The organism is Vibrio rotiferianus CAIM 577 = LMG 21460 (assembly GCF_002741985.1).
In the GTDB taxonomy this organism is placed as follows: domain Bacteria; phylum Pseudomonadota; class Gammaproteobacteria; order Enterobacterales; family Vibrionaceae; genus Vibrio; species Vibrio rotiferianus.
The window spans coordinates 1-57,671 of sequence record NZ_APHW01000015.1; the positions used below are offsets into that span (position 1 = coordinate 1).

44 protein-coding genes and 2 pseudogenes are annotated in these 57,671 nt (G+C 43.6%); 20 read left to right on the forward strand and 26 right to left on the reverse strand.

Translation table 11 applies throughout. The features are described 5' to 3' along the window. Positions 1-242: pseudogene (locus B853_RS26170) on the forward strand (IS4 family transposase); the annotation flags it as partial. A 331-nt stretch (positions 243-573) separates the two neighbouring features. On the opposite strand, the gene B853_RS07680 reads toward B853_RS26170, so the two are convergent. Next, on the reverse strand, positions 574-768 hold the full coding sequence (locus B853_RS07680; RefSeq protein WP_005433953.1) for a hypothetical protein: 195 nt from the start codon (positions 766-768) through the stop codon (positions 574-576). Positions 769-847: 79 nt separating this feature from the next. On the opposite strand from B853_RS07680, the gene B853_RS07685 reads away from it, so the two are divergent. Then, positions 848-1,534 carry a DNA-3-methyladenine glycosylase I gene (locus B853_RS07685; protein ID WP_038884371.1) on the forward strand — a complete coding sequence of 229 codons (687 nt, stop codon included), beginning with the start codon at positions 848-850 and terminating at the stop codon, positions 1,532-1,534. A 90-nt stretch (positions 1,535-1,624) separates the two neighbouring features. Here B853_RS07685 and B853_RS07690 read toward each other — a convergent pair whose 3' ends face one another. Then, positions 1,625-2,602 carry a Gfo/Idh/MocA family protein gene (locus B853_RS07690; protein WP_038884369.1) on the reverse strand — a complete coding sequence of 326 codons (978 nt, stop codon included), beginning with the start codon at positions 2,600-2,602 and terminating at the stop codon, positions 1,625-1,627. Between the two features lie 11 nt (positions 2,603-2,613). Further along, the gene (locus B853_RS07695) at positions 2,614-2,901 is read right to left on the reverse strand and encodes a putative quinol monooxygenase (protein ID WP_038884367.1); all 288 of its coding nucleotides are present in this window, start codon (positions 2,899-2,901) and stop codon (positions 2,614-2,616) included. A 103-nt stretch (positions 2,902-3,004) separates the two neighbouring features. On the opposite strand from B853_RS07695, the gene B853_RS07700 reads away from it, so the two are divergent. Together B853_RS07700 and B853_RS07705 are read left to right on the forward strand one after the other, a co-directional pair. After that, positions 3,005-3,883, forward strand: a complete 879-nt coding sequence (locus tag B853_RS07700) for a LysR family transcriptional regulator (protein ID WP_038884365.1) — start codon at positions 3,005-3,007, stop codon at positions 3,881-3,883. 427 nt (positions 3,884-4,310) lie between these two features. Next, positions 4,311-5,654 (forward strand): sodium/glutamate symporter, encoded by a 1,344-nt coding sequence (locus B853_RS07705; protein ID WP_038884364.1) that lies wholly within the window; start codon positions 4,311-4,313, stop codon positions 5,652-5,654. A gap of 369 nt (positions 5,655-6,023) precedes the next feature. Here B853_RS07705 and B853_RS07710 read toward each other — a convergent pair whose 3' ends face one another. Then, entirely contained in the window at positions 6,024-7,397 is a 1,374-nt protein-coding gene (locus B853_RS07710; protein ID WP_038884362.1) for a hypothetical protein, read from the reverse strand. 165 nt (positions 7,398-7,562) lie between these two features. Here B853_RS07710 and B853_RS07715 point away from each other — a divergent pair, with 165 nt between their 5' ends. From B853_RS07715 to B853_RS07725, 3 genes are all read left to right on the forward strand, one after another. After that, complete coding sequence (locus B853_RS07715; protein WP_128826844.1) at positions 7,563-7,832, forward strand: hypothetical protein; 270 nt, start codon at positions 7,563-7,565, stop codon at positions 7,830-7,832. Between the two features lie 384 nt (positions 7,833-8,216). Then, positions 8,217-8,615, forward strand: coding sequence for a hypothetical protein (locus B853_RS07720; RefSeq protein ID WP_038884359.1), 399 nt, complete (start codon positions 8,217-8,219; stop codon positions 8,613-8,615). Beyond that, the gene (locus B853_RS07725) at positions 8,605-8,844 is read left to right on the forward strand and encodes a hypothetical protein (RefSeq protein WP_038884358.1); all 240 of its coding nucleotides are present in this window, start codon (positions 8,605-8,607) and stop codon (positions 8,842-8,844) included. Before B853_RS07720 ends, B853_RS07725 begins: the two co-directional genes overlap by 11 nt. 646 nt (positions 8,845-9,490) lie before the next feature. Here B853_RS07725 and B853_RS07730 read toward each other — a convergent pair. Together B853_RS07730 and B853_RS07735 are read right to left on the reverse strand one after the other, a co-directional pair. Then, complete coding sequence (locus B853_RS07730) at positions 9,491-11,365, reverse strand: hypothetical protein (protein ID WP_038884357.1); 1,875 nt, start codon at positions 11,363-11,365, stop codon at positions 9,491-9,493. Further along, a complete protein-coding gene (locus B853_RS07735; RefSeq protein WP_038884356.1) occupies positions 11,358-15,455 on the reverse strand; it encodes an HTH domain-containing protein in 4,098 nt (1,365 codons plus the stop codon). Before B853_RS07735 ends, B853_RS07730 begins: the two co-directional genes overlap by 8 nt. 535 nt (positions 15,456-15,990) lie before the next feature. Here B853_RS07735 and B853_RS07740 point away from each other — a divergent pair. The 4 genes from B853_RS07740 (at position 15,991) to B853_RS07755 (ending at position 21,131) form a co-directional block, all read left to right on the forward strand. Then, the gene (locus tag B853_RS07740) at positions 15,991-16,482 is read left to right on the forward strand and encodes a type II secretion system protein (protein WP_038884355.1); all 492 of its coding nucleotides are present in this window, start codon (positions 15,991-15,993) and stop codon (positions 16,480-16,482) included. Between the two features lie 322 nt (positions 16,483-16,804). After that, entirely contained in the window at positions 16,805-18,544 is a 1,740-nt protein-coding gene (locus B853_RS07745; protein WP_128826845.1) for an ABC transporter transmembrane domain-containing protein, read from the forward strand. A 2-nt stretch (positions 18,545-18,546) separates the two neighbouring features. After that, entirely contained in the window at positions 18,547-20,319 is a 1,773-nt protein-coding gene (locus B853_RS07750) for an ABC transporter transmembrane domain-containing protein (protein WP_050568974.1), read from the forward strand. Between the two features lie 263 nt (positions 20,320-20,582). Beyond that, the gene (locus tag B853_RS07755) at positions 20,583-21,131 is read left to right on the forward strand and encodes an MSHA operon transcriptional regulator (protein ID WP_010447727.1); all 549 of its coding nucleotides are present in this window, start codon (positions 20,583-20,585) and stop codon (positions 21,129-21,131) included. Between the two features lie 44 nt (positions 21,132-21,175). Here B853_RS07755 and B853_RS07760 read toward each other — a convergent pair whose 3' ends face one another. The 8 genes from B853_RS07760 to B853_RS07795 form a co-directional block, all read right to left on the reverse strand. Further along, positions 21,176-23,398: a TonB-dependent siderophore receptor gene (locus B853_RS07760; protein WP_038885422.1), complete on the reverse strand. Its 2,223-nt coding sequence runs from the start codon at positions 23,396-23,398 to the stop codon at positions 21,176-21,178. A 216-nt stretch (positions 23,399-23,614) separates the two neighbouring features. Further along, entirely contained in the window at positions 23,615-25,591 is a 1,977-nt protein-coding gene (gene fhuB, locus B853_RS07765) for a Fe(3+)-hydroxamate ABC transporter permease FhuB (protein ID WP_038885423.1), read from the reverse strand. Continuing rightward, entirely contained in the window at positions 25,591-26,475 is an 885-nt protein-coding gene (locus B853_RS07770; protein ID WP_038885424.1) for an ABC transporter substrate-binding protein, read from the reverse strand. Before B853_RS07770 ends, fhuB begins: the two co-directional genes overlap by 1 nt. 12 nt (positions 26,476-26,487) lie before the next feature. Beyond that, the gene (locus B853_RS07775) at positions 26,488-27,252 is read right to left on the reverse strand and encodes an ABC transporter ATP-binding protein (protein WP_038885425.1); all 765 of its coding nucleotides are present in this window, start codon (positions 27,250-27,252) and stop codon (positions 26,488-26,490) included. Between the two features lie 375 nt (positions 27,253-27,627). Continuing rightward, complete coding sequence (locus B853_RS07780) at positions 27,628-27,843, reverse strand: hypothetical protein (RefSeq protein WP_005433984.1); 216 nt, start codon at positions 27,841-27,843, stop codon at positions 27,628-27,630. A gap of 99 nt (positions 27,844-27,942) precedes the next feature. After that, positions 27,943-29,067, reverse strand: a complete 1,125-nt coding sequence (locus B853_RS07785) for an HD-GYP domain-containing protein (protein WP_038885426.1) — start codon at positions 29,065-29,067, stop codon at positions 27,943-27,945. A 258-nt stretch (positions 29,068-29,325) separates the two neighbouring features. Next, positions 29,326-30,531 (reverse strand): aromatic amino acid transport family protein, encoded by a 1,206-nt coding sequence (locus B853_RS07790; RefSeq protein ID WP_038885428.1) that lies wholly within the window; start codon positions 30,529-30,531, stop codon positions 29,326-29,328. Positions 30,532-30,704: 173 nt separating this feature from the next. Then, positions 30,705-31,898 (reverse strand): iron-containing alcohol dehydrogenase, encoded by a 1,194-nt coding sequence (locus tag B853_RS07795; protein ID WP_038885430.1) that lies wholly within the window; start codon positions 31,896-31,898, stop codon positions 30,705-30,707. A gap of 182 nt (positions 31,899-32,080) precedes the next feature. Between B853_RS07795 and B853_RS07800 the strand changes: the two genes are divergently transcribed. Together B853_RS07800 and B853_RS07805 are read left to right on the forward strand one after the other, a co-directional pair. Further along, the gene (locus B853_RS07800) at positions 32,081-32,578 is read left to right on the forward strand and encodes a hypothetical protein (protein ID WP_050568975.1); all 498 of its coding nucleotides are present in this window, start codon (positions 32,081-32,083) and stop codon (positions 32,576-32,578) included. A 65-nt stretch (positions 32,579-32,643) separates the two neighbouring features. Then, entirely contained in the window at positions 32,644-34,035 is a 1,392-nt protein-coding gene (locus B853_RS07805) for a GGDEF domain-containing protein (RefSeq protein ID WP_038885432.1), read from the forward strand. Positions 34,036-34,045: 10 nt separating this feature from the next. On the opposite strand, the gene B853_RS07810 is transcribed toward B853_RS07805, so the two are convergent. Further along, positions 34,046-34,675, reverse strand: coding sequence for an SDR family NAD(P)-dependent oxidoreductase (locus B853_RS07810; RefSeq protein ID WP_038885433.1), 630 nt, complete (start codon positions 34,673-34,675; stop codon positions 34,046-34,048). A gap of 214 nt (positions 34,676-34,889) precedes the next feature. Here B853_RS07810 and B853_RS07815 point away from each other — a divergent pair, with 214 nt between their 5' ends. After that, the gene (locus B853_RS07815; RefSeq protein ID WP_010447699.1) at positions 34,890-36,158 is read left to right on the forward strand and encodes an HD-GYP domain-containing protein; all 1,269 of its coding nucleotides are present in this window, start codon (positions 34,890-34,892) and stop codon (positions 36,156-36,158) included. 45 nt (positions 36,159-36,203) lie between these two features. On the opposite strand, the gene B853_RS07820 is transcribed toward B853_RS07815, so the two are convergent. Both B853_RS07820 and B853_RS07825 read right to left on the reverse strand, forming a co-directional pair. After that, the gene (locus tag B853_RS07820) at positions 36,204-36,806 is read right to left on the reverse strand and encodes a 2OG-Fe(II) oxygenase (RefSeq protein ID WP_010447697.1); all 603 of its coding nucleotides are present in this window, start codon (positions 36,804-36,806) and stop codon (positions 36,204-36,206) included. A gap of 168 nt (positions 36,807-36,974) precedes the next feature. Further along, complete coding sequence (locus tag B853_RS07825) at positions 36,975-37,742, reverse strand: TerC family protein (protein ID WP_038887377.1); 768 nt, start codon at positions 37,740-37,742, stop codon at positions 36,975-36,977. Positions 37,743-38,080: 338 nt separating this feature from the next. On the opposite strand from B853_RS07825, the gene B853_RS07830 reads away from it, so the two are divergent. Continuing rightward, complete coding sequence (locus tag B853_RS07830) at positions 38,081-39,037, forward strand: LysR family transcriptional regulator (protein WP_038887376.1); 957 nt, start codon at positions 38,081-38,083, stop codon at positions 39,035-39,037. A 19-nt stretch (positions 39,038-39,056) separates the two neighbouring features. On the opposite strand, the gene B853_RS07835 is transcribed toward B853_RS07830, so the two are convergent. The 4 genes from B853_RS07835 to B853_RS07850 all read right to left on the reverse strand — a co-directional run bounded on the left by B853_RS07835 (position 39,057) and on the right by B853_RS07850 (position 43,877). Beyond that, the gene (locus B853_RS07835) at positions 39,057-39,938 is read right to left on the reverse strand and encodes a YjjW family glycine radical enzyme activase (RefSeq protein ID WP_038887374.1); all 882 of its coding nucleotides are present in this window, start codon (positions 39,936-39,938) and stop codon (positions 39,057-39,059) included. A gap of 21 nt (positions 39,939-39,959) precedes the next feature. Further along, positions 39,960-41,504: a YjjI family glycine radical enzyme gene (locus B853_RS07840; protein ID WP_038887372.1), complete on the reverse strand. Its 1,545-nt coding sequence runs from the start codon at positions 41,502-41,504 to the stop codon at positions 39,960-39,962. 207 nt (positions 41,505-41,711) lie between these two features. Beyond that, entirely contained in the window at positions 41,712-42,338 is a 627-nt protein-coding gene (locus B853_RS07845) for a LysE family translocator (RefSeq protein WP_038887370.1), read from the reverse strand. A 336-nt stretch (positions 42,339-42,674) separates the two neighbouring features. After that, positions 42,675-43,877 (reverse strand): cyclic di-GMP phosphodiesterase, encoded by a 1,203-nt coding sequence (locus B853_RS07850; protein ID WP_038887368.1) that lies wholly within the window; start codon positions 43,875-43,877, stop codon positions 42,675-42,677. 460 nt (positions 43,878-44,337) lie between these two features. Between B853_RS07850 and B853_RS07855 the strand changes: the two genes are divergently transcribed. Both B853_RS07855 and B853_RS07860 read left to right on the forward strand, forming a co-directional pair. Next, on the forward strand, positions 44,338-46,047 hold the full coding sequence (locus B853_RS07855; protein WP_038887367.1) for a sensor domain-containing protein: 1,710 nt from the start codon (positions 44,338-44,340) through the stop codon (positions 46,045-46,047). Between the two features lie 111 nt (positions 46,048-46,158). Continuing rightward, the gene (locus B853_RS07860) at positions 46,159-47,478 is read left to right on the forward strand and encodes a sensor domain-containing diguanylate cyclase (protein WP_038887365.1); all 1,320 of its coding nucleotides are present in this window, start codon (positions 46,159-46,161) and stop codon (positions 47,476-47,478) included. A 41-nt stretch (positions 47,479-47,519) separates the two neighbouring features. Here B853_RS07860 and B853_RS07865 read toward each other — a convergent pair whose 3' ends face one another. From B853_RS07865 to B853_RS07880, 4 genes and pseudogenes are all read right to left on the reverse strand, one after another. Beyond that, complete coding sequence (locus B853_RS07865; protein ID WP_038887363.1) at positions 47,520-47,993, reverse strand: response regulator; 474 nt, start codon at positions 47,991-47,993, stop codon at positions 47,520-47,522. Further along, positions 47,980-49,318 (reverse strand): annotated as a pseudogene (locus tag B853_RS07870) (sensor histidine kinase). The gene B853_RS07865 and the pseudogene B853_RS07870 overlap by 14 nt, the downstream one beginning before the upstream one ends. A gap of 3 nt (positions 49,319-49,321) precedes the next feature. Then, positions 49,322-50,740, reverse strand: a complete 1,419-nt coding sequence (locus B853_RS07875; protein ID WP_010447677.1) for an SLC13 family permease — start codon at positions 50,738-50,740, stop codon at positions 49,322-49,324. A gap of 310 nt (positions 50,741-51,050) precedes the next feature. Beyond that, positions 51,051-51,998, reverse strand: coding sequence for an LpxL/LpxP family Kdo(2)-lipid IV(A) lauroyl/palmitoleoyl acyltransferase (locus B853_RS07880; RefSeq protein ID WP_038887378.1), 948 nt, complete (start codon positions 51,996-51,998; stop codon positions 51,051-51,053). Between the two features lie 654 nt (positions 51,999-52,652). Here B853_RS07880 and B853_RS07885 point away from each other — a divergent pair. Together B853_RS07885 and B853_RS07890 are read left to right on the forward strand one after the other, a co-directional pair. Further along, the gene (locus B853_RS07885) at positions 52,653-53,282 is read left to right on the forward strand and encodes a LysE family translocator (RefSeq protein ID WP_038887359.1); all 630 of its coding nucleotides are present in this window, start codon (positions 52,653-52,655) and stop codon (positions 53,280-53,282) included. A gap of 515 nt (positions 53,283-53,797) precedes the next feature. Further along, positions 53,798-55,225, forward strand: a complete 1,428-nt coding sequence (locus B853_RS07890; RefSeq protein ID WP_010447669.1) for an APC family permease — start codon at positions 53,798-53,800, stop codon at positions 55,223-55,225. Between the two features lie 63 nt (positions 55,226-55,288). On the opposite strand, the gene queD is transcribed toward B853_RS07890, so the two are convergent. Continuing rightward, positions 55,289-55,651 carry a 6-carboxytetrahydropterin synthase QueD gene (gene queD, locus B853_RS07895; protein WP_010447667.1) on the reverse strand — a complete coding sequence of 121 codons (363 nt, stop codon included), beginning with the start codon at positions 55,649-55,651 and terminating at the stop codon, positions 55,289-55,291. Positions 55,652-55,950: 299 nt separating this feature from the next. On the opposite strand from queD, the gene B853_RS07900 reads away from it, so the two are divergent. Next, entirely contained in the window at positions 55,951-57,576 is a 1,626-nt protein-coding gene (locus tag B853_RS07900) for a methyl-accepting chemotaxis protein (RefSeq protein WP_010447665.1), read from the forward strand. Positions 57,577-57,671 lie beyond the last annotated feature (95 nt).

A 57,671-nucleotide genomic window follows, 5' to 3' on the forward strand; every position in this document is an offset into this window, starting at 1 on the left:
GTATTGCTAAAGAAGCGAAGGTATCGCCTCTGCGGATAAGTTTTATGATGGCACTTCGAGATATTCAAGATGAACTTATGTGGTGTGCGATAGCATCGCCAGGCTCGATCCCTAAAAAATTGAGGGCGATGCGAGAGCGGGTGAAGCGTTACATTCTGCCAGAGCGAAAAAAACGGCCCAAATCAAGGACCGTTCGTATGAGTAAGACTCGCTATCCAGTTCGTTCCAAACACGTTAAGTGATAGGAGTTACTTCTCGTGAAGGGCTTTGTTTTATCTGATTCTACTTGCTGGCGAAAGGCGAGTCATTAGGGTCTGTTGATCTTTTGCGGTTAAATTTTGTTCGAGATAAAAGCGTTTTAATCGCGGCGAGAGGTTTGTAGCCTAGTTATTCTAAGCAAAATCCTCTCAACAAAGAGTAAAACGCTTTTAGCCGAACCCGTCGGGCAGCGTTTGTGGCTCCTTTCTACTGCGTTATCGGCTTATCAGGTAGGGCAACTACATTTCAAAGCCTCTGCCTTGTATAAAGAACCCACAAACTGCTGCAAAAATCAGCTCAAAAGGTCAACAGACCCTAATTCATTTCAGTATTGATCACCACATCACGCGTTTCATTATCCATATCAGTGATGCCGACAACTGAGAATTCACGGTCAGATAGATTCTCAATCATGCTGTCTTCTAACCCACCATCGGTCATCCAGGCATAAAATTTTTCTGCGATACGATCCGAACCTTCCCCGACAAACGTTAACGTGACCTTCTTCATTTGTGACACTCCATCAATTTACGATTCAGCTACTTAAGCGTAGTATGTTTGGCAAACATCGTATGGACTGAATTCGTTTATGAGTATCGAAAAATTTGACGCCATTTATCAACGCGCAGCCGAACGCAAAGGCGGTGAAGACCAACTTGAGGCGCTTTTGTCTCACCCACTAAGCAAAGAAGAGCTGGCCGCAATTCCTGATGACCGTTGGCTAGCGGCGTTTTCGATGAAGGTGTTCCAAAGTGGCATTTCTTGGAGTGTGGTTCGCAATAAATGGCCGAACTTCGAAGAGGTATTTTTCGGTTTTAAAATTGAGCCGCTATTGATGCTGTCTGATGAACAATGGGAAACCAAAGCAACCGACAAACGTATTATTCGCCATCTCACCAAAGTCATGTCGATTCCTGCCAACGCTCGTATGATCCACGAAGCAAAAATAGAACACGGTTCGTTTGGCCAAATGGTCGCAGATTGGCCGCAAGAGAAAATCACCGACCTATGGGCATATTTGAAGAAACGCGGTAATCGCTTAGGCGGAAATACTGGACCTTACACACTGCGTCAAATGGGCGTCGACACTTTTATCCTGTCTAGCGACGTTGAAGCTTACCTGCGTAATTGCAAGATCGTTGAAGGTGGCAAAGACACAAAGAAATCGCTCGACGCCACCAACAAAGCCTTTGTTCAATGGCAGCAAGAAAGCGGAAGAAGTCTGACTGAAATCAGTCAAGTCATTGCATTCAGCACCGGCGATAACCGTATTTAATCCAAACTGAACACAAAATAAGAACGGCGCACTGATCATTGTTAGTGCGCCGTTTTTATTTTCATTGGGCTATTTCACCTAAACACAGGCTTACTTTGAAGCCAGTGATTCCCACTCCGTCAGTAGCTGCATGATACGGTGAGAATCTTCCCATGTTGCACAAGGGTTCTCTAACGATGTAAGCCCCACTTCAACCGCTTGGCGAACATTACGCACTTGATAGAAGAAAGCGTCCCCTGCTGCCGGAACAGACACTTCACGCTTCGACGTCTCGTAAACTTCCACACTAAACTGGTTATCTAGGGTTGGTAGCCATGGGTTCGAGTCTAACGTAATACAGCCTTTGCTACCCAGGATGGTGAACTGGTGTTTTAATCCATGATCTTCTGCGGTATGTACGCTCGCCGTCTGTTGCTCACCGAATTGCATCATCAAGCTCGATTCACAGATATTACCGTCATGGCCTCTTCGGCCAATCGCTGTCATAGCGCGGTTTTCAAAAGCTTGCTCACCTAACATGGTTTTCACCACCAAGTGCACCAATGACATTGGGTAGCAGCCTAAGTTATACAAAGCACCTTTACTGTCTGGATTAACAAACTCCGCAATCGACGCGATATAAGAAGTATGGATGGAGCGAAGTTCACCAATCTCTCCCGATTTAAGCACCGAAACCAACTCGCTGATCAACGGATGATGTAAATACATTAAGCCTTCAGCAAAGAACACCTTGTGCGATTCGACTGCTTTTAGGGCCAGCTCGGTTTTTTCCAGATCGACAGAAAGCGACTTTTCACACAGGATCGCTTTGCCCTGCTCAGCCGCTTTGACAATAAAGTCATGGTGAAGGTGATTTGGCAGTGCGATGTAAATAATGTCGACTTGCTCATCGGCAATCAATGCATCGTAATCGTTGAACGTGTTCTCGATACCATATTGCTCAGCGAATGCCTTCAAGTTCTGCTCCGAACGCCCAGCCACCGCGTACAACTCGCTCTTGTCATCGCCTTGGATTGCCTCTGCCATGACACCTGAGATAAAGCTTGTGCCTAAAATGCCCCATTTCATGTTCACGTCTCCTATTGAGCTTGGGTTTCGAATGCTTGAACTAACTCCGCCATTTCAGCCGCAATAAACGCTTGTGTATGCGGCATAGCAAAATGCGCTTCAATCGCGGCGCGGTTTTCATATCGCTCCCAAAGAATCACACGTTGTGGTTCTTTCGAATCGTAGGTCGCATTCGCTTGTAAACACCCTGATTCGCTCTGCATATCAAGGCAAAATTGTTCAATAGCTTCAACCACTTGTTGTCTTGGTTTATTGGCATTCATTTTCAGTTCGGCGGTAACAAAAATCGTCTCGCTCATGATGGATCTCTTTCTCCATTCTTAATCATTCCGCCACTGTAATTAACCTCATATGATTGATAAACTCTGCTTTAGTTATTTCTTTATCAACTCTGGGTGTGCAATGGACAAATTAACAAGCATGAAAGTTTTTGCTTACGTGGTCGAACATGGCAGCTTTCGTAACGCCGCACACCACTTTGATATTTCACCAACCATGGTTGGCAAGCACGTGAGCTTTCTTGAGCAAAGCTTAGGTACACAGCTGATTCATCGCACCACGCGCAAACAGTCCCTGACCGAAGCTGGCAGGCTTTACTATCAAGAGTGCCACCGCATTATTGAAGACATCACCAACGCAGAGAACCTGATCCAGACGCTGATCAACCGTCCAACCGGAACGGTAAAAGTTAACTGCCCTGTCACTTATGGCAAAAAGGTCATTGCACCCATCGTGGCTAACTTCTTAGCAGAATTTCCCGATTTGAACGTAGAGCTGATGTTGGATAACAATTTGATTGACCCATATCGAAGCGAAGCAGACGTGATTATTCGAATCGGAGAGTTAGTCGATTCGTCGTTAGTCGCAAGAAAACTGGGTGAATACCACATGACTTATTGCGCCTCACCCTCTTACCTTGAGCAACATGCCCCTATCCAATCGCTTGATGACCTTGAACATCATCATTGTTTGGGGTTTCAGTATCACCAAGGAGAAAGCCAACAAGTGGTGAACATGCCATCTAATACCTTTGGAAACAGCAACACCCGATTAACGTCTAATAATGGCGATGTACTTAAGTTTGCCGCGTTAAAAGGCTCTGGCGTTCTGCTGCAACCAAAGATCTTAGTTGAACAAGAAATCCAATCTGGCGCATTGGTGGAAATTCTCCATCAACATACTCCCAAGCCAAAGCCGATCCACCTGCTTTACCGTTCAAAACAGCTTTCCCTTAAAAATCGTACCTTGGTCGATTTCGTTCTTTCTCATGTGAATCCTTAACGCCCTCTGACAAAGTGGCGATAACTTAACCACTCAATCAACTTTTATTGTCGCTATGACAAATATTATTTCTCGTTAATTGTCTTTATTTTTCATACTTTTAGGAATAAACGTACATTTAATAGACATAATTTGTTGAATCCCATCAATTGCATTGCTCTAACAAAGTGACTAGGATTGCCGCCTTTCCTGAGTGAACTATCAAAATAACATTGAGAAATTTAATCTAATTTCTCTTCACGTTCGTGCGCAATCACGACATTTACACTCATTTCAAACTGCATAAGCACATTCCTTTGCTTATGAGAACGACATTGATTTCTCAACTCTTTTGGTCACGTATGTGACTTTTTTCGTTGGGAGTTACTTTTCAATCAAGGTTGGTCACAAGGACGCTACCCCTTGAGTGCATTTTCTGGAGAATAAGATGCCTAAAGGTCTAATGCTGACTGACTTAGCCATCGCTGGCTTACTATTGATTTTGGCAAAAGTCATTCGCGTTCACACGCCATTACTGCAACGTATGTACATTCCATCGGCGGTTCTCGCAGGATTGTTCGGTCTAATTTTCGGACCAGCCCTGCTAAACGTACTGCCTTGGACCGACACCTTTACCGCTAACGCAAGCCTGTTAACTGCTGCACTTTTTTCTGCGTTAGGTTTGGCAACGGATGTTCCATCACCTAAAACCGTCGCACAGCGCGCTGGCTCATTGTGGGCGTTCAACCAAATCGCTTCTGTTTCTCAGTGGTTGTTTGCAGCAATGTTTGGTCTCGCGATCACTACCTTCTTCTGGCCAGAGATTAATCCCGGCTTTGGTGTGACAATGTCTGCGGGCTTTATGGGCGGTCACGGCTCTGCCTCTGTGGTTGGTGAAATCTTCACGGGGCTTGGCTGGGAAGATGGCTTCACACTTGGCTTAACCTTCGCAACCGTGGGTATTTTCATTTCGATTTCTGTCGGCATGCTCATGCTGCAATTCGCATTGAAGATGGGTTGGATTCGTAGCTTTACGACATTCGACAGCATGGACGAACACGAACGCAAAGGCCTTGTTAAGCCGGATGATCAAGAACCGGTAATGAAAGACACCATGTCTTCCCTGTCGGTTGATTCTTTCGCGATTCACGCTGCGCTAGTGGTTGTCGTAACCGCTTTCTCTTATGTCGCCGCCAACTACTTGTCTTCTTTCCACGATAAGGTGCAGATTCCTACGTTTGTAACTGGCTTCCTTGGCGGCATGCTTGTGCGAATCATCGCGAAACAAACCAAAGCTTCACGCTACCTGTGTGACGGAGCATTCAAACACGCAGCAGGCATCAGTACCGATTATTTGATAATCTTTGGTATCTCAGCAATCAAGATTACCGTCTTAGCCCAGTACTTAATGCCTATGGTGGTACTAGCAATTGGCGGCGTCTGCTTCACGCTTTGGTTAATCTTTTGGGTGGCTCCACGCATCATGGGTGATGATTGGTTTGAGAAAGGCATTTTCTCTTGGGGTTGGTTAACAGGTACGGTTGCCATGGGTATTGCCCTACTTCGCATTGTTGACCCAAAAATGCGCAGCAAGGTACTTGATGATTACGCCATCGCTTATGTTCCGGGCTCAATCACTGACATCTTCATCATCTCTTTGATGCCAATCGCGATGTATAACGGCATGCACTGGCAAGCACTTGGGGTGGGATTAGCTTACATTGCCGTGGTTTTGTTCATTTGGCGCTTTGTATTCAAACAAGGCTCACACGCCGTAACAGATAATATATAGACTCCCAAGCCCAAGCAATACCGTTGCTTGGGCTTGGCTATTTCAGGAATTAGGCTCTCTCTACCTACCAACGAAGTTTCACCGTTTTTGAGCCCTAAAAAGCTCTCAAGTCCCTTACCATTACTCTAGTCTCAGAGCAGCTCGCACATCAATGTGATACTCAACGGCAGAGGTAGACTTGAATGCAGTTGAAGAAGGTTGCAGCCGCAAAGAAAGCAATTAATCGCAGCTGCTTATCTTTAAAATTGCATTGAGTGTACTAACTCAAAGTTGGACAGAAACGTGTTAGCGACTCAGCCCGTGCTTGAGCTCTTTTACCCAAAAATGATCAATCTTTATTATATTTGAACAAATTATTGGTTTTCGACATCAGGTATCGGTTGTTTTTTTCGAGCAGTTGGAGCATTGGCATACATAAAACTGTGGTAAGTATAATTTGTTTAAGCATGCCCGACGGGCAGCTTTAGAGGTAAAAGAAACAGTAGCTCTAACAAACTCAAGATCCTTTTGAAGATTTCCGTTTTCTTCAGGCGGTGATGCAGAGAAGTCGACTCGGTTGTGCTTTGTACCTATAAAGTTCGCATTTTCAGAGCGGTCAATAATAAATTGAGTGCCTTCGGATTGTCCGAGGTCATAGAGTAATATGCCATAAAGGAACTTTGGGTAGGATTTTACTAATTTATTGAGCAGGAATATCTGCTCATTCTGATTACTCTTAATTTCTCTCAGTGATTTCATCTCAACATCTGCAAACTTAGAGCTCCAAAAATCTCCTTTTGTGGCATTAGCACGAAAGAAGCCTTTATCTGCCAGTTTGCTTTTCAGCGTAGCAGTAAACTGAGATATTATGTTGTCGATATTTTCTGGTAGCTCGGCAAAATTTACTGACAGGTGAATACAATTTTTACTTTTTTTGCCGTCGAACTGCACTAGAGTAGTATCGTCATCTCGTATACGCACGTTTTTACTTAATATACGACGCTGTTTTAAAAACAACTTGTTTAAAGCATATAGGTCGCAAAGCAGCGAGCAATATTTGCACTCTTCGCTGAGCCTGTGCCAGGCTTCAGGGTGTGCAAATATCCAGTTTAGATAATTATTTTCCGTAATGTAATTATCGTTCTGGTCAACCTCATGGTACACGTTCTGCGTATACCTCTTAACAATTTCATCTTCACACATGAAATCGAGCAATAGCTGAAAATCAATTTTGACCGTCAAGGCGTACGGTGTATATATCGTCAGCAAGCTTGGCGCAGAGATATTGTCATCCCCCTTCTTGATCGTCACAGGATGATCGGATCGCATAGAACTATCTACAGCATCAAGATACCTTTTGAGCTCTGTAAATATATCTGACTTCGTTTTTTCACTAAGAGATGTACTGACCAAGGGAGGGTTAGGTTGCAAGAGAGCAACCTTGTGCACTCCATTCACTTCATCCAGCATTGAATAGAAGCTCTCCATGCAATCATCTCTCAAAGAGTTAGCAAGATAAAGGTTCACTAAAGAATTCATTAATCTGGCTGTAAGGTGTGTGACAAAATGCATCTGATTAATCAGCAACTGCCGATCATGTGTACCATTCCAAATCAAGGTTTCAATTTTTTCTCTTAATTCTCGTAGCATGGAAAATGTTGCGTGATCTTCAGTTTCAAAGCGTCTAACGACCAATTGATGGCAGAAAAAACGGTCTAATTGGTGTTGAGCATGGATCTTCAAATATTCATTTTTATCACACATTTAAGTAACGCCTTGCGCCTATTGTTCTCTCAAAAAGTATCCCCTTGAGTGTACGAAAAATCGTTTTACGTTTACACCCCGCAATGCTGTGCATGGTGTCGTCGTGTTCGTCTTGTGAGCAAAACGCTATATTTAACTCCATCACTAACAGCTATGGAGAACGTGATGAGTACTGTTGTAGATACACTTAAAAACCCTTTTGGTATGGCTCGCCTTTTAGAGGGGTATTCAACCATAAAAAGAGCGCGGGATGCGAACTTAACCGATGAGCAAATCCGACAGGTTTTTCCTGATACCCAGAAATTCGACTCGAAGGAATTAGATGGGTTCATGGCAGTTGGCGGTGCTCTAGTGAGGGGGGGGATGCTCGTTTTAAGGGAAGTGCCTTCAGTGGAAAGCCAGAACCATCTCAATGAAATGAGCATAATGAATTAGAGGGGCAGCCGCTCCTCTGTGCTTCTCGGATAAGTAATTAATCTCCCTGCGGAAGGGTAGAATGCTGAGAGTCGTGTAAATTTGTAGGTATAGAGATTAATGTCGGTAGACAATTAAGTTTAATCATTTTGAAGTCCATTTCGACTTGTGCAGTCAGGATAAAGACGATAAAGATCGCACTTAAAAAATCAGTGCTCTGTCGTAGCAGGTAGACTTTATGCAGTGCTTTTTAGAAAGTATGCAATACCTCATCAGCCTTCGAAACGCTTTTGCCCCAAACCTTGCTAGTAAGGTTTGTTACTGATTTAGTTAATTATTTGCTAGTGTTAGAGATTGAACATATATATAAACAATTTACGTTCGAAATCATTGGAGGCTAAGACCATGAACAACGTTATTAGTTTTTCAAATAGAAAAAAACAAAAGCAGGAGTTGGAGCAGCAATCGAGCAGCATTTTTGAAGCGATGGATGCAATGTTTCGCGGTGATCGATTGAGCACCAAAGAGCAATTTGAGCTAAGGAAGCGTTTAAAAGATCGCCTGTCCTCACTTGACTATAAGTGCTTTCTCACATCAAAAAAAGTAGATAAGGAATGGCTCAAATGCTACAGGCCTATTTTACTGATAGAGCAAAAGATAGGTTTTAGTTTTGAAATATCAAAAGTAACCAAGTTAAAAGGAGGCTGGATTTTCTACCCATTAAAAGCTAAGTCAACAAAGGACTACTCTGAGTTACTGAGTGGAATCATCCAATCATTAGAGGACAATAAAAATGGCAAATAACATGATCATTGAACAATTAAAAGCCGAGATTTTCACGATGGAGCAGAAACTAAGCTCTGCTAAGGCCGTAAATGATTCATACAAACCATCGGTTTCTGAGGCATTGCGGCAGGGTGTGGCTGAACCTATGGTTAACTATCGCAACCAGCTTGTGACGATCATTGAATTTGAAGCTTTGCTTGCAACTAGAAAGGCTGAATTGAAAGAAGCACTGGAAAAAGCGAGCTAATGTCACAATCAACAAAGAATACATATAAAAAAAGGCTGATCTCATTTTGCGAGCGATTAGCTTTTTGTACTTCCTACACCTAAAAAACGCCACTTCTGGACAAAGCTCTGAAACATGGCTTTTAGCCGACGATTTTTCTCAATAGCCGTCAACTTTCTGATATTTGAAGCTTTCATTTCACACAGTGTCCAGCTGTGGGATATGCCTGCCTGCAAACTTGCATAATAAATTACTGGTTGAAAGAACCTTCGATGAAAACTTCTGGGAGATTACTGTCACGCTCTCTGTGCTGTGAACCATGAGAAAAATACGGTGATTTCAGTAGCATTTTTTACTATTGAGTAATTACGTTAACACCGAATGGGGCAGAACCGAGCTAGCCACAGGACGAGCTAGCTCAGCATTGGACAGAAGTTTGCTAGTAACTTTACTAATTTAACAAATTACGGACAACTACAGGTATGGAAAGTCGCTTAGCTTTATTTCCGGTCATTGTGGTGCAGATAATAAACCTTTTGACCCCCTCGTTTTAACTACACCCCAAAACTCTTTGTGAAACTCACAATAAACACGCGAATTGAGGCTCGCAAAAAATTTTAGCTGGCGAACATCACTTTGGTCTCAGGATTTCCGCTAGCAATAATAATTACTTTCTACTCAGCATCTTAAATACGTCTAGGGCTTTGGAACAGGTATGATATAAATAAGGCTCTAGGATACAAAGCTTTTTTAGCATTACCTCTATTCTAAATATAGCGTCGTCACTAATTGACAGATACGCCAATTCTGTACACCATTGCCCTATAAATTCAGCCCAGTCATTTTTATCCTCAAAGGCAGCAGCTGCAACTAAACCTAGCGAAAGATAGTTTTCTGGCTCAGAATCTACATCAATATAATCACGATATAGTCGGCTTAAGATCATAACTGATGAAGCAATCTTTTCACTTCGAGTCATACAAGCAACTTGTGCCAAACCATTAAGTACCTGGTAAACTGAGTCCTTGTCGTTTGCTTCGGCTAATTTATGCTGTGCACTTTCTAATAGTGATACTGTAGATTCTAAATGTTTTTCATCAATTTTCCAGAAAAGTGCAGAGTTCATTAAAACTCTGAACGATGCTAATGAAACCTCACAATTCACTTGCTCAGCCAGCAAATTAGATATTTCACTAGGAACCTCATCTGGAACAAAGTTACCTTCCAATGGTCCAGGTAAAAAACAATTCATATTGAATTTTGAACCACTCATAATCTCTTCTTGTAAAAACTTAATCGCGTCACTTTTAGCAGCATTTTGACATGCTATATTTATCCGACCATATAGCTCATTAATGAATTGTTCTGCTGTTAAATATGTTGGTAACCATCTTGGTTCTTCCATTAGATCAATAAAACTTTGACAGCAAAAATAAAGCCCCCTCTGTTGAGCAGCCCATTGTTCTACTTTGTCAAAGGCAACACTTTCTTCCAATGCAGCTTCAACAATTAAGGCTGACTGGGCAAGAGAAGCGAGGCGCCTGTAGAATGGTGGCTTATTTTTGAATATCTGTAGTCGCGCCAGTTCTCCATCAACAAAAACAGTCATAGAGCAAAAAAGGCGTAGATTTTCCAGTGTTTTTACAGATGAAATACTCTCGAAAAGAGCCTTAATAGTAGTATCCAATGAATTGGCAAATTTCAAAGCACCGATTTCAAGGCAAGAAACCAAAAGTATTGGATGACAGGTTTCAATTGCCCTCTTTGCGAGAGATTGATACAAAGCTTCGTCAACGATCCCTGTTGAAACAACTCTTGATATTGATTTATGCATACAAATCAATAGCTCATTATCAATCAGTCCATTTTCTATTCTACTGTCGAAATATTTCTTAAACTCATTATTACAAAACTCCTCAATATTTTTACTGCCACGATACTTCCCGACAAGTCGTTCATAATAACGAATATCATTCGGAACCAGTGTCGATGCGCTATTTGACGGTCTTTGAAACTCACTCTTTAGTAACTTCTTAATGCGGATTGGAGATAAATCCAAATCAAGTAACAAGTCAGATACATCATCATCACTAACAGCTTCCGCCGAAAGCTTAGTTCTCCAATATTCAATGTCCTCTTTCGAGAGCCTACGATTTTTCGCAACTGTTTCAAATATGCTTAACCGTCTGTCGATATCTCCCAAAAGTGGCCAAAAACTATCATTAACAATCTGCACATCCCCTTTGGTTAGAGAAAAGCCTGAACGTTCATCGGGAAGATTACGTAACAACCACATATTATGATTAGTATCTTCCAATGAAAATTCCTCCTCGATATTATCAAAAACACTGCGAATAGCCTTAAAAAGAGCGCTTCTAGCAAAGGCATACTCTTTATCACCAAAACTAATAGTCGCATCTGTTTGTAACCCTAGCTCTTCGCACAATTTGGTATCCGATAGTAGCTCCAACCTAACCGAACTTGGGAATAAATTGAGGGTGTGAGAAACAATATAAGCACGCATAGAGTCCGAGCTATTCATCCTGAGCTATCTCCATTGGATTATTAGCGATACTTTCAATTTGCTGCTTCATCAAATCAATTACATACTTAAAACTCCACGGGTCATTGTCCTTCAAGGGCTCCAAAACAAACTCATCCAACCATGCTTTATAGCTATTCTTTTGCTTGTCTGACAAATGCTCCGGCGGCATCAGAACAGAATGAACCGTCAAAGCCTCGCCTATATAGGCCATTCCTTCATTTCCCCTTATTTTATGAGATTGGGCCCATTCCCTATATCCCATAAGATCATACAACCAGCATGATCTAGCACGACTTACTTCGGGAAGAATATCATCGGACCACTGAGTTCTTATTGCTTTTGCAATCGTCTTCATCGTTTCATGGAGCCACTGGGCATCTCTTGGGAGTTGAACCAAACCACTAATCCTGATCAAAAACAGATTTTCTCTTATCATTCTTAGCTGTTTAGTTGGCTTAAACTCACCATCTGACACTACTGAGTGATTTAGGTGATATTCAAGCTCTTCGTTGGAAATGCCAACAAACGCCAATCCAAACTCCCGGAGTAATGTCCTTGCTTCAAACTTCTGTTCTTGAGATATAAGTCCCTTATAGTGTAGTGTCTCAATAAAATCTAACGATGTATAAATAGGTGCGGTTCTTCCATCAAATGCTATATCTCGATGCTTATTCATAAACCGGTCATCTATCAAAGCTGAGTCGCATATTTTAAGGGCCTCAAAGAGCTCTTCGGTTGGCTTCGCATAATCGTTATTAGAAGCTGCTACTTGGTCTTTATTTAAAGGCATTTCCGCAAGCATGACTTTCCCAGAGGTAAGCCCATTCAAAAATAATTTCCTTATATTTTCTATTTTCGAATCTTCCTGTTCGATAATTGAACTGTGGCTTATCAACGATCTATACCTATCACGCTCTCCCTTAAATACATACACTTCAAACCCGGCATCGCTAAGTCTATCAAGCATATCAACAGTAATCAGATAGGTAATTGACAGTGAATCTAAAAATAACCGTGCGCCACTGGCCACTTCAATTTCGACAGGCCACTCTTTTTCATGTTGGTTAAGATAACTTAAGGCTTTGGTACACTGAGATTCAGTGATTACGGCTAGTTCTTTGAGTTTTTTGACTAATAGAGAGCATGAAGTCAGACAATAATGAAATGAAGAAAGGTCAGCTTCTACCTCCCTAAAAGTGCCTCCGACCTTATACACAGGGTAGGAACACACTACTACTGATTGCACCTCATTCGCAGGATTCTCACGCACCTCCTCAAGCATAAACGCAAGCTCTTCACCTACATCTAGTGCCAGCTCAGGATTATTAATTTTCTTCGGGTGAAAAACAGAAATTTTGCCATCAGAAACCAGCCGTTCAAAATACTTTGCCTTTTCAATTTGACTAGGCTGATGAAAAGCAACCTTCTGCTTCTCTTCAAAAAGCCATCGCATAAAAGAATGCGGGATAATGATTTTCTGAAAACAATCAAACAGCTGGTTTAGTATCCCCAAATTCTCCATCACCAAAGTACTGGAAGCATCGACAGCAACTATCTCACCAACAATAACCTGATCCGACCTCGCACCATGAAATACCGGGACTACACTTTTCCGCCTTATATCTTTCGTATTTTTATTCTCTAAGGGCTGGAGCAGATAGAAATCAGACATAGTTCTGTTCAATAGTTCCGCTACTGTAAAAATGGGGGCATCACCATCAAAATAGGCTTTATAGACCCTTTCATTCTTATCCCTAGACTCGGATATCATATCTTTTAGGTCTTCGAAAGAGGCCTTGTGTAATGGGCCATTTTCATTAGAGAGAACTATTGCCTTATTCAGCCATACCGATGTTTCTTGATTGTCCTCTGAGCCCATTGTCGTAGCAATGAAATATGATGATGCAAACACTTGAGGATCATCCCGATATTTTCCTGTACAGAACTCAAGTATTTGCTTTGCTCGCCCTGGAGAAGTTGCTTTTGCTAAATGGGCAGCCTGTAAGAGGTCATTCGCGTTTAGCTCCTCCCTGCTATTCCAACTATCCTCCACAAAAATGCTGAGCGATTCCCAATCACCGCTGAAAATAGACAAGTTAATTTCTAGCGATTTAAGATCAGGTAGTTGTGATTTTGACTGCTTTAACCGAGCAATCTGTTCATGAGTACCACTTAAGTCCCCCTTTCTAAATAGACACCAAGCCCAGTGAGCTTGTAGCACCTCGCTTCTCTTGACGAGATCCGTCCTATCTGACAGAAATTGATGAAGCTCAGAAAACTTCCCAAGCGAAGAAGCGGTATTACAGACTCTGATAGCATCAGATTCCTGACCAGTGCGGTCAAAAAGCTCCTGGCAATATAAGTAGTATCTGTCCCCTCGATTGTTCCTTTCTAACAAATTAACCAAATGAGCAAGATCACTTGTAGTTTTACTTTGTTGATATTGGCTTATTGCTAATGCGACAAGGTCTGCGCCCTTGGCTGACTCTACGATGTTTTTCAAATGCCTAATTTCGACATCAGGTGCGCCTGAATCCTCAACCTTCTGTAAAAGTTGTTGTGCATCATCGACCAGCCCAGACTTAGCTAATGCCTCTATTTCTAGCATACTAATTGCGATGGAGTTAACGCTCCTTTCCATTTGATTTCTATGGCACCTGATATAATCCACTGCTGCCGATATTGGCTTTTGTGTCTGCGCCAATACAAACCGGGCTAAACCAAGAGTTGCGTTATTCTCGGCACTTAAAGCGGTCAGTCTATTTACCTCATTTTCAATAGACTCAAAATCGATATCAACTCCAAAAGAAAATGCCAATGGCAAATACTCAAGCGTTTTTTGATTGTAATTAACGAAGTAGCTCTTAAGCTCAGTAATTGCCTGTTCGTGAGTTTCACGGTTTCTAAGTTGTAACCACAGCACATACTTATCTGAGATATTCGTTACATCTTCAGCTCCCAGATGTCGTGCATGAACCGAGCAAACTTTGAATAGCTCGACAGCTCGATTTCTAAGTAGTATAGATTCAGAATCATCTGCCAACGGAAAGCGATCTGCTGCTAAGGGGATATAAGTCAAGACACTCTCACGGAGCTCAACTGCCTTAATTGCATTTACCAAGAACGTAAACGCAGAAAGCTGCGCCAGTGCTGGTGAAATAGATAAAGATTCGCCATCTATCTTTTGAACTACATCTAAAGCCTTTTCCCATTGATGCTCTGTCAACAAAACCGAGAGCAAAACGACTTTTCCATCATTATCTATATCGTGAAGGCTTAATCCTGCACTTTCAAACCAGCTCAAAGCAGCTTCATTTCCTTCCACTGTTTTTTTAATCATAAAAAAAGCAGCATAATTTGAAGGACTGTTGACCATAAGCAAACCAGATGCCGCATCTATTTTGTTAGACCCTGTAGCATCAACAAAGGCCTGTGCTATGGCCGCCTCCTCTGTTTGACACAATTTTTTAGAGTGTGATAACCATTTTTTTGCTAGATCGGCTTTTTCTCCTATGCACAAGTATCTTGCAACTATCGCTAACGCCCTTGCTTTTACTTGGGGAGTGCCACCGGACAACTCTCCATCAATAATGCTTTCTGCTAAAGCAGTCGCTTTTTCTTCCTTAGGAAAAGAACCGAAAAATCGCAGAAAGGTAATTTCGCTTGAAAGCTCTTCTATCCTTTCATCTTGAAGATGCTGGGCTCCAAAACCGGAACCCCTCATTTTATCAACTATCAAATCTGCTGTTTGTTTGGGATGATCTTTAACAGTATCCAGTAGCTTCTTTTCACTGTCCTGGCGCATTGATTTAATTTGAAGCCACACCTCAATCAAATAAATCAATAGGCTTAACCCAATTAAAACCCACCCGGTTATAAATATTGGAGTTGATATTGGCCCACTATATTCTGGAAGAACTTTCTGGTGGCTCAAAAACCAATTTAAAATATCTAGCCATAAAGGAGGATTCAGGATACCAATACCAGCCAACAACAACGGTAGACTCAGCGCTTTCGCTAATGAAGGTCTGAACAGCACAACTAAAAACTTTATGTTTTTCCGCACAACACCCCAATCAATATTCATGGTGTTCTAAACTCTCTCTGAAGATGGAATTTCTTTGTCAAACGACCGGAGGATTCTCAGACAGACAGTGTCTGCCAGAACTTATCCGTCTCATTTCACTTTGCTTAATTTTTCAATCAGTTAAACCGATAACCTAACGTTAGACAAACAACTTTGATAATAAAACCCACAAAATACAGGCACTTTCTACCTAACACACCATAGTAAACTAGAGACATACTTAACCATTACTAAAAGTAGGTCAACCAATGACAACAGTAACGAGTCTAGATTTTTGCACTAAGCAGGTTTGGGGCAAAAATAAGTTAGAAAAACCCTGTTCTTTGTGGGTCACATCAATTTGACTCATCTAACTGCAGATCAGATAAACCTCAGCGGCTTTCTCTCGGCGATGCCCTAACTCAAAATAACTGCCTTACATCGGGATTTCTAAATACCGAAGTCCGTCATGTTTTCTAATGCTTTTTTCATACCACCACTTCTCTGCATTGAAATGAAAATAGTTGCACAAAAATCCACTTAAATGGTGCAGTATATGGTTGCAGCTAGAGGTTTCTCTCTTATCGGTTTAGTCGTGACAATCACCATCTTGGCGATTGTGGGAACGCTTGCCGTTCCTCGCTTTCTTAGTATCCAAAAAGATGCTCGTATTGCGGTTCTTGTCGGTGCGCGTGATGCGTTGCGAACCGCCAATGACCAAGTCTATGCTAAAGCCGTTTTACAATCCCAAGAACATGTTGATGGTGGTGCAACGGAAAATATTGATCTTGATAACGACGGTCGCAACGATGTGGTTGGATATTTCGGATTAATCAAGTTTGTACTTGCAGCAAAAGACCTAGCAGGCTTTGACCCGCAACTCACCATCAATCGATGGTACGGGAAAGATTCGCCAGACGAGCCCTACTTTTTGATCGGCTTCGCCAACAAGCCCGTAAGCCGGCACAACCTTTGTTATGTCGAAGTGTACTACCCCACACAAGCGGGCGGGGCTCTTTCATACGATATAAAAACCGAAGACTGTTAATCTCAATCGCAGTAAATAGCTGGGTTTATCATCTAAAGGCAATCGGAAGCCTCTCCCCCACACTTCCATACCCAAGCAACCACGAGATGCTTGGGTAAACTGTTTCTTTTTATTTCACGCATTAAACAAATATTTCACATTTATCCAAAACCCCCTCCATATTTAGCTATTGATCACATTTTTCTCCGTAACGTTTATGGCGATCCGATAGATTGTATTGTTTTATGATTTAGCGAAAGAATGTGCTTGTATTCATATTATTATCTCGAATAATGAATGATTAGATTTATAAAAAATTCAATAATTTAAAGCAGGAGGCGCGATGAAGATTTTTTGGCAGCTGCGTTGGTATTTCCAACTCAAATGGAAGCACTATGTAGGTTCAATCTTACTGTTTGCCGTCATTTCCGCTCTCCAGCTAATTCCACCCAAAGCGGTCGGTCTTATTGTCGATGGTGTTGTTCAACAGACGATGACAACGCAAACCCTTCTATTGTGGTTAGGTGGATTAATTGCGCTTTTCTTTGCGATTTATGCTTGTCGCATTTTATGGCGCATTTGGTTATTTGGTGCCAGTTGGGAGCTCGGTACCATTTTGCGTAATCGCTTATACCGACACCTTTCGACTCAACCTCCTCGATTCTTTGAGCGCTTCAAAACGGGCGACCTTATGGCACGCGGAACTAACGACGTTCGTAACATCGTTATGACCGCTGGAGAAGGTGTGTTAACCGCAGCCGATTCGTTAATTACCGGGGTTGCAGTACTGATCATCATGGTGACGCAAATCAGCTGGAAACTCACCGTTATGGCTTTGCTACCTATGCCATTTCTTGCGGTGATGATCTTCTTTATTGTTCGCATCCTGCATAAGCGTTTTCGCATCGCTCAGGAAGCCTTTTCAACCATGTCTGACATGACTCAAGAGTCTCTTAATGGCGTAAGGATGTTGCGAGCTTTTGGCTTGGAAGACCAAGAGCAGAAACGTTTTGAAGATGTTGTTGATGATACGGGAAGTAAAAACATTGCCGTCGCACGCGCGGACGCTCGGTTCGACCCTGCTATCCAAATCACCATCGGCATGTCCTTTTTTCTTAGTGTGGCAGTTGGTGCATATTTGGTGGATAAAGGAGACATCACATTAGGTGATTTAACCGCGTTTACCATGTATCTCGGCCTTATGATTTGGCCAATGCTGGCATTTGCTTTCTTATTCAATATCTTGGAGCGTGGCTCTGCGGCTTGGAATCGTCTAGAAGAAATATTCAACGAAAAACCAGAGATCACCAGTGGCGATAAGCTGCTTGGCGATAAACCTCTGCCGCTTAACATTGATATTGAATCTTTCCACTGGTCTGCAGAATTGCCACCAGCACTCACCAATGTGCACTGTGCTATTGAGCCAGGAACGATGCTGGGTATTGCGGGAGCCGTTGGTAGTGGCAAGTCAACGCTACTCACTTTGCTACTCAGACAACATGAGCTGAACGACGGAGCAATTAAGTTTGGCGACGTTTCAATCAAAGATGCTGTTCTTTCGGAATGGCGTAGCCGATTTGCTATCGTCAACCAAAGCCCGTTTCTCTTTTCGCAAACCATTTATGACAACATCGCATTAGGCAACCCAAAGGCTTCGAAAGAAGAAGTTTATCAAGCGGCAAAATACGCATGTATCCATGACGATATCGAGAAGTTTCCTGATGGCTACCAAACTGAAGTCGGTGAAAAAGGCATCACCTTGTCTGGTGGTCAAAAGCAACGTATTGCGATAGCTAGAGCAATGCTACTTAACGCGGATATTCTTGTTCTCGATGACGCTCTATCTGCGGTAGACGGTCGCACAGAGCACGAGATCCTGAAGAACCTTGAGCAGCATTATCGAGATCAATCACTGATCGTAATTGCACATCGCTTAACAGCGTTGGAAGCCGCAAATGAAATTTTGGTGCTGAACCATGGGCACATCGCGGAAAGAGGTCAACATCAGGCTCTACTGGAACAACAAGGGTGGTATGCGGAAATGTACCAATACCAAAAACTAGAACAGGCAATGGAGGAGTAACCATGAAACAGAGTACATTCAAACGATTGTTGTCTTACCCTCTTCAGCAACCGAACCCTATGATTAAAGGCTTGTTGCTGCTGTTTATCGCTGCGTTAGCAAACGCAGGTGGCCCTTGGCTGATTCAATACTTTATCGATGAGCATATTACTAAAGGGGATTACACCAAAGATATTTTGATCACCTTAGCGGCTGGATATATTGGTCTTCAGGTTATTGCTGCAACCTTTGCTTACTTTCAGTCTTTGCAGTTTAGTATTGTTGCAACCAATATCATCAAAACCATCCGTAAACAGACATTTTCTGGCGTAATCAAGCAGCCTTTATCTGCGTTTGACTACACACCTGCGGGAAAGTTGGTCTCTCGTATTACCAACGATACTGAATCTCTGCAGCAGTTTTACGAGTTACTGATCGCAACGGTAGTCAAAAACGTTGTGATGATTTTAGTCATGCTTGGTGTGATGTTTTACATGAGTTGGAAGCTGACGTTAGTCGTCCTGATTCTTCTTCCAATCGTGGTTGGCTTTATGTACCTGTTTAAAAAGCTGAGTACAGAGAATTACCGCAATATGCGTGATTTGCTAACCGACATTAACGCGAACTTAAGCGAGTCTATACAGGGCATGAGTGTCATCCAACTTATGCAGCAGGAAGAACGGTTCAATAAGCAGTTCAACGAGTTGACGGCTAACCATCTCGTCGCATCAAAGAAAGTTATTCGACTCAATGGTTTCTTGCTGCGCCCTCTCATGGATCTTCTGGCTGGTCTCGCATTGCTGTCGCTGGTAGCCATTTTTGGCTTTAACGGTATCGAGATGATTGGTGTCGGTGTTCTTTACGCCTTCATAAGCTACTTAGGTAGAGTAACAGAACCTCTCATTGAAATGACTCAGCAACTTGCACTGCTTCAACAAGCATTAGTTTCGAGTGAGCGTGTTTTTGAGTTGATGGACGCACAAGAACAGAGCTACGGTGACGACCATAAACCACTAAAAACGGGCGCGATTGAGTTAAGTAATCTCACTTTCAGCTACGATGGCAAGCAAGACGTCTTAAAGGACATCTCTCTACAAGCTGCGCATCAGGACTTTATTGCGCTGGTAGGTCATACGGGGAGCGGAAAAAGTACACTCGCTTCGCTACTAATGGGCTTCTATCCAACAAACAGTGGGGAACTGCTGATTGATGGTCGCCCATTGAAATCCCTAGGAAAAGATGTACTTCGCAAAGACGTTGCTATGGTTCAGCAAGACCCACACATTCTGCCAGCGAGCGTACGAGAGAACATCTCATTGGGTAGAGCGGTAGAAGATGAATTGATTTGGGATGCGTTAGAAAAAGTTGGACTTTCTGAGCAAATTCGTCGTTACCCCAATGGTTTAGATACAACTCTTGGACAAGGTGAAACAAACCTATCTGCTGGTCAAAAGCAGCTTCTTGCGTTAGCGCGTGTGTTAGTTGCGAAGCCTAAGGTACTCATCTTAGATGAAGCCACGGCGAACATTGACTCCGGTACTGAAGCACTGATTCAAAAGAGCCTAGAAGTGTTGCGTAAAGATATGACGCTGGTCGTTATTGCTCACCGTTTATCAACCATCTTAGATGCTGATCAAATCGTGGTATTGCATCATGGTGATTTAGTTGAGAAAGGAACTCACTCCGAGCTGCTAAAACTTAAGGGGCGTTACGCTCAAATGTACCAACTACAACAAGCAAATCGCCATATCCAGCAACTCGAAGGCGAGGAACAGTGGTTGGAAGAAGCGGTTTAAGCTCGTTCTTTTTAATTATCCTGAGCCTTGTGAACCTAACGTAAATTAGGCAAGCGAGGCTCAGTCATTTTCTTCATATTTTCAACAATTTTGATATTTCTTACCTATTATTGACATAACCCCTCGCTATTTTGAGCCCGCTCGTTGTAAAATCGCGCTAAATAACAAGTCAACCATTCATATACGGCCCGGAACTTCCACCCTAGCCGACGCTTTGGTTTGGCGATCTTAAATATTACTAAATAGAGTCATGACTACAGTCCATGGACCAAGATAAGTTTACTAATATCTATCGTTTGCCCGGATCATTACAAATTCGTATTGCGAAGTGGCAAAAAACGTTTCGTGGCACCTCTGATCTTGTATTGCATCAGGTGTTGATGGAACGAAATAAGCAGTTTAAAAAACCAGACTTTTTACCCAAAGGCTGGTGTATAACGCCTATCGATGAAAATGACATCACCATCACCCATCACGGTAAATATATTCAGACTGTGATGCGTACGATGCTAGATAGAAAAGTTTCTTATAAAAGACTCTTTTTATCGCGAATGGATGTAGAGAAAGGCGAGAAAGTTCTGCGCGAATATAAAGCGGAATGGGTAAGAAAACACAATCAGATCGCGAAGCGATACAACCAGATAAAGAAAAAGCAATATATGAACTTTGCTCGGGAAGAAGAAGAAACACTCTACCCTTCCATCCCTAAAGGCGAATTTGACAAAACTCTCTGGAACAAGCTGGTTGTGAGTAACTTTGGCCCAGAAAAGAAATACAAAAACCCTCATTACGTACGCAAAGCTAATTTCTAAAAAATCCCCCGACTGTTCGGGGGATTTTTATTTTGTGCTAGCGCTTACCAATCGTAAGTTAAGCTTGCGATAACATTGCGGCGGTCACCGTACCAGCAGAAACCATCACACGTTGCGACGTATTCTTTGTCTGCTAGGTTCTTGGCTGCAACTTGCAGTTTGTAATCACCAATACGGTAGCTCACAGTGGCATCCATCAGGAAGTAACCCGGCACTTTAAGTGTTTCCGTGTTATCACCGTATGATTCACCCGTGTAACGCGCACCTAGTCCCATAGCTAAGCCATCAAGCGTCCCTTCTAGGAAGCGGTAATGTGCCCAAGCAGAAGATACCGTATTCGCAACTTGAGATGGTGAGTTCCCTACCCACGCTGCATTCACGTCTTCTTTGATTTCCGAGTCGACATACGCGATGTTGCCAAGTAGAGTTAGTGACGGCGTCACATTAGCAACCGCTTCAAGTTCGATACCTTTATTCTCCACTTTACCAATTTGAGTTAATTGATTTAGGTGGATTCGAGCTAGGTTCTCTTTTGTTGCTTGATAAGCGGCAACATTGAAGTAGCCATCAAAGGTACGTGGTTGGTATTTCACACCCACTTCAAATTGGTCTCCACTTTCAGGCTTCGCAGGCTTACCTGAACTGTCTTGCTGAATAATAGGATCAAAGTACTGCGAGTAGCTAAAGTATGGTGTGAAGCCAGTATCCGTGATGTAGGCAGTGCCTACGCTAAACGTCCACTCTTCGTTATCCACTTTGGTTCGAGAGCCTGTCGTTACATTGTGAACTTCATTACTCGTATCATCATAACGCGCACCAAGAAGAACGGCCCACTTGTCATTGACCAAGATGTGGTCTTGTAGGTAGATGCCAAGCTGCTCGTTATCAACCTTTGTTCGCTGCTTGTCGGCGTCAGTCAATGGTTGAAGCGTTGTTGGATCTAGCAACCAAACATTGTTCGAGTAATTTGGGTTGAACACATCAAAACGTGGATCTGGTAACATGCCAATTGGTGTATTCAAGATGGAATTACCATCCGCCACTAGTGGGTCGCTTGCAAAGTCTTTACCATCAATACTGACCATCTGGTAGTCAATACCAACCATGAGGTTGTGTTCAACACTGCCCCATTGCATGTTGTGCATCAGGCGGTTATCAATATTGAATGCATCAGAAGAGCCCTCTTCTGTACTGGCAGCACGTAGGATACTTTTACGTTCATTCAACGGGTCTAGCAATGGACCTAACCCCGGAACGTCAGCCGCATAAACGTACGAATACATTTGTTGTAGCTTGACATCCATTTGGCTGTAACGAGTCGACTGCACAAAAGAAGTCGAGTCATTGAACATGTGCGAAAACTCGTAACCAACCGATACCTGCTCACGCTCAAACGTTTCCCAATCCGTGTTCCCGACCGCGAGACTATCGCTTATCTTACCGTTTTTGTTTGGCTTCAATGTTCCTTCAACAGGTAGGAACTGCAGATATGGATCAGAATCATCTTTTTGGTAACTGGTTAGCAAAGTAATTTCTGACGCGTCGGTGAACTTGTACGTCAGTGACGGCGCAACGAGGAAACGCTCAGCTTCGACGCCATCAACACGTGTGCCATTCTTTCGTGCCAAACCTTGCACACGAACAGCAAGCTTCTCGTTTACTTCTGAGTTCACATCCAGAGAAATCTGTTTACGATCTTCAGAACCATACTCCAAAGACACCTGACCAGATCCAGCATCAAACTGAGGACGTTTACTCACCAAGTTAATAACACCACCTGGTGGGTTTTGACCGTAGAGCACAGAGGCAGCACCACGTAGCACTTCCACTCGCTCTAGTGCAAACGGGTCAATCTGCCAGCTGTAAAATCCAGATGAATACAGACGGGTTCCATCTTGATATAAGCCGCTATTTGCCTGTTTAAAGCCACGGATAATAAACCAGTCTTGTTTGTTGTCTTCACCAAAGTAATTGGTTTGAATGCTTGGCGTATATTGCAGTGCATCTGAAACACTGATTGATGCACGATCATCCATCTGTTCACGAGTCACAACAGAAACAGCGCGTGGCGTTTCGTTGATCGCTAAATCCATTTTTGTCGCAGTGCGACTCTTTGCGCCAAGATAGCTAAAGTCAGGGCCAACGGCACTGTCTTCTTGTTGGCCAATTACGACGATGTTTTCATCTTCTTGAGCAAGCACTTGAGGGGTTGCTAGCACCATCGCAATAGCCACTGCTGCGGGTGTTAGCATAAACTGCCGATTCATCATTTTTCTCCTTTTTTGTCGGCAACCTTTCCAACCTTTATGCATTGAGCCAATAGACAAACTCAACAGATTGGTTCCGGCATAACCACTGATTTTCCTTAAATGCAAAAACACCGAACGTGTTTTGCGAGCATCACAAACTGGGTGATGAGAGCGACCACCCAGCCATAGATTTTTTATTGTTTTGGTATGTTATTTAGGAAACACACACCGTCGTTACAGTCGACGTAGTCCCCACATCAGATATAAACCGCCGATTAGAGACGCCATCAACCCTGCTGGGATCTCTTGCGGATAAAGCACCTGTCTGCCCAGCCAATCAGCCAATAACATTACGCCAGCCCCAAGCAAGGCGGCACACAACATGTGTTGCGATGCTTTATTAAAGCCAAACAAACGTGCCAAATGGGGCGCAAGTAAACCGACGAAACTAATAGGACCGACAACCAGCGTCGCGCTGACAGTAAGACAAGCCACAAGCAATAATAAAATGGCACGAGAACGGTCAACTTTGATGCCGAGCGCTTTGGAAGAAGAAGCTCCAATCGGCAAAATATCTAACCAGCGAACACAGACAAAACTCAAACCAATAAACACAATGGCAGACAGTGCCAGCGGGAGCAGCGTGTCCCTTGACACGTAATACGTCGAGCCAGATAACCAAGCCAATGCTTGATAACTGCGTGGATCACCCGTTGCCAAAATAAAACTCTGAATGGCATTCATAAGTGCAGTAATGGCAATACCTGTCAGCAAGATTCGCTCTGGTTGGAAGCCAGATTTTCTATTCAGTAAGACAATGATTAGTACCGTCAGTAAGGCACCAATCAAGCCACCAATAGACAAAGTCACAACCGATGCGCCGACGCCAGTAAACATAGCAATGATCAACCCCATTGCAGTTCCTGAGCTGATACCAATCACCTCAGGACTCGCCATCGGGTTGCCACTTAATCGCTGAATCATGGTTCCCGCAATCGCCAACATCGCCCCGGCTATCGCCGCAGCTAAAAGCCTAGGTGTGCGCCATTCCAAAAATAGCCATTCATGGGTAGAGAAAAGCGATGTCCAACCGTCGTTCTGAACTGAAACGGTGCTGAAGAGCACGACTGCCGCCAAGATGATCAACAAGGTAAATGCGATAGCGTGTTTGTTGAGTTTGTTGACGCGCTCCGAGTGACGAGTGAGCACGGTTTGCGTATGCCCTTGCGTCTTTTGTGATAATCGAGGTAGTAACCAAAGTAAAAGTGGTGCGCCTAACGCGGCAGTGGCAGCTCCTGTTGGAATAAAGCTCGCCATCAAACCCGGTAATTGTTGAATCACTAAATCGGTGAGGGTCAAAAGCATTGCACCAATCAACATTGAAACCCAAAGCTTGTGTTGAATCTTATGCACACCAATCAAGCGTGTGATTGCTGGCGCAGCAAGACCGATAAAACCGATGATGCCCACCGTCGCCACAACCCAAGAAGTCATAAGCACCGCTAAGCCAAGGCAAACAAAACGTAGCTTCGCGAGCGATACACCTAAGCTTTTTGCACTTTGCTCTGATAGCTCCAAAAGGCTCAAAGGTTTAGCAAACAAAAATGCCACTAGCGCAACAATGGCAACTCTTGGGGCAAGATAACTGAAATCATCCCAGCCACTCTGAACTAAGGAGCCAGCGCCCCAGATCATCAGCCCATTGAGCTTCTCCGTATTCATCATCAAAATGACCGTACTCAGAGAGGCAAAATATAAGTTGATCACCAAGCCAGAAACGACAACAACGGTCGGAGAGAGTGCACGTCGCCAAGACAGCAGCATCACTAACCCCATCGAGGTAACACCCCCGACCAAAGCAACTAAGTTGGCAGAAAAGTCCAGCATCCAAGGCGTGAACAGCGTGGCAAGCATGAGTGTAAAGTTCGCACCACTCGCGACACCTAAAGTCGTAGGTGATGCCAACGGATTACGTAGAACCTGTTGCATCAATACGCCAGCCACTGCCAAGCCTGCTCCGGAGATCACCGTCGTAAACACGCGTGGCCACCAGCTAAAGTGAAGAAGCACAGAATTTATCGACTGGAAGTCAGGTTGCCAAAGGCTTGCGAAACCAATAGAAAAGGCGGTGGTTTGACTCAGATGTAGTGCACCAACCGACATCGTAAACAGGGAAAGTAAGATCACTAAGGATAAAGGAAAAGCTCTCATTAGAAGTGCCCCTTCTCTTTTGCCGCAGCGATTAAATGAGCAAAGCGAACCGCAGAGGGCATTGCACCAAAGCTCCAGACAGGATCAACACGCATAACCGGATGACCTGATTGTTCTACGATATATTGCCAAAATTGGTCCTGAGCCAACTGTTGTTCTCCACCATGAGGAAGCGGATCCACAATGACGATCTGCGCTTTTATTCCCGCGAGTTTGTCGATACCGACCATACTAAAGCCCCAGCTATTGGTTTCTTCCGTCCACGCATTAGTAAGGCCGAGCTTGTTTATCGCTTGGGAATACAAGCTGTTCTCGCCAAAGACACGCACGTGTTTAGTGTCCATAAATTGGACCATTAATAATGGGGCTGAATCTTGATCGACTTTTTGCTTGAGCGAGGCAAGCTGTGCTTCTGACTGTTCAATAAACGTTTCAGCTTCAATCTCTCGTCCCAGCTCTTTGCCGAAAGTGCGTGTGAATTGAGTCAATACCGACCAATCAGTGATCCCCTGCCCGTAAAGGTCTATCGTTGTAACAGGTGCAATTTCTGCTAATCGGTTTTCCATGGCAGAAAAGTAAGGGGCGATAAAAATACGATCAGGGTTGAGCTCGTAGATACGTTCGATGTTTGGTTGCGTTCTTAGACCGACATCTTTCGTTTGTTTTGGCAATATTGGCGCTTTCACCCACGCATCATAATCTTGCCCCTGTGCAACCCCGACCGGAACAACGCCGAGAGCAAGCATGGTTTCGGTCTGTGTCCAATCTACCGACATCACTCGTTGTGATGACGGTTGTTCCATCGCATGAGCAAATAAAGGGAAAGCAAGGCTCGTCACCAAAACGGCTCGCTTCAGCCAAGTAATTAGTGGTTTACAATCCATTGTTGACCCCACTTAGCTTGGCATCGCTACTGGATACCCAGCAGGATGGTCAGAAATACGCATTTCAATGCCATAGATTTGTTGTAACTTAGGCTCGGTAAATACGTGTTGAACGTCACCTTGTGCTATCAAATCACCTTGATGCAGTGCGATAATCTCATCACAAAAGCGCGCAGCTAAGTTGATGTCATGCAGGACGATAATGACCCCCAAGCCAAGCTCTTTGCTGAGTTTAGAGATCAAAGAAAGCATATCGACCTGATGACTAATATCGAGCGCAGACAACGGCTCATCGAGCAACAGATATTCGGTTTTCTGTGCGAGTAGCATCGCTAGCCACACGCGTTGACGCTCACCACCAGAAAGCGTGTCAACAAGGCGATCGGCATATTTGGTTGTTCCTGTCATTTCCATCGCCTCTTCCACGATGGTTTTATCTTTCGCACTCAACCTACCGAGCAAGCCATGCCAAGGGTAACGACCAAAGCTCACTAAATCTCGGCCTAAGATGCTGTCGGTCATCGGTAAATGTTGAGGGAGATAAGCGATGTGCTGGGCAAATTTCTTTGCCGATAAACGGTTGATGTTGTCACCATGCAGCAAGATATCACCATCACTGTATGGTTGCTGCTGAGCGAGCAGCTTAAGAAGTGTGGATTTGCCAGAACCATTGTGTCCGACAAGCGCGTACGTTTTTCCAGTTTCAAACGTCAAATCAAATGCTTTCAACAAAGACTTACCGTCAATGTCGAATTGGAGTGCCTTGGCTTCTAACATCCCTACTTCACCTAATCCTATTTACGTCTCGGGGCTGGTGAAACTTCGCTTTGCCGTCTACCTTCCCGTTACGTTTTATAATTTTATTCAACAAAACGATTAATAAGCTTGGCTTTATATAACAGTGAAGATGCAAATGCAAACCATTGTCATTATCATTGATAAATAATTTTATAAATCTTGGCAAAGACACATTCTCGTTAAAGCAAGCACGTCAGAAGCAAGGGGATAAAGTGATTTAAAACGAAACGAGATAGGGATTGGAAACGAGGACTATTGTTGGTGAGCATCGCCATTCGCAATGCTCGCTCAAGGAATAAATTAAGCTGCGACGATAGGAAGAGTTGGATGAGAGCCGCAGCGTTGTTGAACCAGTTAATGACGAGCGTCAGCGCCAAACTCTACTTCTTTATAGATATCGGCCAGCGACTTCTTACCTTGTTTGTCTTTGGCTGAACGCTTTCTTGGTTGATAGTGATACTCTTGGTCATGCAAGGCTTCTTCATGCTCCTTTGCCGACTCTACGAATTCAGCATTCGCAAGTGCTTGTTGGCGTAAGCGGTTTACTCTTTCTAGGGTTTCCCACAACATACTTCACCTCCAAACGAGTTACTGTATACATATACAGTATTATTTATTCTGACCTCCTAGTCAATATTTTGATTCCCTTCACCGTTCGCTCCTCTACTCTCACATTAACCCCATACCAGCATAATGTTCTGGGTACTTATGAATGATTTGTTTTAGATAACCTTGATGATCGCGCAAGGCATTCACGCACTCTCGGGATAACAAACCTTGATAAACGCGTTTTTCAAGCTCTAACAAGGCATACGGAATTGACCACGCTTGACGATATGGATGATGGGTGGTCATGACATCAAACACATTGGCGACTGCCGCAATTTGAGCGGCGATAGGAATACCTGAACGATCCAGACCATACGGGTAACCGGATCCATCAAGGTTTTCATATTGATAAGACGTAATTTGCTGGAATAAAGTGACACTCGGATGAACCGGATTACCAATTCTCGCCACAATGTTATCTGCTGATTCAACGCATTGTTCAATGTGCTCAGTTAACAACGCTTCTTGCTCTGCATTCACACATCGACGGTTGCATACAACATCAGCAGGGAGCTTAATGTCACTCAGAGCATGATAACGAGTAAACATTCCGATTTGCTCGACAACTTCATCGCTAAACTGATATGAGTCGGCAAGCTCTGTCGCAATCAATTGGGCGTACATACCAATACGCTTGGTGTGCGAGTAAACCTCAGGCGAGTAGCCCGGCATCAAGCACTGCATTCTTTCTGCCAATATTTCAATCGCATTGACGACATGATCTTCAGACTCAACCGCGAATTGCACCATTTCAAAGTAAGGCTTTAACCCATTCAACGCTTCTACACTGAACGCATTAGGCTGAATAGAATTAAGAAACACGAACCCAGTAAAGGTTTGCTGGTCGTAACAAGGGATCGCAACAGACGAGTGGTAACCTTCTTTTAATAAGGTTTGAATACGTGGACAGTGGTTGATGTCGTAGAGATCGTTAACAAGACGAGGGATGGCATTGTCAGCGGCAATGCTCAGATTGTGCAGTTTTCGAAGTGGCGCTTCGTGATGAGCCAAACACCAAGTGTCGAACTCACTTTCGGCAAAAGATTTAAGCATGCCTTGTTTAGGGTGGTATTTCGCAAAAGACACCCTATCGACACACGGTAAATGTGCCTGCATCCTATTCTTCAAAGTTTGCATTTGCTCATTGAGCGGCTTTGCAAACGGGTAAAAACTCCGGTGCGCCATACTTCACCTCCACACCAAGTAGAGAAACCAGAAGAAAAGGCTCATGAAAGTCAGCGTATTTGATGTGATTAGAGCGGCTTTTCTCCACCTAAATTATCGACATACCACAACTTAAGTGTACGAAATAAAAACAGTTTTTCGCCAATATTTTCACCGAATATTCTACGGTAATTTAATCCAGATCAAAAAAACCAGCGCACTTTCGCACACTGGTTTTTCAATACATGATGAGTTGTTCGTTATCTATCAGCTTGGTGATTAACCCAATGCAGGAAGTACACCCAAAGTAATAAGTAGCTGCGCCATCACGATGCCCGTGCCGGCAATGCCCGTTACTAATAGTGCCCCTTGTCCACCCGCAACGCGGTATTCACCAGTAAACTCATCAGAGCGACGCACCTTCAACACCATCACTAGCGGTAGGAAGATAGCAAGAATAGCCAAAGCAATCGCTGCGTAACCTAGTGCCATGATGAAACCTTGTGGGTAGAACAATGCAAAACCTAGTGGCGGTGTAAAAGTCACCACTGCGGCGATTAAACGATTTGGCTTTTCACTGTCACCTTTGATTGTGTCGCCCAAGAACTCAAACAGACCCAAACTCACACCTAGGAAAGACGTCAGAAGCGCAAGGTCAGCAAATACGCCTACCACACTACCAAGATTTGACTGGTGAACAGTTTGAGACAATTGACCAATCAGCGCGCTCAAACCGCCGTTTTCAATCAAGGTGTCTTGGCTTACAACACCCAGGGTTACGATTTGCCAGAAAATGTAGATCACGAGTGGAATCGTCGAACCAACGATAATCGCTTTACGTAGAGACGAAGTGTCGCCATCTAGGTAGTTAACAATCGCAGGGATGCTGCCGTGGAAACCAAAAGAGGTAAAGATGACTGGAATCGCTGCAACGACAAGACCTTGCTCAATTGGCATGCTCAGTAAGTAAGATTCGGTCACGTTTGGCGCTAGGAATGACAATACTGCAATCATGGTCACCATCTTTAGACCAAACAGCACTCGGTTTACCTTGTCTACCGTACCCGTACCAACCGTCACAACCATTGTTACGATAAGCGTGAAGATGATGGTAGACGTGGAGCCAGAAATATCCAGACCAAACCATTCTGTTAGACGGTCACCGAACTGAGCACCGCCACCAGCGATGTAAGCAGCACACAATGAGTAGAACAAGAACAGCATTGCAAAGCTCGCGACCCACTTGCCTTTCTGACCAAGAATTTGTTTCGCAAGAGTATGAAGGGTTGCACTGCTGTCCGCATATTGGTGAAGCTCCAGCATCAACAGCGCAGTAAACGCCATTAATGCCCACAACCCCAGCATGATAATTAAAGAGGTAGAAAAACCAATGCCTGCAGAGGCAAGAGGAAGTGCCAGCATACCAGCACCAATCGTAGTCCCTGCGATAATCAGGGTGCTACCAAACACTTTAGATCGACTCATTGTATATTTATCTTTACAGCTTAATAAGATTAGTCAGCATCAGATCGGGCAACGGCACGCCAAAACTAACACCATATTTGGAATGATGACGATTTTGTAGGATCTTTCTAATAAGATCAAGCAAAGTGTAAGGATAAAAATCCACACATGTAAATTATTCTATACACTCATATCTAAACTCTGATTTCCGCAAGCAATTGGCCGCACTCTTCTTCATTCATAAATTTAGGCACTGGGTAGTTCCAATGCGCCTCTTTGAGAATCAAAGTCACTAACTCGTCGGTGTCAGACGCTTGCAACAGTGACGACGTTTGCTCAATGCCAATTTCGTTGTACAGCCCCTCCAGTCGATCTAAGAAGTCTTGTGCACTAGGCGCATGCCCGACTTGCGTCCCTATCAAGGCTTCACTTAGGGCGGTCAGCTGCGGCTCAATCTCAGAGAAAGAAAATCGAAGGACAGGCAATAAAGCAAGACCATTTGCCATGCCATGAGGCAAGCCATACTTAGCCCCCAAGTTATGCGCGAATGCATGTACGTAGCCAAGACTCGCCTTGGTAAAGGCTAAACCCGCATAGTAAGATGCCATTGCCATTTTGTGTCGAGCTTGACGGTCACTGCCCTCTTCGACAGCACGAGGTAAGTATTTGAATATCAGTTTGATGGCAGCAACAGAATACGCTTTGGTTTCCATCGTCGCGTTACGAGAAATGTAAGCTTCTACCGCGTGTGTTAACGCATCAATACCTGTATCAGCCGTTATCTTCGCAGGCAAACCAACCAGCAAATTCGAATCCAATGCCGCCATTAAAGGCACCAATTTCGGATCCATTAATGGGGTTTTGTGGTGGGTATCTGGTTCAGAGACGACCGCAGCAATTGTGACTTCTGACCCAGTACCCGATGTCGTCGGAATCACGAATAAAGGTGCAGGCGTTCTCCACACACGAAACAAACCAGCAAGCTTCTTAATGGATTTCCTGTTTGTCACCCGGGCTGCGATGACTTTGGCACAATCCATGGCAGAACCACCGCCAAGCGCTAAAATCGCGTCACATCCTGAGTCGAAATAAATCGTTAATCCAGTCTCTACTTGATCGTATGTGGGATCTGGTTTTACTTCAGAAAACAGCACAACGTCTAAACCTCTGGCTTTCGCGCTTTCTATTACCTGCTCCGCCATACCAATTTTTACTAAGCCGTCATCAGTCACAAGAAGCAACTTTTTAAAACCAAGATCAGCAATCGCCTCCGTCAACTCATGGAGACTGCCAGCACCAGAGAATAATGTCGGTTTTGGGAGTGGGAGTACATAGGCGGCGGCTTTCAAACCATTGGTGTAACCGCGATAAAGAAGGTGTTTCAGCATATCAATTCCATTTCCTTATTCAGGGCAATCCAAGCCCAACGTCGTAAACTTGAGTAATTATTCTAGTTTGCTCTAGAACTATAGCTCACAATTAAAAACTTGTGCTCATGCCACCTTTCACCGCAAACCCTCGAACAATCAACTACCATTTATATATCAAGATGTACTGGGGGGGGCTCATCATGAGACACGTCTTGTATTCAATCTTACTCGTTTCTTCATCTGTTTACGCTTCTTCAATGGCGAGTTTTCCTAATAACTGGGAAGACTATGTTCTGGTGAAGCGAAGTATTATTCCTGCAAGTGACGTGGTTTTACCTCCGGAAACCCCAACTTTTATTCAGCAAACAGTAAAAACGTACAATTGGACCAATGGCGGGAAAGGAACCAACCTTTCTATCTATGTCCCTCAAAAAAAACTAGAAGCATATAAAGCTCATGGGCCCTATACCGATGGTATTACAGCTGTCGCTGTGTATGAGGAGTCCAATATTATCTTTGTAACGGAACATTTGGCTGGCGAAACCTTGTATGGCTCTTTTGATAGGGAAGGGAATGACATATCAGCACAGCATCCCTCCTTGAATATCGAAGCCTGTTATCGATGCCATAATGGCTACAAAGACATATGCATCAATGGTACCTGTGCAGTACCGATTATTGATGTATTTAATGAGTGAAAGGTGTAGTGAGAAATTCAATAAGAAGTACTATATTCATCTCACATTTTCTTTTGGTTTTAGTCATGATTGGTGGTTTAAGTATCTATAACTATCAAAGCTCTATGGATACCATCATAAAAACGACTATTACATCCAGGGAACATAGTGTAGCCGCGCTGGTTAGCCATGTAAGTGATGCTGTACATGGCAACAACTACGCGAATTTATTGCTTCCTGCATTAAAAGCTCAACTCAATATGCAAGGTGAGCTTAACTATCTGTACGTGTCTGGGAATTCTTCCATAAGCCAGCATCGTATGGAGATCGTCTACAGCAGAGAAATAGGCGAAGTCTGGCGTAGCCACTACCCTCCTAATTATGAATCAACACTCCAACAGCGACTCAGCCGCCTTAATTCCGTTAGAGACTCAAACCTTAGTACTCCAGACAAAGTTGATTACCTGATTAATCGGTTAGTAGATGCTAAATCAAAGTATCGCCAGAGTTTGGAGTTCAACCAAAAATACATCAAAGACCTTACGCCTTGTCGTGCAGAGGACAAGAGCCATATTGATTTTGAGAAAGGACTTATGTACGTCAAAGTACCTCTGGTAAATGGCGTATCCGGCTCTATCGAAATCTTATATGACATTGAACAAATTAATGAAATCAAACAGGCATTCATCCTAGATTTATTCAAAGAAATCGTTATCAGCTTAGCGATCTCGTATCCACTACTACTGACTTTGTCCTATCGCCTGTCGTCACCGATTAAGCGCCTATCAAACTTCATGAAACAGAACTTTGAATCCATTTCAGTGTTGCAAGTGCCAGAAAGCCATAGAACAGATGAAATTGGCGAATTAGCAAAATCTTTCAGTCAACTGGTCGATAAGGTCACTGATAAAAACAAGCGATTAAACGAACTCACAAAACATGATCCTCTAACTGGATTGTTAAATCGCCGCTCTCTCGATTCTTCTTTCCGACTACTGAGCTATCAATCTCAAGAAGGTTACATTACATGCTTCTATATCGACATTGACCTTTTCAAAGCTTACAACGATCACTATGGTCACCTTTGTGGCGACGAAGCCTTAATGCATGTGAGCAAAGTCGTCAGTAAATTAGCCGATATCCACCACGGTTATGCTTTTAGAATGGGCGGAGAAGAGTTTGTACTGATGGTTAATCTTACCAGCTTAGAAGAGGGTGAGATTCTGGGCGAAACCCTCAGGAAAGAAGTTAAAGATCTGAACATCGAACACGCATCGCAGGCAAAAGATCGAGTGTTATCAATTTCTATTGGTGTTGCATTCTGTTCGAGCCAAGAGGGCGAATATATTGATACCTGCGTACTGCTCGATAAAGCAGATGCCGCGTTATATCAAGCCAAAGAACTTGGCAGGGATCGGGTTGTTCTCCATTCAGAAACCCAAAGGGGAACACACAATATGCCCCCTCAATCGCTATAAATCAGCTCGACTAACCAAGTTGTGAGTCAACACAATGATAAATCTGGTGACTGCCTTCCCCTCTTTCTAGCATTTCATAAGCCAATCTCGCCACCTCTTGGCGATAAATCAACCCATGAACCTCTTTGGGTTCGCCCAATACGCCAGTACCAGTAGCTTCACCATCTTTTAATCCTCCTGGGCGGATTATCGTGTAATCCAAATCGCTGGTTTGTAACCAAGCTTCCGCCAGTGATTTCTCACGAACGACACCACCAAAACCCGCTTTAGAACGGTCAGAAAGGTATTTCCAGCTATCACCGCAACCAAGTGACGTGACCAGAACAAAACGCTTGAGCGATGCTTTACAGGCAGCATCGATAAGGTAACGATGGCCAAGGTAATCTACCGGAATGTCTGCACGGAAACTGCCCATCGTGCTGATGATGATGTCTTCTTGATTAAGCTTTTCAACAACGCGATCAACCTCTTCAGCAACCGTAGCATCACATGCAAACGTAGACTGACAAATCGCCTTCAATTCTGGGCTTTTTTCTGGATTTCTCGCGACTCCAACCACTTCAGCACCTTTCTCTGCAAAATACTTTGCAATTGCCAATCCAAGGCCACTGCTTGCGCCCCAAACTACAACTCTATTCATCGCCAACCCTTTAATGGTAATAGTAATCAATTACATGTTAAAAGGAGATTACCTCACTTTGATATTTCATGTTCCCATTTTTATCAACCAAACTATTACCCAGTTCAAATTAATGACTTAATTCTTTAAATGAGGATAATATTTTTTATTAACACCAAGTATCATTACTGAGATAACACACATATAAATAATAATTAAAACGTCGGACAAAGTAATGAAGCAATCCCCTGCTAACTATTCACCAACAGGCTTTGAAGTAGATCTTAAACATGCGTTAATTTGGGTAGCGAGAGCACTCGATTACGTCGGTGTGGATGACACACACCACAGTCACAGAGTGGCGTATATCGCTTATAAATGTGCAGTCGCGATGAAGTGGGATATTAAAAAAGCGGAGTTTTGTTACTTCGCTGGAATGATTCATGATTGTGGTGTTTCTGAGACTAAAGAGCATATGATGCTACTCGAGGAGTTGGTTCCTCAGGATGCTCAAGCGCATTGCATTAGAGGGTATCAGTCGCTAAAACAATGTAGCTTGCTCGCTCAATTTGCGACGCCTATCCTTCATCACCACACTCGTTGGCAAGACCTAGAACAATCGGATATTTCACCATTTGAGAAAGATATCGCTGCCCTTCTCTACTTGTCTGACCGATTGGATTTTTTAAGAGCTCATTACGCTACAGACTGTCACTCTGATTTGGTGACACTGCATGAAAATATTATCGCCGAAGCCGTACTCGCGAACTCAGGAACACTATTTAACCCCGACATGTGCGAAGCGATGGTGAAACTCATCATGACAGACGGTTTCTGGTTTGCAATGGAGTCAGAAAACATCGAAACCATCGGCTTAAGTTTCGAAAATATAGATTGGTTACAAAAACAACTCACGATTGAAGACCTCAATAGCCTTGGGTTGTTTCTAGCGAAGATCGTTGATGCTAAAAGTCCTTTCACTTATCAGCATTCCCAAAAGGTTGCAGAGCTTTCAAGATACCTAGCAAAAGAAATGGGTCTCGATGAACACCATCAAGAGATGATATTTATCGCTGGTCTAGTGCACGATATCGGAAAACTAAAAACACCCGATGAGATCCTGCATAAAGAAGGCGCGCTAGATGAAGAGGAATACACTCGAATCAAACGCCATACGATAGACACAGAGCTAGCACTTCATAAAGTGTTTCCAAACGCCAAGATAGCAGAATGGGCGTCGAATCATCATGAAAGACTGGATGGCTCTGGATATCCTTACCACAAAACGGCAGAAGAACTCGATATGCCATCAAGAATTATCGCGGTTGCTGATGTCTTCCAAGCTCTGTCCCAAGATCGCCCTTATCGAGGAAGAATGACACAAGATCAAATCGCCCAACTCATGGATGAAATGATTGATAGTCAACAACTCTGCCACGATGTTTATGGCGTCCTGACTCAACACCTAGAATACTGCTACCAAATTTCCACAGACGTGGAATAACCTCTAGCAAGAAGCAGAAGGACACGTCTAACGTGTCCTTTTCGTTTAGTGTGCAATATCCAGTTGGTTGTCTTTTACTCCGTTAATACGGAACCAACCCGCGATACTGAATCGCTCAGCGTTTGTCGGTAATACTTCGTGTGGGAATTGCTCAGATAAGAACACGAACAGACGACCCGAACGCGGTGGAATCGTTGCAATCTCGTTGTCGTTCAAATCGTATACTACCAATTCACCAGCATCTTCTTCGCTCCACGATTCATTCATGTAGAACACGGTCGTTAAACGGCGGTTTTCATTGCCTTTGAAGCAATCGAGGTGTTTTTGGTAGAAGTCACCTTTCTCGTATTTCGCGAAGTGCGCTTCATACTCAAACAAACCAAGGAAGAAATGACGGTTTGCTTCCAAACGGATCTCTTCCATCTTGTCTAAGAAAGACGCCACTGGCGCGCCCATATCGCGCTTCAACCATTGGATCTTGTCACTACGAATGGTTTCAATACGAGTCACGTCGTCGTTACGACCAATACGTGCTTTCTTCCAATCATCAGGAATACAGTCACGCAGCTCAGCCACTTCCTCTTGAGAAATAAAATCATCCCAGATGTAGTATCCGTGCGTCGATAACGCGTCGATCAATTTGTTCATTCTATTTTGTACACTCGTGTAGGTTTGGGCGGTCTATATAAGAAATCCGTGCTACAACAACAAATTCCATTTTCTATCGACACGACAAATCCACACAAATAACAAAGTACAGACGTAAAAAAGCCGCTCTCAAGAGCGGCTCAATTTGGTTCAGTTGCTGCGTTTCAATTATCGAGTTTGAAGCACAATAGAACGAGGTCGGATTGGACGAATTCGTTGAATCACTGGGCGTTGTTTTTTCTTAAGCTGGATATGACACATTTCCAGCACTAGACCAAACGCCATCGCGAAGTACACGTAACCTTTGTTGATGTGAATTGCAAAACCTTCTGCCATCAACAGACCACCTAGCAATACTAGGAACAGCAGTGCAAGGGTCTTAAAGCCCGGGTAACGCGTTACTAGGTTGTTGATTTTCTCCGCCGTCAACACCATCACAATCGCTGACGAAATGATCGCCGCCACCATGATTGGTACTTCGCTCGTTAGACCAACCGCAGTGATCACCGAGTCCATCGAGAACACGGCATCAACTGCAACGATTTGCAACAGAACCACAGCAAGGCCAGTACGAACATGGGTCGAGTGACCGTGTTCAGTGTGTGTTAACCAACTCCACAGCTCTTTCAAGCTTTTCGCCAGTAGGAACGCACCACCCGCTATCATAATCAAATCACGACCGGTAAACGCGTAGTCGCTGAAGCTGATTAATGGCTGGGTAAGCTGCATGATCCAAGAGATCGAGAACACCAAAACAATACGCGCCATAACTGCTAGGCCAATACCTAGATTTCGAGCAAGTTTACGCTGGTGTTGTGGTAATCGTTCACACAGAACGGAGATAAATACGACGTTATCAACGCCTAAGACAACTTCAAGAGCAAACAAGGTAGCGAAGATAGCCCACGCTTCTGGTTGCATGAAAAGTTCTAACATGAGTACGCCTCCGGTGATTGGAAGCCATACAGTGAATTGTTCAGTCGACTAAAGGGGTCGTCCATTAAGTTTATTTAAACCTCTGTTACTTAGGAAAGTTGAGTTAATCACCTCTCCTATTCGTTCGCAATCCCCTATTTTGTCAGGGTTGTGTCAGCCATCTTTCGTACTCTAAAGGTTATTACCTTCGTTCACCCCATCAAGTGCCTAGCTGAGCCAAACTATTGCATCGAGCACGAATTGAAACGCCTTATTTTTCGTGCTTCAACAATCGTAAAAAAATGTTTCACAATAATATTTTGATATACTGAGAAAAATCACACGAGTTAGCCTTACGAATGGATTACATAACACTCTCACGCATTAGCCTTAAACACCTTACCGTATTGCACATGCTGCTCACGACCCACAGCGTGACTCAAGCAGCGGAACAACTTTGCGTGACCCCTTCTAGCGTGAGTAAAACGCTCAGCCAATTGCGCGACATTCTAAAAGACGACCTTTTTTACCGCGATGGCACTCGTTTAGTCCCAACGCCATTTGCTTTGAACATCGGCCCTTCCGTACACGGTATTCTTTCCAGCATGAACGGTTTGCTCTACCAAGGTTCGTTTAATCCTGCGTATTACGAAGGTCGCTTCTCTTTGGCGATGCGCGAAAGCACCTTTGAGATCTTCGCACCAATGTTGCAAAACCTATCTCAACAGATGGGCAGCCGAGCGCAATTGAACGTCTACGCAAAAGAGCAGATGAGTTTTGATTCTCTGATCCGTGGGCAAGTGGATTTTATGATTCTGCCACACGACATTAGCCAACCACCAACGCACAATAAGGACTTGGTATGGCAGACGATTCTAGAAGACGAAATGATCTGTTTAATGGGCAGTAATAACCCGTTAGCGACGGAAGAACTCTCAGTGGAGAATTACCTGTGTGCGAGACACATTGGTATTCACGATAAAGACTTATCCCAACCTTACTTTGAACAGAACTTAACTCAGCGTTATGCCAAGCGCAGCATCGCGATGCACGTAGCAGACTTTGGATCCGCAGCGGTAATGTGCCACCACTCTGATTATCTGTTTACCTGCTCTAAGCTCTGGGCGCGAGTGGCATTACAAGCGAAGGGGTTAGTGGAGAGATCTCTTCCATTCGAATATGGACAAGTAGCGTACAGTTTGGTGTGGAATAAAGCGAGTCTGAACGATCCCGCTTTAAGATGGCTACAACAACAAGTGCTTAAGGCATGTGAAACCTTGGGGGCATGCAGCAAGCCCAGAGTGAATAAGCTCTAAGCTCACTTACTTTGCTTTACTACACGTAGACCGATGGCATGGTCATTGGTCTGCTAACAAATTGACTTAACTGAGCGTGGAAGCGTTCCATTTCATCCTGAGAACATTTCTCCCACTCCAGAGCTTCACCCGTTACACCATGATGTTGAAAGGCATTCAAACGGATGTTGACCGATTCTGGCAACGATTGCAGATAATGCCCCACCGTTGCAACTTCCGTATCTAAGTCGCTTTTACCCGGAATATGAAGCAAACGCACTTCATACAACTTGCCTGCTTGCGCTAAATACTGAATGGTTTGGAATACACGGTGGTTATCTCGCCCGACCAACCAGTGGTGCGTTTCGCTTTGCCACGATTTAAGGTCAATCATCGCGCCATCCATGAACGGTAAGACTCTTCCCCAACCTGCAGTGGATAAAGAACCATTGCTATCGATGAAACAAGTGAGATGCTGCAATTCAGGATCGTGTTTGATGCCTTTAAACAGCGCAATAATAAAAGGAAGCTGTAAGGTAGATTCCCCACCGGATACCGTCACACCGCTAATGAAATAACGCTGTTTTCGTATCAAATCGAGCATTGCTTCAACAGAGTAGTCAGTAATTTTTGGATTAGATTGGTACTGACATACCTCTATACAACGGTCGCAGTGGGTGCACTCCTCTTTAAGCCAAACAACGTTGTTGTTTTCGTCGAACTTCAATGCGCCTGCCGGACACTCACTCACACAATCACCACAATGATTGCAGTGATTGATGGTGTGCGGGTTGTGGCAGTTGATGCACTGATAGTTACAACCCTGTAGAAAGATGACTAGACGGTTTCCCGGTCCATCAACACAAGAGAACGGAAGGATACGAGTTACCTTAGCCAAGAGGTGTTCCGATCGCCTAGCCATCTTATTCTTATCCGTCACCAATTACTTAGCGTAAGTCGGTGACATTTCGTGGCTCACCACACGTGGTGAACGCTCTAAAATACCGGTGTTCTTCGCCGCTTCTGCACCTAGGAATGTGGTATTGGTGCGTGAACCTTCTGCATCGTATTTTGCGATATCAGACAGTTTCACCATGTAGCCCGTTACGCGAACCAAGTCGTTTGACGCAACGTTTGCCGTGAACTCACGGTAACCTGCATTCAATGCGCCTTTACATAGGTTGAACATCGCTTCTGGGTTTGATTTCACCGTTTCGTCGATGGTTAAAATATCGCTGATACCAGAACGGTAGTACTGGTGATGCCCTGCCGTTGCCTGCACGTAAGATACTGGATCTGGTTCGTTGCCGTAAGGAATACGAACGCCCGGTGTTACATCCAAATCAAGACTGATGCCACCTTGCGCGTGCAGTAACGCTTTGCCTTCTAGACCAAACTTCACTGGTGTGCTTTCTACCAAGTTAGACAACTTTGCAGAGATCGCATGACCTAGCTCGTTTGCGGTTGCATCTTGGCCATAACGGCTTGCATTGCCCTCTTTCTCTAGCAATACGTTTACCGCTTCCGCCATGCCGTAGATGCCATACATTGGTGCAAAGCGAGACTCTTCGATTAAGCCTTCCTGTGTTAGGAAGCCTTTGAAGAACTCTGATTTTTCATGCAAGTGTGAAGCGCGTGCGTCCATCAACTCAACCATCAAACCATGGTATTCCGGCAATACGTTGTTGAAGAAGTCTTCACGATTATCTGCACGGTTTGCTGCTTCTTTCAGGTTCATGCGCACTAGCGTGTTTGAACCACCAGCCAATGGCAGAGAGTTGTAGCAGCTCACGATTCCAAAGCGGCCACCTTCATACGCGTTCGCGTGCATCGGATAGTTCGCGATGTGTGGCTTGCTGCACTCACAGATGTTTTGTGTCGCTTGTTTTAATAGGTCATCTGGCGTTACCGCCTCGTCGTACATGAAGGTTAAGTTTGGCGCGATCTGTTTTAGCTCAGCGTCTACTTTCAAAATCGTACGACAAATGATGTTATCCGTCGGGCCAATGTTCACGTGCATGAACGCATCTGGCAATGTGCGGTCAAGCATGATCCAAAAGTGCTTTAACTTTTTGTAGATTTGCTCGTCAGTGAGGTCACCAACGTAAGGCATTAACACGTCATCAAGTTGACCAAGGTAAACCGGAATGTTGGTTACCGAAGGCACGTGATGGTAAATGATGGTCAACATGTTGAGCGCATCATCAAAATCTTCTGCTGGAGCTAACTCCAAGTATTCAGAACCTTGAGAAAGAAATTTTGCGTAGTCTGGCAAAACATAGCGCGGCTTAAACGGCGCGTGACCTTCAAACATGTCACATATGACGCCTTGCTGCATTGCTTGGCTTACCTCGTCAGAGACGGTCATATATGGAATAGTGGCTTCGGCTTCCAAAGCAAGAAAGTTCGATTTCTGTTTTGGAGACAAGTTACTATCTGTCGCGATAGCAAGGAAACGCTGCTGAAGATCGGAAAGGCTTTGAGTCATCTAAGATGTTCCTGGAGAAAATACAACGAATACGCCCTTTCAAATGATTTACTCATTTCAGAGTATTGTTTGAAAGGACATGTTGAATTCTACGCCTCAGAGATCTTTTCCACTAATGAAAAAAACCAAAATGCTAATTTCCATTTTGGAAATAATGTTTTGCTAATTTAGTCGAAGTTTTAATAAGTTAGCGAAATAATTATCAATTCAGCTACGATGCGCAGTCGACAGCATCACGCCCGCGCTGATGAAGACGCCCCCAGTCAGACGATTGAACAACTTCGCTCGTCCTTTCGCAAACAGCCAACCCGATGTTCTCACACCTAGCAAGCCATAGAAGGTCAGCCAACTCAGTTCGAACACCACAAAGGTACTGGCAAAGACAATATATTGAGTGAATAACGATGCAGATGGGTCAATAAATTGAGGAAACAGCGCGGTAAAGAAAACAATGGCTTTTGGGTTGCTCGAACCAACAATAAAACCGCTAGTAAATGCGCTTAAGTAATTTGAAGAAGATTGCTCTGGTTGCGCTTGTGAAAAATCGGTTTGCTTTGAGCGCAATGCTTGGATACCAAGCCAAACAAGATACGCAGCACCACACCATTTAATGATGTTAAATACCAGCTCTGAAGAGGCGATGACAACGCCAAGTCCGGTAAAAGATAGGGTAAGAATAATGGTAATTGCCGTCAGGCTGCCAAGGGCGGTCGCAAAGGCATGGCGAAATCCATTACTGACGCCTTTACTCAAACAAAGCAGCGAACTAGGGCCAGGAGAGGCAGTCAGGACAAGTATTGCGAGGGTGTAGTAGATCCAAGTATCGAGTTGCATTGGCGCTCCTTTCCAATGTGTAGATGGGTGTACAAATCGCGTAGCCTATTTGCCTTTCTCAACGTTTCTATCCATGAAACGCAATGATAAAAAGACACCACACTATTGTGATCATAACTGAACAAACTCGAAGTCAATCGAGCTCCTAAATAAAAGTTCTGAGTAAGAGGTCTAAGCAAGAAGCCAGCGTAAAAGCGCCTCTGTTTATCTCACCCCTAACCCACTTTAAGCTGTTTAGTTATGCAACCAACATACTGGTAATATGCAACCATGTAAAGTGATTACTTATTCGACAACATCATTCACAGATCGCATCAAATAAGCAGTCACTGTACGTTAGTCATAGAAAGGTTTTGGATCCACTTCTAACGATGATGGTGCAACAGCCTTCTCAACCGAATGTGGACTGTTCTTTAAATCCACCATTGCAACGTCTATATAACGTTTGTATTTGCGCGAGTAGAAACACTTCACGATTGGTTTAAGCGGCTGAGATTCGTTGGATGTCCACACAATACCAACTCGACCATCACTCAATTGCACGATCGAACCCACAGGGTATACGCCAATGCAATTGATAAACTTATACACCAGATCAGGATCAAGGTGGGATGGCGTCAAACTCAATAGGATTTTGAACGCTTCTGCCGAGCTCATACCCTTTTTGTAGACGCGATCTGCCGTCAATGCATCGTAAATATCCACAATACAGCTCATGCGACCATGCATCGGGATTTGGTCGCCAAATAAACCACGCGGGTAACCATTACCATCAAGCTTCTCGTGGTGCATTAAACACACATCACGACTGACGTCACTCAACCCTTTCACACCAAGAATAATTTCTCCCGCAAAGACCTGGTGCAACTTCATGTGCTCAAACTCTTCTGGGGTTAGGCGGGCTGGTTTATGTAAAACCGCATCATCAACTTTGATTTTGCCAACATCATGAATGATGCCACCAATCGCTAGTTGTTTGAGCGTCTCTTTGTTCAAACCTAAATGCTTACCGAATGTCACTAGTAAACAAGCAACATTGACAGAGTGTTCGAGTAAGTAAGTGTCTTTCTGGCGGAGGGCTGATACACATTGAAGCGCATCAGAGTCGATAAAGACACTCTCGATCATATCATCGGCCCACGATTCAATCTCGTCGACTTCAATGACCTTACCCTCAAATGTTTGGTTTAGGAGTTTCTGAGCTAAACCTTTAGCTTCTGCGATAAGCTTTTTCGCGCGTTTGTGCTGCGCTTCTCTAGTGCGAAAAGCACGAGGGACTTTAGTTTGCTCTTCTACTGGTGATAATTCTTCAGACTCAGCGGCAACGGGTTTAAACACACAAGCACTCGAAGATAACTTTTGATCAACCCAAACAAACTTGACGCCACTTGCTTTTAGTTTCTCGATACCCTGTTGCGTCGACACTCGTCCAGCGTTGGCGAGGTTTACACGTTTATTTTGCTCTATAGCAGTCACAAACATACCAACACCCATGTCTGCAATTGCTATTTTTATCGAATCTTCTGGGTTGTACTGCATAAATCAAAGAATCTGTTTTCTAGATAATTTACTTATTATATGACATCGGACCATTCCTCGTCATAATAAATTAACGCGCACTAAGCTTATTGAGACTTGAGTCAATAATGACGTTAATTCCCATACGTAAACCAAGGACAATGATTGGTCATTTTGCCGCCATTCGATTTAGTAACGTTATAATTTGCTAGCCAAATCAATAACCACTTCAAATTATTAGTATTTACGGTTGACTATCATATTTAAATCAACATGATTGATACTAAGAGTTTCGAAATTTCAGTCTGTTGCATTATTTTTAGATTTGTTTGCGTAAACGCAATGACACATTAGATTGATAATTATATAACTACTATTTAAAGCACGTAGAGTTAAAGGATAAACTCACTAATCATGTTGATTCGATTGTTCTCCCTAGATCATCACGCCGAGATAGCATTTTCTACAAGAGCGATAGCTAATGACAAGTAACGTTGAGCCTACGGTAACAGAGCAAGACCGGGATTTTCTTAAGATTGTAGAAGAAAAGTTCATCCATATTTTTGATGTCTTTAATGAAGGCTTATTTTATATGGACGAAAATGGAGCAATGGTTTTTTACAATCAAAAATTCTATGAGCAGTTCGGTATTAACGCCGGACGGATCAACCTCGACAGCTGGTTAGAGTTAGTGCATCCACTAGATCGAGAGCGCTTATCTACTCGCGTCGATGCGCACATCATTACCAACAATACTCGCGTCGCTACCACTTATCGCCTCCGCAAACCGAACGGGCAATATGTCTGGATCGAGGGTGTAGCCATGACCAAAGAAAGCGAGTATGGCTTATACATGGTCGGAAGCCATAGGGATATCTCTGAAAGAAAACTGATGGAGAGCTACATCCATCAAGTGGCGTTTCATGATAGTGCATCAGGAATCGCAAATCGCAGTAAGCTACTCCTAGACATAAAGGAACATAAACAAGCGAACTATGACCAAGCATCTCTGGTTTATATTCGTATCGAAGACATCAAATCCTTTATCAATCACTACGGTAATGACCTAGTGGAAGACTTGGTTGATAAACTGTTGGAGACGCTAAATCAACTCCCTCAATCAATCAGTGACGTGTATCGGATCCATGACGACGATTTTGCTATCCTCATCCACGAAGCATACGCACTCGAAGAGCTAATGGAGTTTGTAAAAACCATCAAGCAGCATTACCACCAAGCGATGCGTGAAGATGGAAAATTACTTGGTAGTAATATCAGTATTGGCTTATACCCTACCTTTGATCTTGATCTTTCGGCGGAAGAAATCATTCACAAAGCAGCGCGCACCTGCCAATACGCTTGTGAAAAAAAAGAGGATCATATTGCGGTATACAGCCAGAAAACCCAACAGGCTGTTGATAGATACTTCTTCATCGAGCAAGGCTTAAAAACCGCACTCGACAACCATACTCTCAGCGTTAAGTTTCAACCTATTATTTGTGCTAAAAAAACAAAGATAGTCAGCTTTGAAGCCTTGGTCCGCTGGCGAAGCGAAGAATTTGGCGAAATTTACCCTGACGAATTTATTCCAGTTGCCGAAAACAAAGGCCTTATCGTTGAACTTGGTTACCAAGTTTTCGCCAAAGCTTGTGCCTTTATTAAAGAGTATAGAGAGCGCTATCAAACCCAGACTCGTGTTAATGTGAACGTCTCAGTTCTGCAGTTACTGAATAGTGATTTCCCCGCGACCATAAAAGCAATGGCCGATGAGGCTGGAGTTCAACCAAACTCTATCGTATTGGAACTGACAGAAACCTTTATCTTAGACAGTAACCAAGCCGCAATTGAACCACTAAACGCGTTAAGTGAGATTGGTTTTGCGCTTTCTCTCGATGACTTTGGTGCTGGCTATAGCTCTCTCAATTGCTTCTTTGATTTACCAATGACGCAAATAAAAATCGATAAGAGCATGGCTTGGAAAACTCTGACGAATCACTCTTCTCGGGAGTACTTGAAGTTCTTAATCGCCATGTGCCAAGAAAATGAAATAGAAGTCGTCATTGAAGGTATTGAAGATGCCAAAATGAATGTGTTTTTCTCAGAACTAGGTGTTGATTACCTTCAGGACTACTGGTTCTCTAAACCGCTATCTGTCGCGAGTGCTAGCCGATACACCCTAGTTCAGTCGTAGTTCCACTCATTTTCAGTGCTTGTAACAAAAAGTTCACCCAACCGCGCCTCATCCTATGGAATCCTGTGACGCGATTGGTTTGCTTTTTGGATAAAGGACTTCTAAGGAAGAATGCTACTTCATTACAACAGACTCACGAATGCTTCGATCAATATTGAAATTCGGAGTCTGCTCTTAGTACTAGCCATCATTTTTATTATTAACACGCCGATTAGCTATATTAAGCGAGAGAAAATTGAGGATCATGCACAACAAGTAGATGCGGCATATGAATCATATAAACTTCGTAAGAACTTGATTAGCAGCTACTTAAACTTATCGCATACCATTATTGCTAGCCACTATTTCGGTAATCCCATTCCTTTCGAGAACACTGTTCAACAGTTGCTCGCTGAACAATCACTGTTCAAGAGTATTCGGATAATATCAAATGAGCCTAGTCATCAATTTGCTAACAGTGAAATACCACCTTCTTATAATCACTTCTATAAAAGCCCTTTAAACGCTCAGCATACACAAACTGTTTTCTTCCCCAAAAAAGGCCTTGTCACCAAAATCGCTCCGATTTACCTGGAAAAGAAGCATACGGGCTACCTGCTTATCGATGTAAACGTGAGTGAGATGGTTGCAAACTTCCGTCACAACACAATTTTAATGAATGAAGATGGTTTTGTGTACGGTAGTAGTCATCCCAACATCGCTGCCTTCGATGGCTTAAAAGGGGAATATCAAAGTATTGTCGAGCAACTTTCAAGAACAAGGAGAGAAGCAGGAACGATGAACCTTGGCGAGTTCACCATGGTTTATAAAAAGGCAGAGCCACTGGGCGAGAAAAAAACGTTCGTCATTCTACTCGTTAATTCAGACACCTTAACCCCAAATTATTTTTACGCATTCTTGTTCCTTGGAGCATTCGCGATAGGTATCTCGTACTACTTATATCTTGTTCGACACGACAAACGTGAGCTAAGCAAGATCACTTATCAAGACGAGCTGTCAGGCTTATATAACCGTCATTACCTCAAGAAAGTTCAGAAACAAACCCTAAAAGAGAATGCTTACTTCGTTGGGATGATTGACATAGACCATTTCAAATTAGTCAATGATACCTATGGACATGATATTGGTGACCAAGTAATTAAACGTGTATCTGCAATGATAAAGAGTAGGATTCGAATCAGTGATTACGCTTTTAGAGTGGGAGGTGAAGAGTTTGTGGTGGTGATAAAAACTGACTCGAAAGAAGTTGCTCACTCCATATTTGAACGAATCAGAAAAGACATTGCGAATACAAATACAGTACCAAAAGTAACGGTTTCTTGTGGCGTTAGCCCAGTAGAGCATTGCCTCCAGCAATCCATTAAATCTGCAGACGCCCTACTATACTTAGCCAAAAACAACGGTAGAAACCAAGTGAAAGATGCCGCTTAGCATCCATCACTCGAACCAACGAATCTACCTGAGAGTGATGACTATCTTAGTTTTTCAAACACAACACTTTGATCTAGATATTCGTGATATTGACTGTAGTCTAGACCCATATCGAATACATAACGCGTCACCAAATTACGCACACATTCAATGAGTTGTTCAGCCTGCCATGGTTTTTCAAAATAGCGATCTATGCCTGCCGAGTTAATCGCGTTTATGGTATCCGTATGAGTTGCCTGACCAGTGAGTAATACTTTGCGAGTGTGAACAAATCGAGAATCCTTGGATACCTCAGTGAGTAGCTCGACGCCAGTCTTACCCGGCATAACATGATCAGAAATCAGCAATGCAACCATTTCTCCTTCTGCATCAAGTTCGTCCATAAGCTCTAAAACTTCATCTGCTGATTCACAATCTTCAATGTTTAGCCATGTTGTCAGTGGCTGCAAATCTTGTAGGACAGCACTTAAAACCTCACGTTGGTCATCCACGCAAATCAAATTAAGCTTTTCCATGTTCTTCCTCTACAGGTAGTTTGATTCTAAATATGGTGATTTCTTTGTCGCTCTTAACCGCTACCGAACCGTTATAGCCAGCGATGATCCGTTTCACTATTGACAGGCCTAAGCCCAGTCCAAACGATAAGCCCCCCCTTTTTGGTGGTAAAGTTTGGCTGGAAGATCTTTCGTCTTGTGGCCTCACTGATTTCAGGGCCATTATTTGCAATCGTGACCAGAATACGGTTTTTATTGACTCTGGTTTGTATATCAATTTCCGGAGATTCAGTATCTCTAAGTGCGTCACAAGCATTCTTTAAAATATTGACCCAAATCTGCACTAACTCCGTCTGCGAGCCAACAAATACTGGTAGCTCTGCAGGGCTAAACTTTACTTTCACTCGCCTCAAATCACTTTGTAACAAAGCAAGCGCTCGGTTTATAGAATCATTAATACTCAGAGCCTCATCAAGGTCAATATCAGTTCGACCTAGTTGCTTAACAGACTTAACAATCCCAACGGTGTGCTTGGAAGCCAATCTTAGATCATGAAGATCCCTTCCCATTTGCCAGAAACGAATCGCTTCTTCAGGTCGTTTAAGCCAGTGTTCGTTCAAATAGTCGGTTGGAACAGCACGGGCCAAGTCTCTTGCCAGATCTTTTGGTAAAGCGTACTGCTTTTCAAAATGTCTGCCGCGAGTTCGGGCTTCACTTGACGTCACTCTTTGCCCTTGCATCAAGCCATAATCAAAAAACTGACTCGCTTCAGGATGGATCTCTTCCAGTAGTTCCATAATCACCGTTTCTAAGCGTTCAGACTTACTACTCACTACACCAATTGCGTTATTGAGCTCATGAGCAATGCCTGCTGCCAATTGACCTAACGTAGTCATTTGTTCCGCAGTATGAAGTTTCTGTAACGCTTTCTCTTTTTCAAGAGCTTCTTGTGTCGCTCGTCGTTGGCGACGTGAAAGTTCATTAACGATCACCGGCATAAATTGCGCAGTTAATGGCCCAAACTCCTCTTCAGCAACAACCGGGGTATGCCGTTCAATCCAAGCAAGCTCAACGTCTGATTGCGCAATCACTGTTGACGAAGCTGTCCAAGTACCAGAGAAGAAGCTATGAACACCAATAAATGCCCCAACTGACGCTGAAAACACCTGAGTCTGACTCTTACCATCTTCGGAATAAAAACCAGCGAGTTCTCCAGAAAGTACGTAGTAAAGCCTCTCGTTGTAGCCCTCTTGCTCAATCAATATAGAGCCGGATGCCACCGTTATTCGTCGCTCTATATCACTAAAGTAACGCTCTACTAGAGCATCTAGTTTACTCTCGTACATGAATTACCCGATATGACCCACAGTATGGAGGACCCACACCATTAAGAAACTCAGTAGCACACCAACAACACCCAAAACCACACCAACTCTTGCCATTTGGTTACTCTGAACATGACCAGTTGCGTGCGCTAATGCGTTCGGAGGTGTACTGATTGGCAAAGACATACCTAACGATGCCGCAAAAGTGACGACAAGAATCAACGTAACTTCGCCACCTAATGGTGTCAGTGACGCCATTGAAGTGCCAAGCGCAGCCATAATCGGCATTAACAAGTTTGCCGTGGCAGTGTGAGACATAAAGTTCGCCATCAACAAACATAGGAATGCTGCCCCAAAGAGCACAACGTAAGGAGAGAACTCATCGAATGGGATGCTATGAACAACCAGTCGTGCTAAGCCAGTTTTATCAAGCGCTAACCCTAATGCGATACCACCAGACACAAGCCAAAGCACATCCCAAGATATTTTTTTCAAATCTTCTTTATTGATGATTCCCGTCAGAGAGAAAACAGCTACTGGAATCAATGCAACAGTATATGAGTTCATGCCATGAGCCGACCCCATCAACCAAAGCAAAATCGTACCCGCGAAAGTGATGTACACAATCATCGCCTTTGGCGTCTTTAGGAACTTACTCTTGATATTCAAGTCGATTGTTGTTTGTTCCGCTTTGTACATAAAGCCGATCAGGAACCAGGCTAGCGCCATCATAATCACAACAAACGGTACACCAAAAACCATCCACTCCCCGAACGTAATCAAGTTGTCTCCAACGAGATATTTCAAAGCAATCGCATTTGGAGGGGTACCAATCGGAGTGCCGATACCACCAATGTTAGCAGCGACAGGAATGCAGAGTGCGAATGCAATGCGCCCTGGATCCTTGGGGCCAAATACTGCAATGACCGGAGTTAAGATTGAGAGCATCATCGCTGTCGTGGCTGTGTTCGACATAAACATTGAGAACACTGCGGTAATGAGCATTAACCCTAGCATGACGTACTTGGGGTTCTGACCAAATGGCTTTAGTAACACGCGCGCTAAGTTGACATCCAGTCGATATTTAGTCGCTGCCATCGCAAGGAAGAAACCACCTAAAAATAGCATGATGATTGGGCTAGCAAACGTCGCCATGATTTCATTGTATTGCAACAATTGACCAAAGTGATCCTGCCCTTCATTTAGCCGAAAGAACACCAGTCCTTTGTTGGACACCAACAGTAGCTCCAACACGATAATGACGACGGAAGTGGCGTAAATAGGAATCGGCTCGAATACCCAACATAGTGCAGCCAACAAGAAAATGGCGATAACTCGTTGCTGGACGATAGTAATACCTTCAAACGGAAATGCCGAGAGAGGCAAAAGTAAAATGATTAACGGAATGACCGTTGGGACGATGTATTTTAGATAAGGGCGCATATACTACTTCTCTTCCTGAGATGATTAGCCTTTCGAATACAGGCGGAGTTCGAACAGTAGAGTGACAGCTCTAAACAATCCGAACAGAAATTATGCGCATTACTTGAGGTGCAAGAATTAGTTTTAGATCAATGAAAAATGATTCATAACCAAAAAGTTATCTTATCTGTGTTCAAGCTCACTAAAAGTACGCAAAGCGATAAGCAAACCATTTTCGTAAAGGAAGATACCCAAGTAACCTCAAAATACTGGTTCTAACCTCGGATGCATCAGGCAATAAAAAGCCCAGAACAATGTCTGGGCAGTTGAATCAGATAGCGGTTGCTAAACGTGGTTTGTACAAACAGTGTTCACCATCAGGACGCGTTTTAAAACGACGGTGAAGCCACATGTATTGGCTCGGACTCGCCATGATCGACTTCTCGACTATCTTATTGACGAACATTGCCGCTTGATCTGGTTCATTCTTTGGAAAACCTTCAACAGGAGCACTGATCGTTAGCGTATAGTGACCATCACTTTCTCTAACCATAGTGAAGGGAACGATCGCGCAATCGGTAGCATCCACCAGCAAACTCGTACCGGTTGTAGTACATGCTCGTTTTACTGCAAATAACGGAGCAAAAGTAGAGCGACGAGTTCCGTAATCATGATCCGGGGCATACCATACACGCTCCCCAGAATTTAGAGCCTCTAGCATCCCTTTCACATTCTTTCGGTCGATTAACGTTCGGTTAGAGCGAGAACGCCCCTTGTATTGAAAATAATCAAAGCACGGGTTGTTATTTGGTCGGTAAACACCTGTCCCCGACTTTTTGATCCCAAATGCACGCGCACCGAGTTCCAAGTTCATAGAATGTACGGCCAACATCAGCGCACCTCTTCCCTGCTTTTCAAGCGCCTCTATGTGCTCCATTCCTTTAATAGAGACATGGCTGTTGACTCTAGAGTCTGACCAAAACCAGGCCATCGCGGTTTCAAAAAGTGCAATACCAGTATTGTCTATGTTGTCTTTTAGTATTGCCGCACGCTCTGCTTCGCTCATAGAAGGAAAGCACAGCTCAAGATTACGTTTAATGGTCAGTTGGCGTTTTTTCATTAACCGCATAGCTAGACGACCAACACCTCTACCTAACGCTAACTGAACTTTAAATGGAAGTAAGCTCAATAAGTACATGATGCCAATGATAAGCAACGTTCCCCAATAACTTGGAGCAAGAAAAGCAGCCTTAAACTCAGGCTTTTTGTATTTATTCATGAAAGTGTCGCAAGACATAAATGTCTAATAAGTAAACGTTAACAATGATAATTAGTCTGCTTTTTATCATTGGCTGAGCTTATATCAAAAATCAAAGCGCGCGGATTCTATGGTTCTTCGACTCACTACACAATAAAAATCTTTCTAATTTGAGTGGCTGACCGATTTACGCGACAAACTACACATAACTCACGCACATTATGAGCCTCCACCCACTATACCCAAGACCTATTATTCCCAAGTGACTTCAAGGTGCAGGATTCAGAGCGTTGTCATTGAGTCCTGTTTACCGAAAGTAAGCAAGGAAAACAACGCAGTGTAATAGCCAGCTCTTTCCAAGTTGTTTGACGCAGCCATTAGTTTAATAAAAATTCGAGTCAATGACACGCTCCCGAAGGGCACTCTTTACAAATAGTAAGGGCCTTGGCTTGTGTACTTTGTTGTCGATTCTTGATTTAGACCCACTAGACCTTTAAATCGCCGCCGCGTCTACAAACCAAGTCATTTTCGCTGAACCTAGCAACTCGAGGTTACTTGGGTATAGACATTGCTCAGTACAGCGAGTGGAGATGTGCTTTGTTTTCTATTCTTATCCGTGTAAAGTCTCGTTTTATTTGCCTTTAACGTTACTCATCTGTCGTAATTGGAATCATAATGAACATCGACACCCTCTTAGCCTTCGGTGGCATTGTCTTTTTCCTCGCTGTTATCCCTGGCCCAAATGCACTATTAATCCTGTTCACAGCACTTACACAAAGCCGTCGTTTTGCTGTTGCTAACATTCTCGGTGTCGCTCTGGGTTTTATGATTCATGCGTTTGTATCCGCAAAAGGTTTGAGCTTACTGCTTTCTCAATCCGCACTGGCGTTCAACGTTCTAAAATGGATGGGCGTCGCTTACTTGGTATGGTTGGGGATTAATAACTTAAAAAGCGGTCTCAAGCTGGCAGACCAAAAGTTAAAGCTCGAGCGTAAAATTGAAGAGCATACTCTTAAACAAGCCTTTGTGAAGGGGTTACTAACCAATCTTCTGAATCCGAAAATCGTTTTGTTCTATCTATCAATCTTCCCTCAGTTTGTGCAACCAGCACATATTCTTGAACAAAGCATGATATTAGGTGCACTTCAGGCAAGCATTGTCGCAAGCTGGTTTTTGTTTGTGATCTTCTTTGCTACCAAAGTGAAAACGCTGCTGACGTCGTCAAAAACCAGTAAGTGGCTGAACTACGTCAGTGGTGGGTTGTTTATCTTCTTCGGCATTGGTTTAGCCAACACTCGTTTTTAGAGCCTAATGGCAGACATAAAAAGCACGCCCGAGAGCGTGTTTTTTATTGCTTTTAAGTTAGCCAAAAATGGCAGCCAACACTAAGATTCCAACAAACAAGACCGCAACTAACCCTAGTAAATAAGAGAGCTTTCCGGAGCCCCCTTTTGGCGCTTGATTACAGCATCCCATCATATCCTCCACTTTCTAACATACTCTGATAGCTTTAAACCTAGGCCCTTACCCAAGGGGAGAGTCAAACGTTCATTCTCGCTGAACCTAGCATCTCGAGGTTACTTGGGTATAAACACTATTGTTAATATACAAATTTTGAATCAAAATTTCGTTTTCCAACCAGAGCAAACGTTTAAATTGATTACAAATAAGCCTCTGACACATCTATTCATTTTTGGGTAAATACATACCATTTTTAGCTATATACCCGCAGATTCTGGCAGCCCTACAATACGCACGTCTTACTTGTAGCACGCGTGTTCTCCTATTGAGGCACGAGGCTCAATCACTAAAGGTATCGAATGAGCAGTATCGCCAAATCCGCCGTCAAACTCAGTGTCTTTTCTGTCATCATGATTACGGTCACATCCGTCGACAGTATCAGGAACATTCCGGGTGCCGCCTTATTTGGTAGTCACGCCATCTCTTTTTTCCTATTGGCTGGTTTTTGCTTCTTTGTTCCTACGGCGTTGGTATGTGCAGAGCTCAGCACCACCTACCCTCAGCAAGGTGGCGTCTATTTGTGGGGTAAAGAGACCATAGGTCCTAATTTCGGTTTTACGACGGTATGGTATCAATACGCTGAGAATATCGTTTACTACCCTCCGCTCATCTCCTTTATTGTTGCGACGGGTGCGTATCCTTTCTTCCCGGAACTGGCGCAGAACAACATCTTCATGTTGATCATGATTAACGTGATTTTCTGGGCGCTTACCTTGGTGAATATCTTCGGTCTACGTTTGTCTTCACTTATCACTAACGTGTTCGGCACTTTGGGACTTATCTTTCCTATCCTGCTGATCATTGGTTTAGGCGGATACTGGGCGTACACCAATCCAAGTGAATCACATATCTCACTGCGCCATGCGTCAGATTGGTTACCAGACTTTTCTCAAGATGGTATTGGGGCGGGATTTACTGCTGTCGTACTATCATTGACTGGCCTTGAAATTACAACCTCTTACGCGAGTGAAGTCGATAATCCACAAAAGACCTATCCGAAAGCACTTATCGTATCAACAGTGCTGATTTTAGTTTCTCTAACAGCATGTTCACTATCAATTTCTTCCGTAGTATCGAGCGACCATTCAAGCTTGAGTGAAGGGGTCATTCTGGCGTTCAAAGCGTTCTTCGATGATTTGAACATGTCATTCATGCTGCCAGTTATCGCGCTTGCGATAGTCTTTGGTAGCTTAGCGAGTTTGAACAACTGGATCATTGCGCCAACTAAGAGCTTACACGTGGCAGCGAAAGACCACTTTATGCCAATGACATTAGCAAAAGAAAACAAGAACCAAGCGCCGGTGCCACTCCTGCTCTTACAAGGGGCAATTGTAAGCGTCCTTTCTTTGGTGTTTATCTTAGTGCCAAATGTTAACCAAGGCATGTGGCTACTAAACATCCTGATGACCCAACTCTACATGGTGATGTACATCTGCATCTTCGTCTGCTTCTTAGTGTCACGTCGCAAGCATTCAGATATTCAACGCCCATTTCGTGTTCCGGGAGGAAAAGTGGGAATGATGCTGGTGGCTGCACTCGGCTTAGTAAGCTGTTCTGTAACGATTTTTGTGTCGTTTGATGTCCCTGCTGGCATAAGTGCAGAAACTGGTGCATACGCATTGATTCTTGGCTTTATTGCGTTCAGCTTACCTGCCATTGCTGCCGTAATGTACCGTAACCGTCAGCGCCGCCGAGACACACAATTGATTGAAGCCGTAGCAAACTAGCCTAAATAAGCAACGATCAAAAAAAGCCAGACTGTGTCTGGCTTTTTTTATTTGGTAGTACGCTTACTCACCGGTATAAATACAACCTGCAGTACACGTCTCTTTAATTTCTACTTTGCTTAGTAGCGGTAAATTTGGCTTAAGCTGTTGCCAAATCCACTTAGAAAGGACTTCACTTGTTGGGTTTTCAAGACCTTCAATATCATTTAGGTAGTAATGGTCTAGGCGATCATAAATCGGTTTGAACGCAGCTTTAATTTCTGCAAAATCCACAACCCAACCAGTGTGCGGATCAACTTCACCTTCAACGTAAAGGCGAACAAGGAAAGAGTGTCCGTGTAAGCGACCACATTTGTGTCCTTCTGGTACATGAGGAAGGTGATGTGCAGCTTCAAACATGAACTCTTTGTATAGTTCGGTTCTCATTTTGGTTCTCGGGCTTTAAAAAGACACGCAATACTAAGTAATTCACCCACAAGTAACAAGTGTCGCTTCTGTTAATAAAAACAATGGTAGCCAAGCAATCGGTTAGCTGTGTCATTTTTATAAAGCAGGATGAAGTGTCGCAAATTTGGCACAGCGTCAATCATTTGATTACATGTTACTCACATCACATTTACATAACCACATTATGTTTATGGTCACAATCATTCGTCAGCCTCATCGCTATACCTTACATAAGCCTCTAAAATTGTGGCGTTTATTCCAATAACTTTATAAATATTATGCGCTCAACAATAACATTTAAGCTCCTAGTCGCGTTAATCGCAGTCTTTAGCTGCGTATTAGCTGTGTCTACCGGATACCAGTACTATCAACAAAAATCACTTATTAATGATGTACTGAGCGAACAACTGCATGACAAAGCAAGTAACTATTTTGACAGCCTAAATATGATGATGCTGACGGGCACAATGGTTCAAAAAGAAACATTGCGCCAAAAAGCCCTCGCTCAAGACGGAATCGAACAAGTTCGGGTCTTACGAGCGGACAGCGTGTCAAAGTTTTATGGCCCAGGCAAAGAGAACCAACTGCCACAAGATGATATCGACCGCCGAGCTTTAGCTGGTGAACTCGTTATTGAGCCGTTTACTGCGGAATGGGGTCAGGGAATGGTGGTGGCTTTGCCAATGAAGTCCAGTGAAAATTATCGCGGAACCAACTGTGTAGCCTGCCATATTACTCCTGAGGGTGAAGTGCTTGGTGCGATTCGTCTTGAGTACAACATGAATCATGTGAACTCAATGATCAACAAACAGGCCATGTTTGCGATTGGCATCATGTCCTCTATCGCCTTTATTGGCTTCCTCATTACCATGGGCCTAATCCGCAAAATTATCGTTCGCCCTATCCAAAAGATTTCACGCTTTATGTCTAACGTGAGCGCAAGTAAAGACCTATCGCAACGCTTGGAGCAGAAACAGAAGGATGAAATGGGGTTACTCTCACAATCTATCGACTCATTTATGGACACCGTTTCCGATAGTTTGGAAAGAGTACAAGATACCTCTCACTCACTTGCAGATTCCGCAAGCAAACTCACAAACGTTGCCCAATCAACCGATGAAGCCGCAGACAACCAGCAAGTAGAAACCAACGAAGTACAAAGCAACATCAATGACATGCTGGATCAACAAGCAAATGTAGAACAAGCGACAGTTGACGCCACTGGGTTAATCAATCATACGGTAGACGTTGCCACACAAAGTGCAACTCAGGCTCATGGCGTGAGTGAAGATATTAAAAATCTAGTCGGCGATATCGATCATGTAAGAGAGAAAATTTCGACGCTCAACCAACAAACTGAAGAAGTTTCCTCAATCCTTGACGTTATCAAAGGCGTGGCGGAACAAACTAACCTCCTTGCACTCAATGCGGCGATTGAAGCAGCACGTGCGGGAGAACAAGGACGTGGCTTTGCCGTTGTCGCGGATGAAGTGCGTAACTTGGCTTCAAGGACAACGGAAGCAACGACTAACATCGAAAATATTATAACTCAGTTCCAACAAGGCAGCTCAGAGTCACTTTCTTCTGTGGATGCGGTTTGTCATCACGCACACCAACGTTCCGTAGATGTCGAAGAGCTATCCAATGCGATGAGAAATGTTGTCAGCGAAATGCATCAAGTTCTTCAACATGCGCAGAATATTCAGCACCAGACACAAGCCACTTCTGAAGTAAGTAAACATATTCAAACTAAAGTCGATACCATAACCAAACACGCTAATGACACATCCGAGTCAGCGACTCTAACGCGAGACATCAGTGTGGATTTAGAACAATTGTCAGACCGACTAGAGCAATTACTTAACCAATTTTGCTTATCTGAAGAGAAAAGTGGACTCAAATGATAAAAATCTAGCCTTCAAAACAATATAAAGGTTGAAGCTGACGATTTGACAGGTAATATGTTCCGTTGAATCTAAAAAATTCTATCCAGCTCAAT

What these genes read in the sequence shown, in the direction of transcription:
- B853_RS07680 (WP_005433953.1), bottom strand. Translation starts at nt 768, where the DNA reads ATGAAGAAGGTCACGTTAACGTTTGTCGGGGAAGGTTCGGATCGTATC.
- B853_RS07685 (WP_038884371.1), top strand. Translation starts at nt 848, where the DNA reads ATGAGTATCGAAAAATTTGACGCCATTTATCAACGCGCAGCCGAACGC.
- B853_RS07690 (WP_038884369.1), bottom strand. Translation starts at nt 2,602, where the DNA reads ATGAAATGGGGCATTTTAGGCACAAGCTTTATCTCAGGTGTCATGGCA.
- B853_RS07695 (WP_038884367.1), bottom strand. Translation starts at nt 2,901, where the DNA reads ATGAGCGAGACGATTTTTGTTACCGCCGAACTGAAAATGAATGCCAAT.
- B853_RS07700 (WP_038884365.1), top strand. Translation starts at nt 3,005, where the DNA reads ATGGACAAATTAACAAGCATGAAAGTTTTTGCTTACGTGGTCGAACAT.
- B853_RS07705 (WP_038884364.1), top strand. Translation starts at nt 4,311, where the DNA reads ATGCCTAAAGGTCTAATGCTGACTGACTTAGCCATCGCTGGCTTACTA.
- B853_RS07710 (WP_038884362.1), bottom strand. Translation starts at nt 7,397, where the DNA reads ATGTGTGATAAAAATGAATATTTGAAGATCCATGCTCAACACCAATTA.
- B853_RS07715 (WP_128826844.1), top strand. Translation starts at nt 7,563, where the DNA reads ATGAGTACTGTTGTAGATACACTTAAAAACCCTTTTGGTATGGCTCGC.
- B853_RS07720 (WP_038884359.1), top strand. Translation starts at nt 8,217, where the DNA reads ATGAACAACGTTATTAGTTTTTCAAATAGAAAAAAACAAAAGCAGGAG.
- B853_RS07725 (WP_038884358.1), top strand. Translation starts at nt 8,605, where the DNA reads ATGGCAAATAACATGATCATTGAACAATTAAAAGCCGAGATTTTCACG.
- B853_RS07730 (WP_038884357.1), bottom strand. Translation starts at nt 11,365, where the DNA reads ATGAATAGCTCGGACTCTATGCGTGCTTATATTGTTTCTCACACCCTC.
- B853_RS07735 (WP_038884356.1), bottom strand. Translation starts at nt 15,455, where the DNA reads ATGAATATTGATTGGGGTGTTGTGCGGAAAAACATAAAGTTTTTAGTT.
- B853_RS07740 (WP_038884355.1), top strand. Translation starts at nt 15,991, where the DNA reads ATGGTTGCAGCTAGAGGTTTCTCTCTTATCGGTTTAGTCGTGACAATC.
- B853_RS07745 (WP_128826845.1), top strand. Translation starts at nt 16,805, where the DNA reads ATGAAGATTTTTTGGCAGCTGCGTTGGTATTTCCAACTCAAATGGAAG.
- B853_RS07750 (WP_050568974.1), top strand. Translation starts at nt 18,547, where the DNA reads ATGAAACAGAGTACATTCAAACGATTGTTGTCTTACCCTCTTCAGCAA.
- B853_RS07755 (WP_010447727.1), top strand. Translation starts at nt 20,583, where the DNA reads ATGGACCAAGATAAGTTTACTAATATCTATCGTTTGCCCGGATCATTA.
- B853_RS07760 (WP_038885422.1), bottom strand. Translation starts at nt 23,398, where the DNA reads ATGAATCGGCAGTTTATGCTAACACCCGCAGCAGTGGCTATTGCGATG.
- fhuB (WP_038885423.1), bottom strand. Translation starts at nt 25,591, where the DNA reads ATGAGAGCTTTTCCTTTATCCTTAGTGATCTTACTTTCCCTGTTTACG.
- B853_RS07770 (WP_038885424.1), bottom strand. Translation starts at nt 26,475, where the DNA reads ATGGATTGTAAACCACTAATTACTTGGCTGAAGCGAGCCGTTTTGGTG.
- B853_RS07775 (WP_038885425.1), bottom strand. Translation starts at nt 27,252, where the DNA reads ATGTTAGAAGCCAAGGCACTCCAATTCGACATTGACGGTAAGTCTTTG.
- B853_RS07780 (WP_005433984.1), bottom strand. Translation starts at nt 27,843, where the DNA reads ATGTTGTGGGAAACCCTAGAAAGAGTAAACCGCTTACGCCAACAAGCA.
- B853_RS07785 (WP_038885426.1), bottom strand. Translation starts at nt 29,067, where the DNA reads ATGGCGCACCGGAGTTTTTACCCGTTTGCAAAGCCGCTCAATGAGCAA.
- B853_RS07790 (WP_038885428.1), bottom strand. Translation starts at nt 30,531, where the DNA reads ATGAGTCGATCTAAAGTGTTTGGTAGCACCCTGATTATCGCAGGGACT.
- B853_RS07795 (WP_038885430.1), bottom strand. Translation starts at nt 31,898, where the DNA reads ATGCTGAAACACCTTCTTTATCGCGGTTACACCAATGGTTTGAAAGCC.
- B853_RS07800 (WP_050568975.1), top strand. Translation starts at nt 32,081, where the DNA reads ATGAGACACGTCTTGTATTCAATCTTACTCGTTTCTTCATCTGTTTAC.
- B853_RS07805 (WP_038885432.1), top strand. Translation starts at nt 32,644, where the DNA reads ATGATTGGTGGTTTAAGTATCTATAACTATCAAAGCTCTATGGATACC.
- B853_RS07810 (WP_038885433.1), bottom strand. Translation starts at nt 34,675, where the DNA reads ATGAATAGAGTTGTAGTTTGGGGCGCAAGCAGTGGCCTTGGATTGGCA.
- B853_RS07815 (WP_010447699.1), top strand. Translation starts at nt 34,890, where the DNA reads ATGAAGCAATCCCCTGCTAACTATTCACCAACAGGCTTTGAAGTAGAT.
- B853_RS07820 (WP_010447697.1), bottom strand. Translation starts at nt 36,806, where the DNA reads ATGAACAAATTGATCGACGCGTTATCGACGCACGGATACTACATCTGG.
- B853_RS07825 (WP_038887377.1), bottom strand. Translation starts at nt 37,742, where the DNA reads ATGTTAGAACTTTTCATGCAACCAGAAGCGTGGGCTATCTTCGCTACC.
- B853_RS07830 (WP_038887376.1), top strand. Translation starts at nt 38,081, where the DNA reads ATGGATTACATAACACTCTCACGCATTAGCCTTAAACACCTTACCGTA.
- B853_RS07835 (WP_038887374.1), bottom strand. Translation starts at nt 39,938, where the DNA reads ATGGCTAGGCGATCGGAACACCTCTTGGCTAAGGTAACTCGTATCCTT.
- B853_RS07840 (WP_038887372.1), bottom strand. Translation starts at nt 41,504, where the DNA reads ATGACTCAAAGCCTTTCCGATCTTCAGCAGCGTTTCCTTGCTATCGCG.
- B853_RS07845 (WP_038887370.1), bottom strand. Translation starts at nt 42,338, where the DNA reads ATGCAACTCGATACTTGGATCTACTACACCCTCGCAATACTTGTCCTG.
- B853_RS07850 (WP_038887368.1), bottom strand. Translation starts at nt 43,877, where the DNA reads ATGCAGTACAACCCAGAAGATTCGATAAAAATAGCAATTGCAGACATG.
- B853_RS07855 (WP_038887367.1), top strand. Translation starts at nt 44,338, where the DNA reads ATGACAAGTAACGTTGAGCCTACGGTAACAGAGCAAGACCGGGATTTT.
- B853_RS07860 (WP_038887365.1), top strand. Translation starts at nt 46,159, where the DNA reads ATGCTACTTCATTACAACAGACTCACGAATGCTTCGATCAATATTGAA.
- B853_RS07865 (WP_038887363.1), bottom strand. Translation starts at nt 47,993, where the DNA reads ATGGAAAAGCTTAATTTGATTTGCGTGGATGACCAACGTGAGGTTTTA.
- B853_RS07875 (WP_010447677.1), bottom strand. Translation starts at nt 50,740, where the DNA reads ATGCGCCCTTATCTAAAATACATCGTCCCAACGGTCATTCCGTTAATC.
- B853_RS07880 (WP_038887378.1), bottom strand. Translation starts at nt 51,998, where the DNA reads ATGAATAAATACAAAAAGCCTGAGTTTAAGGCTGCTTTTCTTGCTCCA.
- B853_RS07885 (WP_038887359.1), top strand. Translation starts at nt 52,653, where the DNA reads ATGAACATCGACACCCTCTTAGCCTTCGGTGGCATTGTCTTTTTCCTC.
- B853_RS07890 (WP_010447669.1), top strand. Translation starts at nt 53,798, where the DNA reads ATGAGCAGTATCGCCAAATCCGCCGTCAAACTCAGTGTCTTTTCTGTC.
- queD (WP_010447667.1), bottom strand. Translation starts at nt 55,651, where the DNA reads ATGAGAACCGAACTATACAAAGAGTTCATGTTTGAAGCTGCACATCAC.
- B853_RS07900 (WP_010447665.1), top strand. Translation starts at nt 55,951, where the DNA reads ATGCGCTCAACAATAACATTTAAGCTCCTAGTCGCGTTAATCGCAGTC.